Annotated in this window: 36 protein-coding genes and 1 pseudogene; 25 read left to right on the forward strand and 12 right to left on the reverse strand. The window is 46.2% G+C overall.

Translation table 11 applies throughout. From position 1 onward, the window contains the following. The first annotated feature begins 122 nt into the window (after window positions 1-122). From QUA74_RS22930 to QUA74_RS22955, 6 genes are all read left to right on the forward strand, one after another. Window positions 123-851, forward strand: coding sequence for a hypothetical protein (locus QUA74_RS22930; RefSeq protein WP_333333794.1), 729 nt, complete (start codon window positions 123-125; stop codon window positions 849-851). 168 nt (window positions 852-1019) lie between these two features. After that, a complete protein-coding gene (locus tag QUA74_RS22935; protein ID WP_333333796.1) occupies window positions 1020-2402 on the forward strand; it encodes a serine/threonine-protein kinase in 1383 nt (460 codons plus the stop codon). 2 nt (window positions 2403-2404) lie between these two features. Continuing rightward, the gene (locus tag QUA74_RS22940) at window positions 2405-2593 is read left to right on the forward strand and encodes a hypothetical protein (RefSeq protein ID WP_333333798.1); all 189 of its coding nucleotides are present in this window, start codon (window positions 2405-2407) and stop codon (window positions 2591-2593) included. Between the two features lie 66 nt (window positions 2594-2659). Then, on the forward strand, window positions 2660-3172 hold the full coding sequence (locus tag QUA74_RS22945; protein WP_006634582.1) for an inorganic diphosphatase: 513 nt from the start codon (window positions 2660-2662) through the stop codon (window positions 3170-3172). A 515-nt stretch (window positions 3173-3687) separates the two neighbouring features. Next, window positions 3688-4596, forward strand: coding sequence for an MBL fold metallo-hydrolase (locus tag QUA74_RS22950; protein ID WP_333333800.1), 909 nt, complete (start codon window positions 3688-3690; stop codon window positions 4594-4596). 20 nt (window positions 4597-4616) lie between these two features. Next, a complete protein-coding gene (locus tag QUA74_RS22955; RefSeq protein WP_333333802.1) occupies window positions 4617-5183 on the forward strand; it encodes a diheme cytochrome C in 567 nt (188 codons plus the stop codon). A gap of 213 nt (window positions 5184-5396) precedes the next feature. Here the strand turns inward: QUA74_RS22955 and QUA74_RS22960 are convergent, their stop codons facing one another. From QUA74_RS22960 to QUA74_RS22990, 7 genes are all read right to left on the reverse strand, one after another. Next, the gene (locus QUA74_RS22960) at window positions 5397-5711 is read right to left on the reverse strand and encodes a hypothetical protein (protein WP_333333804.1); all 315 of its coding nucleotides are present in this window, start codon (window positions 5709-5711) and stop codon (window positions 5397-5399) included. A gap of 89 nt (window positions 5712-5800) precedes the next feature. Next, complete coding sequence (locus tag QUA74_RS22965; RefSeq protein ID WP_333333806.1) at window positions 5801-6226, reverse strand: hypothetical protein; 426 nt, start codon at window positions 6224-6226, stop codon at window positions 5801-5803. Further along, window positions 6213-6437 (reverse strand): hypothetical protein, encoded by a 225-nt coding sequence (locus QUA74_RS22970; RefSeq protein ID WP_333333808.1) that lies wholly within the window; start codon window positions 6435-6437, stop codon window positions 6213-6215. Before QUA74_RS22970 ends, QUA74_RS22965 begins: the two co-directional genes overlap by 14 nt. A gap of 138 nt (window positions 6438-6575) precedes the next feature. Further along, entirely contained in the window at window positions 6576-7136 is a 561-nt protein-coding gene (locus QUA74_RS22975; RefSeq protein WP_333333810.1) for a Uma2 family endonuclease, read from the reverse strand. Between the two features lie 46 nt (window positions 7137-7182). After that, on the reverse strand, window positions 7183-8319 hold the full coding sequence (locus QUA74_RS22980) for a phosphodiester glycosidase family protein (protein WP_333333812.1): 1137 nt from the start codon (window positions 8317-8319) through the stop codon (window positions 7183-7185). A 138-nt stretch (window positions 8320-8457) separates the two neighbouring features. Further along, window positions 8458-11583 (reverse strand): phosphoenolpyruvate carboxylase, encoded by a 3126-nt coding sequence (ppc, locus tag QUA74_RS22985; protein WP_333333814.1) that lies wholly within the window; start codon window positions 11581-11583, stop codon window positions 8458-8460. Window positions 11584-12006: 423 nt separating this feature from the next. Continuing rightward, window positions 12007-12249, reverse strand: a complete 243-nt coding sequence (locus QUA74_RS22990; protein ID WP_333184518.1) for a hypothetical protein — start codon at window positions 12247-12249, stop codon at window positions 12007-12009. Window positions 12250-12866: 617 nt separating this feature from the next. Between QUA74_RS22990 and QUA74_RS22995 the strand changes: the two genes are divergently transcribed. Further along, window positions 12867-16391, forward strand: a complete 3525-nt coding sequence (locus QUA74_RS22995; RefSeq protein ID WP_333333816.1) for a hypothetical protein — start codon at window positions 12867-12869, stop codon at window positions 16389-16391. 106 nt (window positions 16392-16497) lie between these two features. Then, window positions 16498-19371 (forward strand): zinc-dependent metalloprotease, encoded by a 2874-nt coding sequence (locus QUA74_RS23000; RefSeq protein WP_445302169.1) that lies wholly within the window; start codon window positions 16498-16500, stop codon window positions 19369-19371. Window positions 19372-19584: 213 nt separating this feature from the next. On the opposite strand, the gene QUA74_RS23005 is transcribed toward QUA74_RS23000, so the two are convergent. Next, window positions 19585-19863 carry a Photosystem I reaction center subunit PsaK gene (locus tag QUA74_RS23005; RefSeq protein ID WP_333333820.1) on the reverse strand — a complete coding sequence of 93 codons (279 nt, stop codon included), beginning with the start codon at window positions 19861-19863 and terminating at the stop codon, window positions 19585-19587. 1 nt (window position 19864) lies between these two features. Between QUA74_RS23005 and QUA74_RS23010 the strand changes: the two genes are divergently transcribed. Continuing rightward, window positions 19865-20008, forward strand: a complete 144-nt coding sequence (locus tag QUA74_RS23010; protein WP_333333822.1) for a hypothetical protein — start codon at window positions 19865-19867, stop codon at window positions 20006-20008. A gap of 153 nt (window positions 20009-20161) precedes the next feature. On the opposite strand, the gene QUA74_RS23015 is transcribed toward QUA74_RS23010, so the two are convergent. Then, window positions 20162-20374 (reverse strand): chlorophyll a/b-binding protein, encoded by a 213-nt coding sequence (locus QUA74_RS23015; RefSeq protein WP_333041855.1) that lies wholly within the window; start codon window positions 20372-20374, stop codon window positions 20162-20164. Window positions 20375-20952: 578 nt separating this feature from the next. On the opposite strand from QUA74_RS23015, the gene hflX reads away from it, so the two are divergent. The 7 genes from hflX to QUA74_RS23050 all read left to right on the forward strand — a co-directional run bounded on the left by hflX (window position 20953) and on the right by QUA74_RS23050 (window position 29113). Further along, window positions 20953-22548 (forward strand): GTPase HflX, encoded by a 1596-nt coding sequence (hflX, locus tag QUA74_RS23020; RefSeq protein WP_445302168.1) that lies wholly within the window; start codon window positions 20953-20955, stop codon window positions 22546-22548. Between the two features lie 509 nt (window positions 22549-23057). Beyond that, window positions 23058-23348, forward strand: coding sequence for a PEP-CTERM sorting domain-containing protein (locus QUA74_RS23025; RefSeq protein ID WP_333333824.1), 291 nt, complete (start codon window positions 23058-23060; stop codon window positions 23346-23348). Between the two features lie 498 nt (window positions 23349-23846). Next, on the forward strand, window positions 23847-24110 hold the full coding sequence (grxC, locus tag QUA74_RS23030; protein ID WP_333212381.1) for a glutaredoxin 3: 264 nt from the start codon (window positions 23847-23849) through the stop codon (window positions 24108-24110). 67 nt (window positions 24111-24177) lie between these two features. After that, window positions 24178-25137: a glutathione synthase gene (gene gshB, locus QUA74_RS23035; protein ID WP_333333826.1), complete on the forward strand. Its 960-nt coding sequence runs from the start codon at window positions 24178-24180 to the stop codon at window positions 25135-25137. A gap of 145 nt (window positions 25138-25282) precedes the next feature. Beyond that, window positions 25283-26422 (forward strand): Gfo/Idh/MocA family oxidoreductase, encoded by a 1140-nt coding sequence (locus QUA74_RS23040; RefSeq protein WP_333333828.1) that lies wholly within the window; start codon window positions 25283-25285, stop codon window positions 26420-26422. A 108-nt stretch (window positions 26423-26530) separates the two neighbouring features. Further along, on the forward strand, window positions 26531-28369 hold the full coding sequence (locus tag QUA74_RS23045; protein WP_333333829.1) for a CHAT domain-containing protein: 1839 nt from the start codon (window positions 26531-26533) through the stop codon (window positions 28367-28369). A 162-nt stretch (window positions 28370-28531) separates the two neighbouring features. Continuing rightward, complete coding sequence (locus QUA74_RS23050) at window positions 28532-29113, forward strand: hypothetical protein (protein WP_190733456.1); 582 nt, start codon at window positions 28532-28534, stop codon at window positions 29111-29113. A gap of 272 nt (window positions 29114-29385) precedes the next feature. On the opposite strand, the gene QUA74_RS23055 is transcribed toward QUA74_RS23050, so the two are convergent. Further along, entirely contained in the window at window positions 29386-29532 is a 147-nt protein-coding gene (locus QUA74_RS23055) for a hypothetical protein (RefSeq protein WP_333333831.1), read from the reverse strand. Between the two features lie 281 nt (window positions 29533-29813). On the opposite strand from QUA74_RS23055, the gene QUA74_RS23060 reads away from it, so the two are divergent. The 7 genes and pseudogenes from QUA74_RS23060 (at window position 29814) to QUA74_RS23090 (ending at window position 42101) form a co-directional block, all read left to right on the forward strand. Next, window positions 29814-32315: a glycosyltransferase family 2 protein gene (locus QUA74_RS23060; protein WP_333333833.1), complete on the forward strand. Its 2502-nt coding sequence runs from the start codon at window positions 29814-29816 to the stop codon at window positions 32313-32315. A 46-nt stretch (window positions 32316-32361) separates the two neighbouring features. After that, a pseudogene (locus QUA74_RS23065) lies at window positions 32362-33054 on the forward strand (AAA-like domain-containing protein); the annotation flags it as partial. Window positions 33055-33075: 21 nt separating this feature from the next. Beyond that, window positions 33076-33978, forward strand: coding sequence for an SAM-dependent methyltransferase (locus QUA74_RS23070; RefSeq protein ID WP_333333846.1), 903 nt, complete (start codon window positions 33076-33078; stop codon window positions 33976-33978). Window positions 33979-34065: 87 nt separating this feature from the next. Further along, the gene (locus QUA74_RS23075) at window positions 34066-34923 is read left to right on the forward strand and encodes a tetratricopeptide repeat protein (protein WP_333333848.1); all 858 of its coding nucleotides are present in this window, start codon (window positions 34066-34068) and stop codon (window positions 34921-34923) included. 59 nt (window positions 34924-34982) lie between these two features. Next, window positions 34983-36371: a tetratricopeptide repeat protein gene (locus QUA74_RS23080; RefSeq protein WP_333333835.1), complete on the forward strand. Its 1389-nt coding sequence runs from the start codon at window positions 34983-34985 to the stop codon at window positions 36369-36371. Then, the gene (locus tag QUA74_RS23085; protein ID WP_333333836.1) at window positions 36364-36672 is read left to right on the forward strand and encodes a hypothetical protein; all 309 of its coding nucleotides are present in this window, start codon (window positions 36364-36366) and stop codon (window positions 36670-36672) included. The genes QUA74_RS23080 and QUA74_RS23085 overlap by 8 nt, the downstream gene beginning before the upstream one ends. Before the next feature lie 83 nt (window positions 36673-36755). Next, complete coding sequence (locus QUA74_RS23090; protein ID WP_333333839.1) at window positions 36756-42101, forward strand: AAA family ATPase; 5346 nt, start codon at window positions 36756-36758, stop codon at window positions 42099-42101. 243 nt (window positions 42102-42344) lie between these two features. On the opposite strand, the gene QUA74_RS23095 is transcribed toward QUA74_RS23090, so the two are convergent. After that, window positions 42345-43766, reverse strand: a complete 1422-nt coding sequence (locus QUA74_RS23095; protein WP_333333840.1) for an ABC transporter substrate-binding protein — start codon at window positions 43764-43766, stop codon at window positions 42345-42347. 545 nt (window positions 43767-44311) lie between these two features. On the opposite strand from QUA74_RS23095, the gene QUA74_RS23100 reads away from it, so the two are divergent. Continuing rightward, window positions 44312-45226: a heme A synthase gene (locus QUA74_RS23100; RefSeq protein WP_333333842.1), complete on the forward strand. Its 915-nt coding sequence runs from the start codon at window positions 44312-44314 to the stop codon at window positions 45224-45226. Window positions 45227-45359: 133 nt separating this feature from the next. Then, complete coding sequence (locus QUA74_RS23105) at window positions 45360-46337, forward strand: heme o synthase (RefSeq protein WP_333333850.1); 978 nt, start codon at window positions 45360-45362, stop codon at window positions 46335-46337. 114 nt (window positions 46338-46451) lie between these two features. Here QUA74_RS23105 and QUA74_RS23110 read toward each other — a convergent pair. Beyond that, window positions 46452-46606: ISAzo13-like element transposase-related protein (locus QUA74_RS23110; protein ID WP_445302170.1), on the reverse strand; the 155-nt coding region annotated here is incomplete at its 5' end.

Here is a 46606-nt window from a genome sequence, read left to right on the forward strand (position 1 = left end):
TTCTGAGTGCAATTTATCTCACTTAGCCCCAGTCTCCCATAAAATAGGTACTTTATTTCCGCCATGCTGTACTAGCAACCCAACAAGGAAAAACAGTCACCGTTGTCGGAACTTATGGCTATATGCCGCCCGAACAATTTGGCGGGAGAGCGGTTCCCGCTTCCGACTTATACGGCTTGGGAGCAACATTAATCGCCTTAATTACCAAACAGCATCCAGCCGATTTACCGCAGCAAGATTTGCAGCTCGAATTCGAGCAATTCACCAAATTAAGTCCCGGTTTTACCAATTGGCTGAAGTGGATGACGCATCCCAGTTTAGAACGCCGTCCCGCCTTAGTCCAAATCGCAAAAGAAGTTCTCGAAAAACCACAGACAATAAATAAATATTCCCTACCATTGAAACAGGGAAAAACCGTGAATACCTTTAGCTTGTTCTGGAATGCGATCGGGCGCAGCATTGGGACAGGATCTCTAGCTGTAGGAGCTTGTGCAGCAATTTACAGCACCTTTTTCTTTTCGGCACTGATGACGATAATTGTCCAAGGAATCCTGGGCATTTTTCTCGGCTTGCTGCTGGGGTTGGGGAACGGAATAATCGTAGCAATTGTGACCCGATTGTGTTTTTTCCCCCTAACTAATCCCAAACTTCACCGACAGGTTTTAAATGGAATTAGTATCGTACTCTGTACTTTGGTAAGCCTCGACTTCCTTCCGAAGACTTCGCTGCCGTATTACTCAAGTTCAAGTTATTATATTTTGGTGCTTGCACCGTCGCTAATTGCAGGACTATCAATGGGGGAAAGTAGCAAGTATTTTGCCCGCTGGTATCAAAGAAAAAGTGGACTCTAAAATTTATATAAAGTAGGTTGGGTAGAGCGATAGCGAAACCCAAAATTTTATTTTAAATGAAAAAGCGAAACCCAAAACTTTATTTTAAATGAAAAGTTGAGTTTCGTGACCTCAAACCAACGTACATAATTTTGGCTTGCACTCAAGTTAACATTAAGGTAAAAAAATATGATTGCGAAAGTATTAGCAGAACGCTATGAAGTGCAGGGGCAACTGGGAAAACAAACAGGTCGCCAAACGCTGCTGGCTCGTGATTTGCAAACTCAAGAATTAGTTGTCATCAAACAGCTATTCCTTGGTAACGATTTTGAATGGCAAGACCTCAAGCTATTTGAACGGGAAGCGGAAACTTTAAAAGAACTCGATCATCCAGCAATTCCTCGCTACCTCGACTACCTGGAAATTGACGAACCAGACAGTAAAGGATTTGCCCTGATACAGACTTATGTAGAGGGAAAAACTTTGGAAGACCATTTAAAAGCTGGACGTACTTTTAGCGAAAGCGAGGTGAAAGAATTAGCTAAATCGCTGTTAGAAATTTTGATTTATTTGCACGAACAAGAACCGCCTGTTATTCATCGCGATATTAAACCCAGCAATATTTTACTGCACAGCAGATCCGGTCACTCGGTCGGACAAGTTTATTTAGTTGATTTCGGCTCGGTGCAGAACCAAGCTGCAAAGTTTGGCGGCACAATTACAGTAGTGGGAACTTACGGATATATGGCGCCGGAACAATTTGGCGGGCGCTCGGTTCCGGCTTCTGACCTTTATGGTTTAGGTTCAACTTTAATTTATTTGGTAACAGGTTTGCATCCCACGGAACTGGCGCAGCAGGATTTAAAAATTCAATTTGCCGATCGCATCACGCATCTCAATCCTAATTTAGTTGATTGGCTGGAGTGGATGACGGAACCGAGTTTATCCAAACGGTTATCTTCGGCTGAGGAAGCATTGCGATGTCTCAAAAATCCCAGTTCTATCGACAAAAAATCTATAGCCTTGCAGCCGCAAGGCAGCGATATTAAATTGACAAAAAATTCGGAGTTTATCGAAATTATATTTCCGCCGCCAGGAGTTGGTTTTGGTTTAATTGCTCTGTTTTCTACTGCGGTTGCTGCAACAGCCATATTATGGGGTAATTTTGATTATAATAAGCCATTCATTAATTCAGAGATAAATCTGCTAATTCTTGTGATGATAGCAGAAAGTTTATCAGTTGCGGTAGCAGTAATGTTTCTGTTTGCACTATTTCGGAAATTGCGTCTCAGAATCGATCGCCAGCAAATCTCCTGTACCAGCTATCTACTGGGGTTGAGATGGAATCATTTGGACCCAGCCGCCAGACAGGACATTTCTTATTTGAAAATTGAAAAAATTGGAGCCAACCTTTCTGAGGTGATTGTTAAAGCCGGCAACCAAAAATATAGACTGGGAGTGAAGCAGAAATTAAGCGAAGCAGAAATCGAGTGGTTAGCGACAGAACTTAGCCAGTGGTTGGGATTGAAAATTAAAAGAACTTTGAAAGACGGTGGAATGACTACATGGTAGATATGAAAATATCTCCCCAGGACAAAAACAAAGCATTCCCCTCTCAAACTGTGGGATGCGTCCCGCCCCTCCGGTGTATTTTCCCAGCAGGTGGGACACTCCACCAGCATCATCCTCAAATGGTGCAACACAGATCGCACTCCCCCGCTTTCTCTCAATCTCATGCAGCCGAAAAGCCCGATCGCCCGTAAAATGCTATCAAAGGGATTTGGCAAGTAGCACTCATCCCAATCATCTGTTAACTTGGAGATATTGTTGTGGACTTATCGCTAATTCCGGCACAGCCGAAACCAGGACTGCTCAACGTCCTCATCGAAATTACCGCCGGTAGCAAAAACAAGTACGAATTTGATAAAGACTTACAAGCCTTTGCTCTTGATCGGGTGCTTTCTTCCTCAGTCCAATATCCGTGCGACTACGGCTTCATACCCAATACCTTAGCCGATGATGGCGACCCCCTCGACGGCATGGTGATGATGGATGAGCCCACATTTCCAGGGTGCATTATCGCAGCCCGTCCGATCGGAATGCTAGAAATGATCGATGGAGGAGACAGGGACGAAAAACTTTTGTGCGTTCCCGACAAAGACCCGCGCTACGCTCACTATAAGTCCCTCAAAGACGTAGCCCCCCATCGCTTGGACGAAATAGCCGAATTTTTTAGAACCTACAAAAATTTGGAGAAAAAAGTCACGGAAATTCTGGGTTGGCAAGATGTTGATCAAGTCATGCCCTTAGTGGAAAAGTGCATCGCAGCCGATCGCAAATAAGCCCCTAACCCGCACTCCTCGACTGCAACCCGACTAAAAACTCAGGAGGCCCAACTTAAGGCGACCGCTGCAGGTCTAGGGATGCAGTCGAGGAACGGGTGGCGGCTAGAAGGTCAAATCAGTCGTGAATGCCGAGTCACCGGAACAGCATTCCTCAAAACCCTGCCGACCCCAATCTTGAAAAAAATACTCCTCCTAGAGTAAGATGAAGCGCAAATTCTACCGCTGGGGAATGTGTTCTACGTTTGAGGAAATTTTACCCGAACACTCTGGTTCGGCGCTATCTTAATCTCAGAACACAGAACAAGCCGGGCAGCCCGCAGGGTACAAAAAATAATCTCTCAAGCGTGACATCTCCTACACCAACCCGTAAGCTTGAAAATTCTAATAGCCCAAGTATTCGGGATTCGGATGGTTTCCTGCTCAAGCGCTTGATTATAGTACAGATTGCTAAAAAGTAAAAACTAAAAACTAAGATTTCAACTCCCAAATTCCTGCCCTCAAAGCTAAAAAAAATGCCAGATTCCGCACCCTCTCTACCCAATACACAGCCTTCCGATCGCAAAGCCACTATGGAAAATAGTCCTTTGACCGAGTTTGTCATTCAGTTTTGGGGTGTGCGGGGCAGCATCGCCACCCCCGGCACCAAAACACTGCGCTACGGAGGCAACACCTCCTGTGTAGAAATGCGCTTGGGCAAAAAACGCCTAATCTTTGACGGCGGTACGGGTCTGCGAGTTCTGGGCCTCAATCTGCTGCGGCAAATGCCGGTGGAAGCCCATATGTTTTTTAGTCATACTCACTGGGATCACATTCAAGGGTTTCCGTTCTTTACTCCTGCCTTTATCCCAGGGAACTGCTTTCACATTTACGGTGCGATCGCCCCCAACGGCACTACCATCAAACAGCGTCTTGCCGACCAAATGCTGCACCCCAATTTTCCCGTCCCCATCCAAGTGATGCAGTCAGACCTCAAATTCAACGATTTGACGCCTGGGGATATTCTCGAACTCGACGATGTGAAAATAGAAACGGCACTGCTAAACCATCCTAATACGGCGATCGGATATCGAGTCACCTGGGAAGGACATACAGCCGTCTACTGCACCGATACAGAACATTTTCCCGATCGCCTCGACGACAACGTGGTACACCTAGCTCGCGACGCCGACGTGCTGATTTACGACGCCAACTACACCAACGAAGAGTATTACAACTTCAAAACCCCGAAAGTCGGTTGGGGACACTCGACTTGGCAAGCAGGAGTAGAAATAGCGAAAGCTGCCGGAGTCAAAAAAATCGTGATGTTTCACCACGATCCAGGCCACGACGACAATTTTCTTGATGGAGTCGAAGCAGAGGTGCAGGCAGCGTTCGCCAATGCCTGCTTAGCCCGCGAAGGCATGAGCATACCAGTGATTTAACCAAAAATAAATTCAGAATTATGAAACAACAAAAACCCCGCAAACGTCGCAGAGTAGGCTTGCGGGGGCTTTACTCAACGTTGCTAGTGTTGATAATTATCTGCTGTACCTGTGGCGGATGGGTTGCAGCTCAGACTGCCTACTCTCGCACTCCGGCGCGACTTGCTCAGGTTTCTGCGATCGAGGATACTGGTACTGTCGATCGTATCCCCGAACCCTACCAACTCGGACAGCAACTGTACCTAGAAAACTGCGCCACCTGTCACATCGGTTTACCGCCACAAGTATTACCTACAGAAACTTGGCGCCGCTTGCTGCAAGATTCCCAACACTACGGACAAACCATCAAACTGCTAGTAGACCCGCCCCGCCTGCTAGTCTGGAACTACCTGCAAACTTTTTCCCGTCCCCAAGCCAAAGACGAAGAACTAGCCTACCGAGTCGCCAGTTCTCGCTATTTCAAAGCACTGCACCCCAAAGTCAAAATGTCACAACCCGCAAATATCAGCAGTTGCGTTACTTGTCACCCCGGCGCATCTAAATACAATTTCCGCAAGCTTACCGCCGAGTGGGAAAACTCTCCGTAGGGAATGCAGGACTTATCCACAAACTCTTGAGTAGGGGCGTTATGCGGGCTGATTAAGTTGTGGGTGTATCGCGCTAAGGCGGATGAAGAGATTTTAGGCCCACGGAAAGTCATTGTAATTATGTCATTCTGAGCGGAGTTTACTTGCAGAGCGTAGTGAACGACTCAGAATGACAGACATATAGATGCGTAGTTGCTGTACTCAACAAAACGGTTACGGATGCTTACTGACAAAATTATAAGCTTTATAACCTCCATAGGTTAAAAGTGCCCCTACTGCCACAATTCCAGCAACTGGGAGAGTCACTGGAGCACTCACAATAGTTGTTGCTGTCGTTGTCAAGCCCAACAAACCTGCGAGACCAGCAGCAGGCACTGTTGCAGTAGTGGCTATAGGTATGGTGGCAATTGTAATTGAACCAGCCAATGACGAACCACCAACACCAGGTGCAGTGATTCCAGCTATCAACTCGTCTTTCATCTCGATAATTTTTATGATAATTGTATATTTCTTTCCGTAAATTACCACATATTTTGTATCCTGTCAATCTCGACTCACAAAAATTAAGATTTTCCCATATCTATGCTGCAACCCACCATTTTATCAGATTCATAATCTCAACTATCCCTAAATTTAGGACACACTTCAAACGCCAACTGTGAACGATAAAAACAGACATCAAACTCCATAAAAAAGTTTAACTGGCCTAAAATAATAGGCGGATCGTTAGATTTAGCCCAAGCAAAAGCCAAACGAACAGGTGGAAAATCGCTAATTTGTCCCACCACAGCTAAACCCCTTGCTTCCACTGGCGCAAGATTACCTGCTAACGGAATTGAAAGCGTTTGCTCCTCCCAAACAGCTCCCAACGCTAAACCAACATGGTACGGTAAAACATTAAGACTCGATCCCGTATCCAACAAACCCAAAGTCTCCGAAATACAATCCCGATAGCTTAAAGTTATGGGTACACAGGGAAAAACATTAGTTTCTCCTGCTGGATTCCTTCGTTCGATAAAAGGAAACCGTTTAGCATTTCGCATTGTCTTTTGTTTCTTCTTGTTCTAATAAACTCATTAATTTCTGAGCAGCATCACCATAGTCATAAGGCGACCAAAAACGATAAGCCGCGCCATTATCCAATGGCTTTAAGATTTCTTCTTTCGCCAATTCAGCCATTAAAAACTGCATCATTTGAAATTTTTCAGCAGGGGATAACTGCCGAAGTTGGTCTAATAATTCAATATTTGACATAAAACCCCATTGAATTCATATTGCCATCTTACCACGACCTTCAAATTTAAACCACTCCAAAACATCTTGGTTCTAAGTCTTTATCTGCCTTCATCGGCGCCGATCTGCTCCCATCTGCGGTTAAAGCTCAAACACAAACTAAACAGGCAAAAACAGTTCGGAAAAACTAATTTCAATCTCAGGAAAAGCTAGCATTCTAATCGCAGCATTATCCGCAACAACTATCTCACATTGATAGCCTCCCGGTGCAGGATTCCGATAAATATATGCCTCGCGGGTCGCTACATCTAAAATCCAATATTCAGGGATATTTGCTCTAGAATAAATCGGGGCTTTTTCCCGGCGGTCAATTTGTAATGTCGCGTAAGAAACTTCAATTAACAGCAATATTTCGCTAGGGTTTGGGTGATGGTCGCGATAAGCACCCGGATCGATACGAACAACTGCTATATCTGGTTCTGGTTCCGAAGTCGCTAAGGTAATTGGCAACTGCATCCGAACGTGAGCTTGTCCGGCAAGTAGTTGTTTGATATAATCGGACGATCGCTGGGTTGTACCAGCATGGAGCGGTGTTTGAGGACTCATTTCAACAATTCTCCCATCTAGGAGTTCAATGTTATCATCCTCATTGAGAATACCAGCTTCAATCATCTGGTGATATTCTTCGACTGTCCAGATTTTTTCTTTTGTTGCTGTCATAATCTTTGCCTGCAAAAGCTTACTTCATATTATAGCAATTGCGAATTCACTCAAAAAATACTGATTTGTACGGCGTTGGTCGAAATCCCTTTTGAAAGCGTTCCCAAGACTGCTTTAACTCAGCCGGCGCCGGATATTCGCGATCGTAAACCACCAGGACATTCGTCAAATTCCGTCCCGGTGGCAATAAAATCTGCCCTTGATGAGCCAAACCCACCGAAGCGCCCCCGTCCAAATTCATCGCTTCAAAACAGCCGATCGCCCGCATAACTTTAGCTTCTGCTTCCAAAGACAAACTGTCAAAAAAAGTCACCAAAAATAACTTATCTCTCGAAGCGGGAAAGCCGATCGCCGTTCTCGAACCCACGCCCAAAACACCAGCATCTTTAAAACCTTCCGACAAAGGAGACAGCCAAACTTTCCCCCCTTTAACCAATCTCGGCCCACAAGTCAGAGAAAACCAATATTGACTCCAATCCGGCTTACCTTCAGTTCTAGCCGTCACCATTTCCAATTGATTTCCCGCTTTAATCCCCAAAGTCGTGCCGTAATTTTCCCATCGGCTATATTTCAGAAACTTACCCGCCGCCACCATATTTCCCAGCACAGATTTCTGCTCATCTTTACCAAAAAAAGTCCCGTTAGCAACAACAGCAGCCCGGTAACGCGACACCATATTTTCAAAAGGTTCGTCGCCCCGCGTTACTTTAGAAGTATTTGCAAAATCTGCATTATTAGCTAACCCAATTGTGAGATAAATTTCGGGGTCTGCAAGGTCAATAGTTGTGAGATAAAAGCTGGCGCCAGCTACATTTTGGCGGCTGAGTTGTAGGGGTTTTGCTTGCTTAGCAGAACGTCTGATAATTTGAGGTGGAGACGGCTGCACAGCAGGAGAATTTTCTGGCGCTTTTACAATAGGATTACTCGGCAGAGGTTGATTGGTTTTTGGCGATTTTACAACGGGATTGCTAGGGAGAGGTTGAGGAGTTTGATTTGATTGTATACTTGATAAAAAAGCGAGTGACTTTTGCCAGACTTGACCCACGAGAGTCAAGAAACTATCTCGGTTTTGGGCGATCGCAAAATAGTCAGCCACAACCCGCGCCAAAGCTATGCCCGTTAAAAATAAAAAAGTGCGCCGCAGCATCGGGCGACAACCTTCAGACTGTTTGCGTTTAGACATAAAAAAATCTCAGCTAGGATAGCGAACAGTTTTCTATGGCTGTGACTACAATGGGCGATCGCGCGAATTCTGAAACTACCAGTAGCAGGGTGCGTAAGCACGCACCTCACCACTAAATCACAACTCAAAACTATTTGCCTAGCCGGTATTCCGCATCCCCGCAGCAATACCATTAATCGTCAGCAGAGCTCCGCGCAACAATTCACCCTTGCTGTAACGCGAGTGAATCACCCCTGGAACCCCGCCACTACCGTGCTGCCGCAAGCGTTTCAGCAGCGAAACCTGCAACAAACCCAAAGGCACAATCGTGGCATTTCGCAACTGCACCGATCGCTGCAGCGATGGATCTTCGTCTAACAAACGTTGGTGTCCGGTAATACTTAAAACCAAAGCGCGAATTAAGTGAAATTCGGTCGCAATTTGATCGAATAAAGCCTTAAAACGCTCCTTGTCAGCCGGCAAAGCTAACTCCTGCACGTAGTGTTCTGCAATCTGCAAATCCACCTTAGATAAAGTCATTTCCACCTTAGAAATTACCATTCTAAAAAATGGCCATTTCAAGTAGAAATACTGCAAAAGTTTCATGTGTTCTTCTGGTTCCTCCACCAAAAACTCTTGCAAAGCTGTGCCGACACCGTACCAAGAAGGCAGCAAAAAGCGGCTTTGAGTCCAGCTAAACACCCACGGAATTGCTCGCAAACCGCTGATGTCTTTTTTGCCACCGCGACGGGCTGGGCGAGAACTAATTTGCAACTGGCTGATTTCTTGAATCGGGGTAACTTGGTGGAAGAAATCGACTAAATCCGGCTGTTCGTAGATTAAATGGCGGTAGTGCGATCGCGATTTCGCCGACAACTCCTCCATAATCTCATTCCAAGGGTCGATGCCATCGAAACCAGTGTGCAGCAAACTAGCTTGAATTACCGCCGCCGCCACTGTTTCCAAATTGTAAAGCGCCAACTCCGGCAAAGAATATTTAGAAGCCAAAACCTCGCCTTGTTCGGTAATTTTAATTCGCCCGCTAATACTCTTTCCAGGCTGAGCCAAAATTGCCTTGTAAGCAGGCCCGCCGCCGCGCCCTACAGAACCGCCTCGGCCGTGAAAAATCCGCAACTCTACATTGTATTTTTCCGCAACCACTTGCAAAGCCTTTTGAGCTTTGTGGATTTCCCAATTGCTGCTGAGGAAACCCGAATCTTTATTGCTGTCCGAATAGCCCAGCATTACCTCTTGCAATTTGAGAGTTTCGATTGGACCTTGGATATTTTCTTGGCTTTTTTCCGCTAGTTCCTGCGCGTATCCTCCTATTAGCAAAGCTCGATAAAGCGGCAAATCAAAGATTTTTTGCATTACTTCCGGCGCTTTTTTCAAATCTTCCACCGTTTCAAACAGGGGAACTACTTGAATGCTGCTAATTCCTGTCGCCGGATCGTAAAGTCCGGCTTCTTTTGCTAACAGCAAAACTGCCAGTAAATCGCTGACATCGTGGCTCATGCTAATGACGTAAGTTTGGCAAATTTCCTGGCCAAACTCCTGCTGCATTTGCCGCAATATTCGGAAGGTATTGATCGTCTCGCAAGTTTTGGGAGAAAACGGCAATTCTGCTGGAATTAAAGGGCGGCGAGTTTGCAGTTCTGTTGCCAGCCAAATAACTCGATCGCCTTCCGACATTTGATTGTAAGACTTGGGCAAAATTTGCAAGTATTCAGCAATTTCGCTCAAAGCGTCAGAGTGTACAGTTGACTCTTGGCGGATATCTAGATAAGCCAAATTAAACCCGTAAATTTCTACTTGGCAGAGCAGATTTTCCAAGTCCCGACAGCTCAAACCTGTTTCGACTAAATTGCGCTCGATGAGCTGCAGCTCGGCTAAAAACTCAGTACCCGATCTATAAAGGCCCGTCATTCCGGGATGTTCTGACAAAGCTTCGCGTTCCCGCTGCAACTCGTCTCCTTTGTAGAGCCGCCAATTGCGATCGCGCGTATTTTCCAGTCGCTGGAGTACGTAAGCCAGCTTTAGCCGATAAGGTTCCTGCCGATAGCGAATCGCCCACTGCTCGTAAACCTCCGGGAATTCCGATTTGTCGCGATCGAGAGATTCCAGCAATTCCGGCAGCACGTCGCTCCAGTGCAGCGACAAACTCAACAGTTCATTGAGGCGTTTCACGGCGTTGATGTACTTACACAGCACCAAATGGCGCTGATAACAAGCTGTTTGCCAAGTAACTTTCGGAGTCACAGAAGGGTTGCCGTCCCTGTCCGATCCCACCCAAGAACCGAACTTGCAAAAATTGTAACTCGGCGGTTTCAGATAAGGATAAGAAGCGTGGAGCGCTTGCTTTAAGCGGTGGTAGAGTTCGGGAATCGCATCAAACAGCACTTCATCGAAGTAGTGGAGAGTGTATTCCACCTCGTCAAGCACAGTCGGCTTGAATTGGTGCAGTTCGTCCGTGCGCCACCAGAGGCGAATTTCTTCCATCAGTTGCTCTTGGAGAGCCGCCGCTGCCCAGCAAGACACCGGGTAGGGGCTTTGAGAGTCGGCCCCAAGCACCTGAAATTTCTCGTCAACTTGGTCTAGCTGTTGGAGAATCTTCGCCATTCGTCGCTGTTTGGTGCGGATCGTGTGGCGGACAATCTCTGTCGGGTGAGCGGTGAATACCAAGCGGATATCTAACTGATCGATCAACCGCTGGATTTGCTGGCTTGGCACGTTCAAGCGCAGCAGCATCGGGAACAGTTGGTGAAAAGTGCCGGCATCTCGGGCGATCGTCTCGCTGCTGTCTGCATTGCTCAGAACCGTTTGGGCGGGGCCTGGGCCTTCCCTGTGCCGCGGGCGATCGGGGGCATCCGTTGCTTGTCCTGGCAGCTTAGAAAACATCCGCCCACCAGCATCGTTGCTACTAGCGTAAGCTAGCTGTTGGTCTCGCTGTTCGTAGTGCTGTTCGACAATGTTGATCAACTGAAAATACAGTGCAAAAGCCCTAGCTGCGCGGATGGCGGCGTTGAGGTCGAGCTTTTCGATTAGCTGTACGACATTCGACTCGCGAAAGTGAGTGGCTTGTCCCTCGGCGGAATTGACCGATCGCATTTGTTGGAGCAAATCCACCAATTCCTGCCCGCACTCCTGTCGCAGCACCGATTCCCACAAGTCCTCTACTACTTTGAGGCGATTTCGCAGAAACAGGTCTGATTTTGAGTAAGCGGGAGAATGGGAAATAGATGTTGCATCAATAGCCTGTTCTGAAGACTGGAGGACTGAACTCATCGGGCTGTTCCTCAATAGCTGCGGGTGTCAAGAAAATTGTATGGTTTAGTTTCGCCTAAAACACTTTTGTTTGCAGTCAAATTTGAGACAACTTATTGCAACGTAGAAAGTAGAAGGCAGTTATGTACAAAGTATAAGGAAAGATTAATTCTTAGACCACAGATTGTACCTATTGTCAAGCTTTTATATCAGTTGACTGGCGATTTTAGATTTTAGACGATCGGCGACTCGACGTTCGGCGATCGCGAGCGTCGAGTCGCCCTCAGTCGAACAATTTTAGATTTACTCCCAAGATGAATCTGGGAAGTTGAACTCGGGTCGAAAATTTTTCTCTCTCCCCGACAGGAGTACGTGGCACCGTATCCGTTTTTGGGCGGGGTCAAAAAAAATAACTTCTAGCTGCAGCATCCTTCCTTGGGCTTTCTAATCCTGTGATTGAGGAAAGTTGAGCACGGGAAGGCGCGAACCCCGAAAGACTTCTTCGCTTTCAACGCCGATCGACGCAACAAACTCAGCAGCAGCTTTAGCCACCACCAACCCACCCAGCATAGGTAAAGCGACCAAGCTCAATAAAATGTCTGAGGGAACTGGCAACTTTGGACTCTCAGGGGTTTGATTTTTGAGCAAGTCTTGGTTTTCCGACGGCATAAATTCCTCCTGTGTCAATCCATAATCCCCAGTTTACAAGGCAAATAATCATCTTGACTGCTGCCTTCTGACTAATGACTTCTGATATCAAATCGAGTGACATCCGAATGATATGCTGCAACCGATCGTCCCGGCGTAGCCAAGTCTATAAATATCTTGTCGCGAGATATTAAGCTCGCACTCGGAAAAAACGGTTTGTATAAAATCGGGATGCTCCCCGAATGCTATCGAGCGTGCGACTCTCTCCGCGTAGCTCAGCGAAACCACAGCACTACAGTCGGAAAATAATAGACATTTCCCGAAAAGCCAGTCTTGAACAGGCAGGATGCCTGTTCCACAAGAATTATGAGAGAAATCTAATTATTATTCGGATGCAAACAGAAACGATATGACTAATGACGAATAATTTGTTGCTTGGCTTAATTTGGACTTATCTGTGCCAAAATGTCGAGGTATTATCAAAAAAATATTCCCCAACGGCTCGAAGCCGAGGGGATACAAGGCCAGACACTAAGTCCAGCATGGCTTAAACCAGACAAAACGGTTAGGCTCGGCAAATAAAATAATTGTCGGTAAAATTTGTAACTGTGCTATTTCTAGAAAACAAAACCAGCTTTGGCAAAATTTAGAGTTTCATGTTGAATGCGAACGGGAGCATATTGGCAGACAATCGATCGAGCGCGTCGCAGTGGGCGCAAGAAGCTTTAGGGCTTCCCGAAGTTCAAGTACAAGCGCGTTTGCGGGGAAATCACCTGCACATTTTGTGCGAAGCAGCGCAGTGTCCGTCTCAAGAATTGGTGACGGCGAGATTTACCAACGCCCTCGAACAAACTGATTTAACGCGACTGCTGCCCGATCGACCTAAAATTTACCAGTTGTTTCTGTGCGGCCGCAAAATCGGTTCACGACAAAATGACTGGACAGTCCGGCTCGATTGCAGCAGTCCCCAGCGACAGCCACAGCCACAGCCACAGCAACCGGAACCAAAAGTTGCCCAAGTGCCGCCGCCAGCGAGTTCCCCCGACGAACCGCCAGCCAGCCCTAAAAGAGGCGGATTTTTCGGCAAATTTAAGAATGACAACCACAAACTCAAACAGACACCAAAACAGGTAGAAACATCGGCTCACCCGCCACAAGTAAGGGAAGAACTGGATTTTGACGCCGAAAGTCTGCCCATCGCCTCCCGCATTGAATACCCAGAAGTTTTTGAAACTTCCCCCGTGACGATCGACACTTCGGCTGCTGCGACGCGGGAAGTTGTCGGTTCCGCCGTTCCCCCGCAGCAGAAAGCGAACCGTGGCGCGGTGGCTTTGATTCAATCCCCCGAAGCTGACTCAGGCGAGGGCGATCGCGATGGAACATTGACGGTTTCGCCTGAAACGTTGGCGCGCCGGGGCCATCCAGATGCGATCGCCAGCTATCTCAGCGAAATCCTCGGGCCGATGGGAGTTTCGGTGAAAGTAAGCATTCGCGAAAAAGAACTCAAAAGCAGCCGAGAAACCCTGCCACTGAACGGGCCGGAAAATATCAAGGCCAAAGAACGCCGACTGCTGGTGCTGTGCGAGTCAGCTTACAGCCCCGACCCCTCATTGCTGGCCGAACCCATCGCCGGCAGGCTACGGAAACTGCAACTAGAGGATTTCCGGGAAGCCGTGATCGCCAGCCAAGTCAGCGGCGAAGCGAAGCCGGACTGGCTGCTGCGAGTGGATTTGACTTCGCCGGACAAAATTCTCAAGGAATGGGCCAGGTGGGGAGACGTACAGTCGATCGCCAAACTGCTAAATCAACACTTGGCTGCATCAAGAGTCGAAGTGCGGGCTACCCTCAAAGAAGCAACCCTCCACCTGTTTTGCAGCAAAACTGCCAAAAAAGGACAAAAGCCTAAACGGCAAGAATACCCGGATAAGCACCAAACCACCGACACGATCGCCCCTTTGTTAGCCTCCTTTGCGCCCCAAGGCATCCGCGCAGCTACTATCTACGGCGTAGAACCAGCCAAGGACTCTCAAGCGGCGCCGGAGTCCCCCGTGTGGATAGACTGGGTGGACTTGCCTGCTGCCCACCACCCCGACTTGGCTGCAAACGCTAGAACGCTGGCGATCGAGGGCGACCAATTGGCTCTGACTTTTTTATTGAACAGGTTGCTCAACCCCAATCTCAGACGCAAGCTGGAAACAGGAGGGATTCGGGCTGTCGTGCTGCAAAAAGCTAACGTGCTGCACGTCATGACAGAAGCTCTGACTTGCCCTTCTCAGTCGAAGGTAGGCCCGCCGGTGGCGAAATTTTTGCGGCACTTACAAATTCCGGGAGTGGTAGGGGTGCGAGTCTACGGACGCCGCGCCGGTCAGAAACTGCCCCTGTGGCGCTACGCAATCGACCTCAGAACGGCTGTGGACGAGGAATCAAGGACGGCACCCGCACCGGTTCCCTCGCAAGTGGCTGTGTTGGAAAAGGAACCGGTGCCGGAGTTTGCGCCGGCGGAGGATGGGAGTTTTTCGGGTTTGGGCGACAATTTGGTGTTCGATGCTCCGATGCCCAACTCCTGGCGCCCCCGCTTCAAAATCAGACTCCCCGGATACAATCTGGGCGAGCAGTTAGTTCAAGCTGCGGTGCAACCGCTTGTCGCTTCGGGTTTGTTTGTTCCCAACGATGGTTTGTCAACGAATGCTGCTGCGCCCGGTGGCGTGAGAGCCGATCGCGCGGCGGGAATCGCTTTGATTTGGGCGATCGCTGGCTGTCTGCTGACTTTCAATACCGATTGGCTCCTCGGTCTATTTATGCAATCTGTGGCGGTCACTCAAGCTCCTAGCGCCTCCGAAGTTTGCAGGGGTCCAAATTGTCAAAATTCAGCTCCCAAGGCTTTGGGCGACGTTACAGCCCGACTTCCGAACGAAACTGCGAACCCCGTTCCCCCTTCTGGGGAGGTGAATTTGCCTCGAATTCCGTTGCAGCCGTCGCCGGAAGCGAACCAGCAAGAGGCTTTTAATGGCTCTGGGTTTACGAAACCGGGAAATACTAGCGTTCCTGTAGCTGATGTTTCTGCTCCTCCGGTGTTCCCCACTTTGAGGAGCGAGCAGCTTGACGACCAGATAGCGCGCTATCAAGAGTACATCCACCTGCACAAAAAACCGCCGGATATTTTAATTGTCGGTAGTTCGAGGGCGCTGCGGGGGATCGACCCGGCGGTTTTGGAAACCGCTTTGGCAGCTTCGGGCTACCCGGGGCTGAGGGCTTACAATTTTGGGGTTAATGGAGCTACTCTCCAGGTTGTAGATTCGATCATCCGCCGGATTTTGCCGCCGCAACAACTGCCGAAATTGCTGGTGTTGGCTGACGGGGCGAGGGCTCTCAACAGCGGGCGGCCGGATTTGACTTTTAGTGCGATCGCTTCTTCGGAAGGTTACAGGCAATTGAGCCGGGGTAGTTTTCTGATCCGCACCAATCAATTAGAATCCGAAACATCGAAGGAAAGCGCCAACAATCCGGTGGCGACTGCCTCTGAAGTGGTGAACAATTTGGGACAAGCTCAAGCTAATGTTCAGCAAGTGGTGAGTCAAAAGTTGGTGGAGGGTTCTGCAACTTACAAAAATCGCGATCGACTCAAAGGGTTTTTGCGCTCCATCGTTAATCCTTCAGCCCCTGTGGCAACCGACAGCACCCAAACCGCAGCCCTGGGTGAACAAACAACTGAAAACGTTCAGCCCACTGCTGGGAGTAAACCAGTCAGCGAGTTTCAACCAAATGGCTTTTTGCCGATCGATATACGCTTCAATCCCGATACTTACTTTCAGAAGCACCCCAAAGTATCTGGTTATTACGACTCCGACTATCAAAATTTTAAATTGATAGGGGAACAAGCTCTAGCACTCAAAAATCTGATCGAATTTACCAAAGTTCGCAACATCAATCTCGTGTTTGTGAATATGCCTCTGACTGAAGATTATTTAGACCCGGTGCGGACAGGTTACGAACAAGAATTCCGGCAATATATGCAAGAATTAGCAGCTCAAAGCGGACTAATTTTCCTAGATAATAGTTTATTGTGGCCCCAGGCGCGGGAATCTTTTTCCGACCCCAGCCACCTCAACCGTTACGGTGCTGTTGAAGTTTCTAAGCGGTTGGCTCAAGATCCCATGATTCCCTGGCCTGCTAAACAATAGTTTTGACTTTTGAGTTGTGAGTTATTTTAGAAGTTAAATGAACCCAGCGTTGCGACTGCTGCGCGACGCTCTCAAAACTATTCTTTCCTGCGGCTGGATACTGAAAATGAAAAAATTGATATTTCCTGAAAATAGCAAAAATAAACAGATCAAAAGTCCCAGAAAAAATTGGCCTTTGATATTTTTTATATTATCTTTAGCATTTTTCTGTTTCAGTTTGTATAAAGGTTTCTTTTTACCCTTAGCTTTATCCTCTGGACCGCCCAGCAACGAACAAAGTAGCGAACAGCCAACTCTGGCACCCTTTGAAGAGGTGGTTAAAGAGGCACAAAAGTTAGAGGGACTATTTACCCTTTACCGCAATCAAGCAACTGATAAAGTATATCTGGAAATTAAACCGCAACAACTAAACAAAAAGTTCCTGTGCTTTGTGACATTGGCATCGGGTTTGGGGGAAGCGGGCATTTTGAGCGGAATGCCGATCGGCGATTTCTTGTTTCAACTGCGGCGCGTCCAAAATAACGTGCAGTTTGTGATACCAAATATAAATTTTCGCACAAGTCCGGGCGACCCGCAAGCAGGTTCGGTAGAACGGGGATTTAGCGACTCGATTCTCTATTCTTTGCCTCTCAAAAGTATTCATCCGCAAACACAAACTCTGCTGATCGATTTAGGCGATTTGCTGATGAGCGAAAAGCGGGATTTACCAGGGGTAAAAGCGATTTTGCCGATGATATTGGGCGCTTCTTACTCGATCGATGCAGACAAGTCTTCTTTTAAAGATGTTAAAGCGTTTCCGCTGAATGTGGAGATTGCTTCTGTCTATGGTTTTTCTAGCGATAACGACAGTGAAGTTAACTATTTACCTTCGGTTCCTGACAGTCGGGCTTTTAACCTCCGCATTCACTACAGTTTCTCGGAAGTGCCGCTAAATAACGGCTATCGCCCCAGACTGGCGGACGAGCGAGTGGGCTATTTTCTTACAGCATATAAGGACTTTTCTGACAAGAGCAGCCGGGAGCCTTTTGTGCGCTATATCAATCGCTGGCATTTGCAAAAGCAAATCCCGACAGCGCCGATGTCGCCTCCGGTACAGCCGATCGTCTTTTGGATTGAAAATAATGTGCCTCCCGAATACCGAAACGCAATTCGCGAGGGCGTTTTGGAGTGGAACAAAGCTTTTGAAAAGTCAGGTTTTACTGAGGCAATTCAGGTCAAACAAATGCCGGACAATGCTAAATGGGATCCGGCTGACGTTCGCTACAATACTATCCGCTGGTCGAGTTCTTTTGAGCCTCAGTTTGCCGGCATCGGGCCCTCTCGCACTAACCCGCTGACGGGGGAAATTTTGGATGCTGACATTCTTTTAGATGCTAATGTTGTCCGGGAAATCAAACAGGGTTATCGGTCTTTGGTGGAACAAAATAGATCGCTATCTAAGAGTTTTCAAGGGCGAAACGGTTCTAATACCAATCCCTGTCAGTTTGGGATGTATTCTCGCTATTTGAATGTGCTAGAAAATGGGGATTTAGGAAAAAGCAGCGGCGAAAATGCTCAAGGTGGAATTGCTGATGATTTGCCGACTTTGGTAGAAAGATATCAAGAGCAAAAGCGAGATCCTTTATCGCGGTTGATGTCGAGTTCGGATATGTGTTTTGGGTTGGAATCGAGTCGCCAGTTTGCGATGGGGGCAATGTCGATGGATCTGTTGGAAAATGCAGCGCCTAGCAGTCCGGCAATTGACAATTATGTGAATGAATATATCCGATATTTGACAGCCCACGAAGTCGGTCACACTCTCGGTTTGAGGCACAATTTTCACGGGAGTACGATGCTGCAACCGGAGGAGTTGAACAATACTCAGGTAACTCGCACCCAAGGTTTGGTAGCGTCGGTGATGGATTATGTGCCGATTAATTTGGCACCGCAGGGAACTGTGCAGGGCGACTATTATCCAACGATTGTAGGGCCTTATGACGATTGGGCGATCGAGTATGGTTACAAGGTGATTGGCGGCGTAAACCCCAACAGCGACTTACCAGCGCTGCAACAAATTGCCAGCCGCGCTGCCCAACAGCAATTATCTTACGCGCCGGATGAGGATTCTGTTGATATTCTCGATCCCGCTGCAAATACCTTCGATCTCAGCGCCAATATGCTGAGGTATTCGCAATGGCAATTGGATAATGCGAGGGCGATGTGGAAGCGTTTGGAAAAGCGAATTCCGGTTGGGGAAGACGGTTATAACGAACTGCGGGTGATGTTTGATTCGGTGTTCGGGTATTATGTCAACCAGGTGATGAATGCGACTTTGTATGTAGGGGGACAGTCGTTTAGCCGGATTCGCCCTGGAGATACTAATGCGAAGTTGCCGTTTGTGCCGATCGAACTTTCTCAGCAGCGAGAAGCTTTAGCAACATTAGAAAAGTACGTTTTTGCGCCGGATGCGTTTAGTTTTGCCCCGGAGTTGCTCAACAAATTGGCGCCCTCGCGCTGGGAGCACTGGGGAAGTCCGGCTTTGGTGTTTCCTCTAGATTACCCGATCGGCGATCGAATTACTTTTTTGCAGCGGTTTGTGTTGCGGGTTTTGCTATCTCCGATGCGCTTGGCGAGGCTGCGGGATGCCGAGTTAAAATCAGCGCCGGAAACTGCTTTGAGGTTGCCGGAAGTGTTGAATACTGTGCAAAAGGATATCTGGCAAGAGGTTTTGCAGCCCGAAAAGAAGATGCAAATTTCAACTTTTCGGCGTTCTTTGCAGCGGGAACATTTGGCGATTTTGATCGGAATGGTGCTGCGAAAAACGAATGTTCCAGAGGATGCGCGGAGTTTGGCTTGGTACGAGTTGCGGCAGTTGCGGGAGGGTTTGAGCAAGAGTATTCGGAATTTGGATCGGAATGCTGATGCTTATACGCGGGCTCATTTGGAGGAAACGCGCGATCGAATTTCTAAGGTTTTGAATTCGCAAATTCAGTCAAATTAATCTTGGGATTTGTACCTCATAACAGCGGGAACCGCTGTAAGTCCGGTTCGTTGTAGGTGCATGGTAAAAAAAACGATTTCTGCGTCACTGGAGCGCAAAAATTAAAATTAGGGGTGAGTGCTTTTCACTTACCCCTGCCATTCATTTTTTTGGCGCTTTTTAGCTTACTACAAATTGTAGCAATAAATCACCACAAAAGCGACGCAATTTCTCCTAAAAATACTTGTCGATGTTGAGGGTCAAAATCGTGAATACTCCGAGCAAATGACCGGCGCTCATGCAAGCCAGAAATGCCGGTACGCTTACATTATTGAACAGAGAGGGGAAGGGCAAAGGCATTTTCGGCCCAACGTGGGGATACCAAATTCGGCGGCTGAGAACTAGCAATGCTAAGATATTGCAAACAAACATTACTATCGGTTTTTGCCAATTTCCTGATGCTGTGTCAGTCAGAGCCGACTCTACTACGGCCAGTAAATTTGAGTTAATCATCGTGGATTCTCCTATTTTTCATAAAGTATCAGAAATGCTCGATGAGATTTCTTGCCAAAAATACAGCAGGGGCGATCGCCTTTACGCCATAAATATCTGTTGCTGTCAATATTCACCGCGTCGGCGACAGCGCCCCCACCCGTAATCATTGAATCGCAGCAAGAAGTCTTTTAATGCCATTCAAAAGTAACGAAAGATACAAAAGGACAAAACCCTACTCGCTGCCATTTGTAACTTTTAGCCTGTCTGGCAGTGGCGGCATTTACTCACGCTGCCAGACAGGAAAAGCCGCTACTCATTACTGAGCAATGTAGGTAGGCAGAAAGTGAAGTATGTCACGCAGAACGCTATATCCAGCGGCGTCCCAAAGCAAATAAGCTAAGAAACCGATCATCGCTAAGCGACCGTTCCAGAGTTCAGCTTGGGGGTTGAAGCCAAACAAAAAGGCATTCCGATCTTTGCCGTTGTAAGCATTAGCCGTAGGAGGCAAGTTAGTAGGACGAGTTTCCATGTTTTTACATTCCTTAACAATGTTCGCTTCTCATGGTAGCGACCTAATTTCTGCTTTGCTATCTGTCTCTAGGCTCAAGATACACACAAGTCTAAAGGAGGATTTTGAAACAAAAAATGAAGTGTTAACTTTTGTTTCGCCAGATTTTTCAGCGATTACCTGTATATGTAGATACTAAATACAACTGCAAGTTGAGAGAGCCGCTGTGAAAGGATCCATCGCCCCGTAGCGACAAACAACGGCGCTGGTGACTCGACAATACTGAAGCCGCGCTCTGCTAGAGGCAAGAAAATTTAGTAAATTTGAACTTAAAACCCGAACACGATCGCTCTTGAGTTAACTAAAATAGGACATAAACAGATCGATCGGGAGAAACAGTTATCGAAACCATCTACGGCCATCTTCAAGGTTTAAAGTCCAGCCAGCTCAAGCAACTCGAAAAGCTGTACCATCAGCGACTACCGGGCGATCGCATCACCACTGCAGAATTTGCCCAGCGCGTCGCAGCCATTAGCACGGAAATAGACAAACCAATCTGCACCTACATCAACCGTCGTGGACAAGTAATTCGCGTCGGCGTGGGTTCACCGCGACAAACCCAGATTGCACCCTTAGAATTACCCCGGTATGGGGGAGGTCGCCTCAGCGGCATTCGCTGCATCGCCACCCACCTGAAGCCAGAAACCCCAAGCGAAGCAGCTCTCACCGCAATGGCAATTCAGCGCCTGGACGCGCTTGTTTGGCTGACACTGACCGGCGGAGGGTTTCAGCGCCGCGGCGGTGGTGCGACTGGTTACATCCAAGAAACTTATCTCGCTCACCTGATACCCCAGGGAGATCAGCCAAATTTTGAGTTTTCTGTTTTGAGCGCTCAGTTAGAACCAGATTCAACTGATGAAATAGAAGAGCCTTCAATTCAAAAGTCACTAATCAAAACTCAACACTTTCCCTGGAAAATATCAGAACCGCTGAATTTGGACGAACTCGCCGACCAAGACTTTCTGGATTTGGTGGAAGGACTCGAAGCAGAGTTTCAAGCAGAGTTTGTCGCTAAGCAGGTCGATGCAGACCAAGACAAAGTGCTCTTGGTAGGTGTAATGACTCAGCACATGACTCAGTTGGAGTTTGAGGACGGGCTCGCAGAAATCACGCGGCTGGTTGAAAGCGCCGGAGGTCAGGTTCTGCAAACAGTGCGCCAAAAACGATCGCGCCCCCATCCGCAGACAGTCGTCGGCGAAGGCAAAGTTCAGGAAATTTCCCTCGCCGCTCAGACGGTTAGCGCTAACCTCGTGGTATTCGATCGCGACCTGGGCCCCGCACAAATACGGAACTTGGAAACTCAGATAGGTATCCGCGTCGTTGATCGAACAGAGGTAATTCTCGACATCTTTGCCCAAAGAGCTCGATCGAGCGAGGGTAAATTGCAAGTCGAACTCGCTCAGCTAGAGTACGCCCTGCCCCGGCTCAGAGGGATCGGTCAGGCAATGTCGAGACAGGGTGCTGGCATTGGTACCAGAGGCCCAGGGGAAACCAAACTAGAAACCGAACGGCGGACGATCGCCAAACGCATTTCTCGATTGCAGCAAGAAGTAAATCAACTGCTGGCGCACCGCTTCCGGCTGCGGCAGAACCGCCATCATCACGATGTACCCTCAGTGGCGATCGTGGGCTACACCAACGCAGGTAAATCGACTCTGCTCAACCTGCTCACGAATTCCCAGGTCTATGCGGCCGACCAGTTATTTGCCACCCTCGACCCCACCACCCGAAAGCTGACGATTCCAGGCGATGTCACCGGGGAACCCTTGTCGATCGTCCTCACAGATACAGTGGGCTTTATTCGCGAACTGCCCCCATCCTTGATCGACGCTTTTCGAGCTACCCTCGAAGAAGTCACTGACGCCGATGCTTTGCTGCACCTGGTCGATCTCTCGCATCCCGCGTGGCAGAGCCAAATTCGATCGGTCATGAATATTTTGGCAGATATGCCCGTAACCCCCGGGCCAGCCCTTGTAGCTTTTAACAAAATTGATGCTGCCGATGGAGATACTCTCGCCCTCGCGCGAGAAGAGTTTCCTCAAGCCGTATTTATTTCGGCGGCCAAAGGTCTTGGGATGGAAACTCTCCGCGACAGACTAGCTCAGCTCATTCAATACGCTCTCTACCCTCGGTAAATACTTAAATATTCCTTTTGAATAGTTGACATCGGGGAATATACGTACATATACTGAGGACAGATATAGTCGAACTATGAGATTATAAAAGAGTAGTCAGATTGTGCATTCCAAAGTACAATACAGCATCTCTATTTGGCGATCGGTTAAATAATTAATTTCCCGATGCCGCTGTCAAGGTAAAAACACTCTTTGTTAATGGCTGTAACGGCTGTTGGTTCAGAGGTTGCAAAAAGATGTTGCTTCACTCTGGGCCAACCACGGTACGCAACGTCAATGTGAAAGAGAATAATATTATTAAAGTGTTTGGGCACTCACCTCAAGCGCTATACTATCTTTTACAGACGTTTGCGAGAGAATACATCCATTTATGGTAAGAACTCTAAAATTCTTGCCCGTCGTGCAGCGCTAATCTCTAAGACTATTTCTATTTTTCGATTTTACCACTGTTTAACTAAATAGTTATGTGTACGCCACTGGCAAAACTAGCAATTGGACTCTCTGCCACCATGGCAACAGCGTTTTACTATCTAGCTGCCGCCCCTCCGGCTTCAGCAGTAGATGTGTGCGGTCCGGGAAATTATTCTAGTGCCTGTGCCTCCAGCCAGACATCAACAGAAACGGAACCCGGCCCGCAAGTGGCTAACCAGTCGAGTTTCTCCCAAATGTACAGAAGCGAACCTTCGAGAAACTCAACTTCTATTCCTGAACCGGGTACTGCGATCGCAGTCCTACTGACAGGTGCAGGAATGCTCTGTTCGTGCAGAAAGCGAAACAATCAGGTTGGTCCGCAGCGCTAGGCAGGCTGATGACCAACCTGTTGGCCTTCAAAATGTCTCCGTTTTTTTAAGCGTGGGTATTTGTTTACTTAAATTTATATAAAAAATAAAAAATTGTATAAAAAATAACTTGACACCTCGCTTGCGCGCTGCAAATAGAGCCGGATGTTGAACGAAGAAATCTATAGCGACTTCAGTCAGGGTAAAAACAAGGAAGAAGGCAAATGCACTGCCCGGCAAGGGTTTCAGCAATGAATAACCTCCGGTGCAAAAGATAAGGTTGCTATATATAATAAAAATTAAAAAATAAAAATAAAAATAAAAATAAAAATAAAAATAAGATTGGTTAAGATCAATCCTTCCGACAGTTTTTGAGAGTCAACCGTAGAATAAGGGTTTCAAGGCTCCAAGGCAAGTTCGCTACCAACCAAAAATCAAGGGTTTCAGCCTAGGAACTAAAAACAGTCCGCACTATGGTTAAGATTACAATTAAAAAATATTGTTATTGCTTGAGCGTCCATGACCCCTAAAGTAGAAATTTACACTTGGAGAACCTGCCCGTTTTGCATTCGTGCCAAAGCACTGCTGAAGCGAAAAGGGATTGATTTTACAGAGTACGCGATCGACGGAGATGAAGCAGCACGGGCTCAAATGAGCGATCGAGCCAACGGAGGGCGCACCCTGCCCCAGATATTCATTAACGACCAACACATAGGCGGCTGCGACGAAATCCACAAACTCGATACTCAAGGCCTGCTAGATCCGCTGCTAGCAGCAAAATGAGGCATTCCCTGTCGAATTTTCCGTTAGCCCAAATTTTCCTGTGACCAATTCTTAATTTTAATTGACAATGAAATTTGCATTCATCATCGATCCCCTCGCGCGACTAATTCCAGGACACGATACCAGCGTAGCGCTGATGGAAGCCGCTCAAGAGTTGGGTCACGAAGTCTGGGCAACTCAAGCCAACGAATTAAGCGTCATCGGCGGCAAAACTTGGGCAATGCTAAGTCGGGTAGCCCTCACCCCAGTAAAAGTGGTAGAGGGACGCTGGGAGGCTGCTGAGGCTTGGTACCAGGTAGAACATCCTACTTTGCAGCCTCTGGAAGCAATGGACGCAGTATTTATGCGGACAGACCCCCCAGTCAACGTTCCCTACCTTTACGCTACTTACCTTCTAGACGGCATCGATCCCGCTAAAACTTTGGTAGTTAACAGTCCCAAAGGATTGCGGGCGGCGAATGAAAAGATGTATGCTTTGCAATTTGAGGGAGCGATCCCCGAAACCATTGTTTCTCAAAACAAACAGGTAATTCGGCAATTTGTTGAGAAAAAAGGAGCGGCAGTTCTTAAACCCTTGGGTGGCAAAGCTGGTGAGGGGATTTTGTTCTTGGAGGCGGGCGATCGCAATCTCAACTCCCTGGTCGAAATTAGCACTCAACAAGGGCAAATTCCAGTGATGGTTCAGACTTATCTGCCGGAAGCAAAAGAGGGAGATAAACGGATTATACTGTTGAACGGTAAACCCATCGGTGCTATCAACCGCATTCCCACCGGTAATGAATTTCGCGGCAACATGGCCGTTGGTGGCCGAGTCGCAAAAACCGAAATTACCGCTCGCGAACTGCAAATTTGTGCTCAGTTAGAACCAGTGCTGCAACGGGACGGACTGTACTTTGTCGGCATTGATATCATTGGCGGTTATCTCACAGAAGTTAATGTCACCAGCCCTACAGGGATCAGAGAAATTGACTTGTTTGACGGCGTTAATTTGGGCAAACAAGTAATTGAATGGGTAGTTAGTCAGTAGTGAGTGGTCATTAGTCATTAGTCATTAGTTATTAGTCATTGATTAGTCGTTATTAGTTATTAGTTATTGGTCATTAGTTATTGGTCGCAGCTAACAAATAACAACAGTCAACAGTTAACAGTCAACAGTCAACAATTATTAAATTATGTCAAAAATTGGCGTTGCAGTAGTCGGTACAGGTTTCGGTCAAAAAGTGCACCTTCCCGGATTCCAGGCCCATCACCGGACAGAGGTTGTCGCTGTTTACCACCGGAATTTAGACAAAGCAAAGGCGATCGCCTCTACCCACAATATCCCCTACGCTTGCGACTCGATAGCCGATATAGTAGCCATCCCAGAAGTAGCGGGAGTCAGCATTTCCACACCGCCATTTTTGCATTTTGAAATGGCAAAAACCGTCTTGGAAGCAGGCAAGCATTTATTATTAGAAAAACCCACCGCCCTGACAGCAAATGAAGCCAGGGAACTTTACCGATTGGCAAACAACGAATCTCAAACCGATTTTAAAAATGGTGGTTCCAGAGCAATTGCCACAATGGACTTTGAGTTTCGCTTCATCCCCGCATGGCAAATGCTAGCAGAATTATTGGCAGCAGAATATGTGGGAGAAAAGCGTTTAATTAAGATTGATTGGCTGGTGTCGAGCCGCGCTGATGCGAGTCGCCCCTGGAATTGGTACGCGCAAAAAGAGCGAGGCGGCGGAGTTTTGGGCGCGACGGGTTCTCACGTTTTTGATTATATTAGCTGGCTGTTCGGCCCGCCGCAGAAGCTTTCTGGGCAATTGATTACAGGAATTTCGGCGCGACCAGATCCAAATGATTCGGGAAATTTAAAATTAGTTGATGCAGATGATTCGTGCACGTTGATGCTGGAATTAGCCGGGGGAACTCCTTGTCAAGTTTGTTTGAGTTCTGTTACTTATCAAGGGCGGGGACACTGGGTGGAAATATACGGAAGTAAGGGTACGTTGGTGTTGGGAAGCGACAACCAGCAAGATTACGTCCACGGCTTTCGCTTGTGGGGTTCCCAAGGTGGAGAACCTTTAGCTGAAATCAAAATTCCTCAAAAATTGGAGTTTCCTCAAGTTTATCCAGACGGGAGAATTGCACCGTTTATTCGAGTAGTAGATAGGTGGGTAGAAGCAATAGATGCCGGTAAATCGTTGATACCGTCCCTCAGAGAAGGGGTTTACTCGCAGTTGTTGATGGATTTGACCCAGGAGTCGAATGCTACGGGAACTTGGGTAGATTTACCTAATTTAGATAAATTTTTGGGCACTAAGTAAAAGTACAAACTCCCAAAGCAATCTCTCGCACTCGATCGCACCCTAAACCCGATAAACTACAAATAGAGAAACTCAATCCAACCCTATATCCAGAGTCGGTAGTTGTGAATGGCGCGCCCTGAAAGTCCTTGCCTCAGTATAGCGATCGCTCGCCTGAGAACCGCTGGGGCAAACCATTTTGCCACTTGGGTTCTACAAGCTCCCTATCCTAGCGGGTACGTTCACCACGACTGTATGTGGCCCGATACCCTATCCCAATCTTGGAAAGCTTGGCAGGAAATGTTTTCGCCCTCCGGGACAATTCACGAATTGCCCCTACATCCTGATGGCAGTTTCGTCTCGCCGGAAAACAACCAGAATATACTGGCAGAAACTGAACAACGAAGTCCTCAGTCGCTAGACCTCCCTCCAGCGACGCCCTCTGTGCCGCTCCACCTCGGTCAACGGGGGTGGGGCGACAAGGGGGATCAGCATCCGCCTCGGCCACCGGCAAGCTACAGCAGCCGCCTGATGCAGCATTTGGGGATGAATCTTTGGCAGTGGCTGTTTGAAGGGCCGATTCAGGGTAGTCTCCAGGAAAGTAAAGGTATTGCGATCGGGCAAAATCTACCCCTGCGAGTGCGCGTAGACTTGCGCGAACCGTATTTAATTGCTTTGCCTTGGGAAATTATGCAGCCTCAAGCCGGTCAACCGGCAATTTCTCTGTCACAGCAACTGCTTTTTAGCCGCACTACCAGCAATGTTGAACCTTTGCCACCCCTGCAGCCTGCGGAGTCGCTCAATATTTTGCTAGTTTTGGGACAAGCAGAACCCGGCCGCGGTGCTAATTCTCAATTTTCCAACAGCAATAACGGTCATTTGCAGTTGGGAGAGGAAGCACTCGCCTTAGCTGGCATTCTGGAAAGTGCTTTTCAAACCGACGACAGCGGCAAATATTTTGACATCAGCGTTCCGACTCGCGTCGATACTCTGATCGAACCTACTTCGGCGGAACTCATTTCTCGGCTGGAAACGCAAGCTTACAACATTCTGTTTTACGCCGGCCACGGGATACCGGGCCCCGACGGCGGTTTGCTGTTTTTGGGGCCGGAAACGGCGATTAATGGTACTGAACTGGCTCAGGTTTTAGTTCGGTGTCGCGTGACTCTGGCGGTGTTTAATGCCTGCTGGGGAGCTCAGCCGGCGGTGGAGATGGTGCACTCAACTAAGGGTCAGCAACAGGCGATCGCCCGCAGCAGTTTGGCTGAGGTACTGATCCATCACGGGGTGCCCGCGGTGTTGGGGATGCGGGACTCGATCGCCGATCGCGAGGCCCTGAGTTTTATCCAAACTTTTGCCCAAGCTTTGGCCGGACGGATGTCGATCGATCGGGCAGTCGCCGTCGCCAGACAGCAGTTACTGACGCTCTACAAGTTCAATCAACCGGCTTGGACGCTGCCTGTGCTGTATATGCACCCTGAGTTTGACGGTCAGCTAACTGAGCCGGTAGATGACCTCAAAACTGAGTTGCCTTTAAATTCTTCTACTTGGCTGGGACGGTTGCCGTCTTGTGCTTATTTGCGGGGGCGCGATCGACCAAATGCCAAATCCACCGACTCGACCAATCAGGTTTGGCCGATTCGCGCAGGTATGGTTCGAGTCGGACGCTGGGAAGAAAACGACGTAGTGATTCGAGAACAGTGGGTTTCTCAAAAACACGCCGAGATTTTCTGCCGAAACACGATCGGAGATAGCCGGGAAGAACCTAGCTACTTCTTGCGCGATTTTTCTCGCTACGGGACTCTAGTTTTGGGATCTAAGGGATGGCAGAGAGTTCACCACCAAGAATTGCTGCTACGCAGCGGGACTCAGCTAAAATTTGGCAGTTCTCAAGGTCAGATTTTTGAGTTCACTATTGAGCTTCCCAAAACTTCGGGCTACAGTGAGTCTGATTGCGGAACGAATTAAGATGCGGGTGTAGCTAATGAAGGCAAGCGGCGAGTAGCACAGCAAAGTTCTGTTGAGTCTCCAGTCTGAATTTAAAAGAGTTACTTACCACTGATAGCTCGCAACTAGCTCTTGGCACAGTCCCCCTTCTATATTTTCCTTTTCCCCCTGAGGTATTACATCATGGCTACCCAATCTCCTGATTCTGAATATTTTCGCGACTCACAAACTCAAGCCCAGATGGAACTTCTCGCCACCATAGTTCAGACTGATGTTGCTTATCCCTGGAATCCTGCACAGCTTGAATCAGAATCTTATTTGGCTGCCCTAGAGCAGGAATTTGCGTTATCTGATTCTTTCAGCGACAGCGATATTGCCCTGAAGTCACAAGTTTTATTCTCGCAATTAGAACAAGTTTGGCTGACGACTGCTCTGCAAAAGTCTTTGCGCGAAAAATTTGCTCGCGTTCCTCAAGATTTTCTGGCCAGCATCGCTCAAAGCGTGCAAAACGCAACTGTTAAGTATCAATCTTTAGCTGACCAAATGGTGGAGTGCGTCTTAGATATTTTGCCTCAGTGGGCTGAGGAAGATTTGCAGGTGTTGGCACGTCCTTTGGCTTATGCCATGCGAGATGTTGATTCGGAAGGGGGGGAATTGGTCATGGCTACTAAAAGACCTTGGGCCCAATTGTCGGAAATAGAACAAGCCAGAGTTAGTTTGGCTGTCGCCCGCTATGCAATCTCGCAATTAGAAATTGCTGATTAGTTTTTTGATGGCTGGGTTTTTGGGCTGCGATCGCGGTAATTTTTTTAAATTAATATAAAATTTATCTACCTTTAGTTAGATGTCAAATTCGTCTAATTGCTAAATACTCTGGATTGCTATAGTTTGATATAGCAATCCTATTTGATTTGTAGAGAAGATAATTTTTTTTGAACTATAGCAAGCGCGCCAGACGGTTAGGACCCAGATGTGGCAGCATTTTCAATAAGCTTTTTATAGGCGGCGTCGCAGAAACGGCTCACAAGAAATATTTTTTATGGTGGAACAGGCCCGAAAGCCTGTTGCTGACATTGCTGCAAGATGTAAGTTAGGACGTTCTTAATTGCTGAAATCCTTGCCGAAGATTGCTTCTGACCGAAAGCATCCAGGATAAAAGCCCCCGAATTTATCCGTGGGGTCAATGCTTCAATTCTTTAATCTAAAATCTAAAATCTAAAATCGATTGACTTCTCTCCTAGGTAACTAAAGCCTTTTTCCTTCTTCCTTCTGCTATATTTTGCCAGGCTTGGACTCGCTAAGCAGTTTGGCAACAGCAAGCAGGATGAATTATCATACAATGGTCAGAATGTTAAAAAATGTAAATATAATAATTGGGGTGTGTGGGAATTTTCAACTGAATTAAAAAGTGGACAGCAGGAAACTCTGACTGTTGCAGGCCCGATCGGGACTTTAAAATTATTTTATGACAACTTCAAGATTTGATCTTCAAGACTTGAAACGCCGCTTTTGGCGGATTTCGCGGGTGCCGGCGGCAACGCTAGTCGTGTTGGGGGCAGTTGCTTTCGCAGGTGCGATCGCCGGGGCCTGGTTTTCAGGTGAAGGTACTGTCAGCGGTATTTTTGCCACAATTAACACTTGGCAGCAAAACCCGCCTGTGTGGCTGCAAGTGCCTGCTACGAGCAAGATGTATTTGTTACTGCCGACTGTGGCACTTGTCTGTGTTGCTTTAGCTGCAATTAAAATTTCGCCTCAACCGCAGAAATGGTCGCGCGCTGTCGTAGTTGCAATAGTTCTGGCTTTAACCATTCGCTACGTTTTATGGCGATCGCTCGCTACTCTAAATTTAACCGATCCCCTCAACGGTATCTTTAGTTTGGGGCTGTTTTTCCTAGAAATGCTACTGGTTTTCAACACCAGTATTCAACTGTATTTAATGCTGAGAATGAAAGACCGGCGTCGAGAAGCCGATCGCATGGCAGTTGCAGTTGAAGCTGGAAACTTCGCCCCGTCCGTAGATATTTTGATTCCAACTTACAACGAGCCGGCTTTTATTTTACGGCGCAGTGTAATCGGCTGTCAAGCTTTAGATTATGCCAACAAAAAAGTATATTTGCTCGACGATACCAAGCGCCCTGAAATCAAGTTGCTGGCAAAAGAACTGGGATGCGAGTATATAACCCGACCCGATAATATTCACGCCAAAGCTGGAAACATCAATCACGCCACCGCCCTAACTAATGGGGAACTAATTGTAGTTTTCGATGCAGATTTTATCCCCACTAAAAACTTTTTAACTCGCACAGTTGGATTTTTTCAAAATCCCGAAATCGCCCTCGTTCAAACACCGCAAAGCTTTTACAACCACGACCCCATCGCCCGTAATTTAGGTTTAGAAAATGTACTCGCGCCGGAAGAAGAAATCTTTTACCGACAAATTGAAATCATCAAAGACAGCGCCGACAGCGTGGTTTGTTGCGGTACATCTTTTGTAGTGAGGCGAAGTGCTTTAGAAGCAGCGGGAGGCTTGGTCACAGATTCAATCTGCGAAGATTATTTTACCGGAATTCGGCTGTCAGCAACCGGATATCGCTTAGTTTATTTAGATGAAAAATTGAGTGCTGGTTTGGCGGCTGAAAATATAGAAGCTCATCTAAATCAAAGGCTACGCTGGGCGCGAGGCACGCTTCAGGCCTTTTTTATTGATTCCAATCCTTTAACAATTCGCGGTCTCAGATTCGTACAAAGGCTGTCTCATTTGGAAGGATTGCTGCACTGGTTTACCAGTTTAACCAAGGTTTTATATTTGTTGATACCTTTAGGTTATTCGTTTTTCGGCATAATTCCTTTGCGGGCAAGTGCGCGGGAATTGCTGTACTTTTTCCTGCCTTACTATTTGGTGCAACTTACTGTATTTTCTTGGCTGAACCGCAGATCGGGATCGGCTTTGCTTTCCGATGTTTATTCCTTCGTTCAGTGTATTCCTTTAGCAGTGACGGTGGTGAGTTCCATGCTGAATCCCTTTGGGAAAGGGTTTCAGGTAACGCCAAAAGGAATTGCGAGTGATCGCTTTCGTTTTAACTGGAATTTGGGATGGCCTTTGATTGTTTTGTTTGCAGCTACAGCATTCAGTTTGTGGCACAATTTAAACATTAATTTAGTGAAAAATGTTGGCACGGTACAGTCAATATCAGAAAGTGCACATTTGTCAAAAGGAATGAGTTTGGGAGGGATTTGGAGCGCTTACAACCTGCTGATGATCGGGATTGCATTACTGATTTTGGTGGATATTCCTAAGCCGGACATTTACGAATGGTTCAATTTACGCAGGGTTGTACAATTGAATATTGGCGGTCAAAGTTTTTGGGGTGTAACCACTGTAATTTCGGAAAGTGGCGCTGAAGTTGCCTTGACGCAGTGGCCAAGTTTTGCGGTGAAAAATAAAGGCAGTAAAGAAAGTTTTACAGCAGCACAGATTCTGCCAAAATATGCCTTTGAGACAAGTTTATCCCAGGGTAAAATGAAAGCGATCTCTCGCAGTGCGGCAGTCAAGCCAAGGAGATCGGTAGCGCCGTCTGTTCTTGAGTTTGGTACTAAGGGAAGTTTTGCCAAAGGTTTGATTGATTGCGATTCGGCGACTCTGGAAATTATGGAAGAGAACTGTTTTATTCCTGTGGCTAAGATTGAGTTGGTGAGCGATAAATCTCAGTTGGGGTCGAGTTTTCGGGATGGGAAAGAGTGCAGTTTTCGGGAATTTCCCACTGTGCGAATTGCGTTCGATCGCCTGAATATTAGCCAGCACCGCTGTTTGATCGAAATGCTGTACTGTCGCCCGGGCCAGTGGCAGCGGCAGGAAACTCCCGGAGAATGGCGATCGCTGTGGCTGTTGCTGAGAATTGCTTTGAAACCGAGGGCTGTTTTTGAGAGGAATAGGGCAGTTAGACCGATCGCAGTTTCGCAACTTTAGAGGGAATTTCTCCTCGTGGGGAATTTTTCACGGCAGATATCAGCAGATGAAGGTTGATGGATTTTTAGATGACCTTAACTCATATCTTTTAAGTAATCGTGCAAAAATTTTTATACATTTTCAGTTAGCAAATAGAGAAAGTTTTAAAGATTTGGAAAAATTCTGGCGGTGGTTCTGCGCCAAGGTCGGTTTGGGTTGGCAACTGGGCAATCAAATACCAGAATCTTGGGATGAGTTATTTGGCAGCCCGGTTAGCTGCCAGATGTACTTCGAGCAGTATTTGCTACTCTCAACAACCAAACCCTTAGTGTTAGCTTGAGGCGATCGCGATCGCTTGTTTTGCCTATTCCAATTTGACATCGACTTTTGCGGATTTTTGCGAACTTGGCAGGAGGAAGCAAAAAATCGGGGAATTGGGCGAAAACTCCGGTTAGTCGTGGTACACTCCACTAAGCTGTATATCTCGCTGAGCGCAAATAAATCGCCGTTTAATGTGGGGCTACGGCCCTTTAAAAGCGAGCAAGTGTAGGATTTGGCGAAAGGGTAAGGACTGGATTGGTCAGCGGAAGATGCCCAGCAACTGACGGGTTTTGTAAACAGGAATACCTATTTAGTACGGGTAGGTCTTGATCATATCGGGCGTGGGGATGTCACTCCAGAGCAAGTGTTGCAAAACTCTCCCATCTGTGCCGGAATTTATGGCGATCGCCTACAACGACTGTGGAACCTACAACAGCAGCCAGAGTTGCTGGCAGGATTCGTGGAAGTTGTAAAAAGTAACACACCTGTAGAAGCAGCTTTAATTATATTACTAGCAATTTGCGTTACTACCATAACTGAAACACATTTTGCGATCGCTTGGAGGAAGTTACATTTGAAAACGGGATCTTTAACTGTTGTCGGGACGGGAATTCAATTAGTTGGTCATCTGACCTTAGCGGCAAAGGCGTCGATCGAGCAAGCTGACAAAGTTCTGTTTGCCGTAGCTGACCCAGTTACGGCTAAATGGCTACAGACACTCAATCCCACCGCAGAAGCCTTACCTTACAATACCAACAATCAGCGGCGTAGAGAAACTTATCGAGAAATGGTCGATCGCATTCTGGCTGAAGTTCGTCAGGGGTTGAATATCTGTGCAGTTTTTTACGGTCATCCCGGCGTTTTCGCTTACCCTACCCATGAAGCAATTAAACAGGCGCGTCGTGAAGGTTTTAGGGCGCAAATGTTACCAGGAATTTCAGCGGAAGATTGCTTATTTGCTGACCTGGGTCTTGACCCAGGACGCAACGGATGTCAAAGTTTTGAAGCCACTGACTTTCTGATTCGGAGGCGTAAATTTGACCCGACCAGTGCTTTAATTTTGTGGCAGATTGCGACGATTGGCAATCTGGGTTTTTATCAAGAAGAGATTCAATTGCGCGGTCTAAATGTGTTAGCTGAAGTTTTAGAAACATACTATGGTTCTGACCACGAAGTAATTGTTTACGAAGCAGCGGTTTATTACCCGGTTTGCGAGCCAGTTATCCAGCATATTCCTCTGTCCAAACTGGCTGAGATTCGTGTTACTCTAGTTTCGACACTTTATGTTCCTCCTCAAGCGCCTGCACCTGTAGACAGTGAAATGATGGCGCGGTTGGGTATGTCTTTTGTGAAAGAAACTTAAGGTATTTTGCCAAAAGAATGTAGTAAAAACTACACTTTTTGTCCAGCCGATAAAAAGTGTATGTGTTAGAGGAGAAAAAATGTGGTAATGTCGCTTTATATAGAACAAAACCCTGACGATGCTAAGGCTCTGGCTCATCATGGTGAAAACCATCGGCTGACGGGACATTTTGAAGCAGCTTTAGACTCTTTCAACCGATCGCTCGAGTTGGAACCTGACAATGCTTGGGCGATCGCACACCGGGGCGAAACCTATTATTTGATGAAACGCTATCAGGAGGCATTCGCAGATTTCAACCGCGCCATTGAACTGAACCCTGATTATAATTGGGCGATCGCTCACCGAGGCGTAACCTACCGCTTTCTGGGGGAAGCCTATTACACAAAGGCGCTGGCTGACTTGGATCGAGCAATTGAGCGTCAGCCGGATTACGTTTGGGCGATCGCTTATCGCAGCCGCATCTATGAGTTGATGAAGTGCTACAAGCAATCCCTGATTGACTTCGATCGAGCGATCGCCCTTGACGAAACCATATTGCGGGGGAAAAATTGGCAAATTGAGAAAGGGTTGATCCTTTGCTATGATGGCCAATATTCTGAGGCGATCGCCTGTTGCGAACAGAGGTTGCAACAGGTTTCTGATGACACGACAGCTTTATACTGTATCGCAGTATCTAAGGCGCGTTGGCAGGGAGTGGACAAAGCAGCAAGCGAAATCGAGCGATCGCGGACAGCATTGCTTTCTCAATGGGAGACAGGGGATCGGGGAGATATTCTCTACCGACTCTGCGGTTTAGCAATCTTGACAGGTAACTGCGAACAAGCATGGCAATATCTGCGAGAAGCTATTCCAATCAATGATGAAGCCATTGAGTTAGTCGGTCACGATCCAGCTTGGTTGGATTGGCGGGATGACCCGAAAACTCTGGCATTACTCGCTAGTTAAGTGTTTGAGAAAACAAATTTCAAGTAATTAAACATCAAGTAACATTTCAGGAGGATTTTATGCAGATGGATCTCAACGATCAGATGATTGCTCAAAGAGCGGAAACTTTTCGCTTGTCAAAGGCTTACGAACAGGCGATCGAGATTTTTGAACAACTCCTGCAAAAGTATCCAGACAATGCTTGGGTCAATGCTCATCTAGGAGCAATTTACTGCCAGTTGATGGATTATGGGAAAGCAGAAGATTGCTTAAAAAAAGCGATCAACCAGAGCAATAATTATTTCTGGGCTAACGCACAGCTAGGTGAGACTTATCGCCTTCTGGCAATTGTGAATAATCGCAATGAGAAATATATTGAACGAGCTATAGAACATTTTAAAAAAGCGCTTAATGCTGAAAAACCAGAAGACAGCAATTATGCGTGGGCATTAGCTCATTTGGGAGCAACCTACCGTCTGAGAATAACTTACGATCTAGAATTGCTAAGTACCAATGAGATAGATAAGCAAAGTAAAGAAGAGGCTTTGAATTGTCTTAACAGAGCGATTGAACTTATGCCTACATACGCTTGGGCATGGGGTATGCGATCGACAGTTTACAGATTGGCTCAAGAATATGAAGACGCATTCTGGGATTTGGGAGTTGAGACACTAATAGCTTCGGATATGGGGATTTTGCAAAGTTCTTCTTCTCCAGTTCCATTCATAGAAACCAAGAGGGTAAATCTTTACGAACACGCAGCCCTGTGTTTTTACTTAACGAAACAACAAAAAGACCAAAAACAGAAAGACAACTATTACGGTAGAGCGATTGCTTTTGCTCAACAAGCCTTGATATTGCAGTCAGGTGACTTAGTTGCTCAGCTAATTCTTACGGTAATTGAAGCCAACCAAAAGAAGGAACAACAGGGTGTGTCTTTCTCAGACTCAAATGACATTAAGCGCCTTAGAGAAAAATCAAGAAAATTACTTGAAGATGTAGAACCAGAGCTTTTAGAAATATGTAAAAAGGTATTGCGATATCTAATTAATGTTGAGCGAGTTAGTGTGGATGATTTAGAATCGATAATAGAGGACACTGAGGAGGAAAATCAATTAACACAGCTTGTTCCGAAAGATGCGATAGGACACTCTAGTTCAGATGTTGATGAGGAGCCGCGATTGTGGCTGTGGAAAAATTTTGCACTGTTGGAGACTTGTAGCAGTGTTCTTTCCTTGCTTAGTGACTTAAGCCACATTCTGAAGGAAGACGGTATTATTGACACAGCAAAGCCTTATCGAGAACTTGCGTTGATCATCAATCCTCACTACACCCTAGAAAGGCTTTATCAAACTCCAGCTCTTTCACAAGAAGAACGAGCTACAATATTTAGTAGCTTGAAAACTTTGCTGAGTTTAAATTCTTCACAGTTCACTACCTTAAAGATTAGGAGAATATCCCATGAGTAACCTATTGGATTTGCTGACAGATTTAGCACTTGACACAAAGAAACAAAATGCTTTCATCAATAACCCCAGTTCCTTAATGGACGAAGTGGGTTTAACTGAAGCAGAACAAACTGCAATGATGAGTGGTGAAAACGCTAAAATTACCGCACTTTTTGTAGAGGAACGAGTTCGGTTTGCTATTACTTTTATCGATCCCGGCCCCGACCCCTTGCCAGATCCAGACCCTTTTCCTCCTTCTCCACCGTCAGACCCCCAACCTGACTCTGAGGAGGATGCGGTATTGATTTCAAATCACTCATAATTGTCTACACTTTTAGAAAGTGGATTGATATTTCATAAGCTCAAACCGCACTTGTTGCGGTTTTTTGTCATAAAAACTTAAATATGCAAAATTACCAAATTACTGAAAAACTGCATGAGAGCAGTAACTCCTTAGTCTATCGCGGATATCGGCAAGCAGACAATCTGCCTGTTATCCTAAAAATGCTCAAAGAATTCTATCCTTCACCTGAAAAAATTGCCTGGTTTAAGCGAGAGTATGAAATCACCCAAAACATTAACTTACCAGGCGTAATAAATGTTTACAGCTTCCACAACCTAGAAAATCAGTGGGTAATTGAGTTAGAAGATTTTGGCGGCGAATCCCTCAATCAGATCATCGCTAAGAAACAATTTACAATTGCTGAATTTCTCCACCTGGCAATTGAAATTGTTGACATTCTCGGTCAGGTTCACCAGCAGTATATTATCCACAAAGATATTAACCCATCAAATATTGTTTTCAATCAGCCGACAGGTAAGCTGAAGCTAATTGATTTTGGAATTTCCACAACACTGTCGCGAGAAAACCCAACCTTTCTTAACCCGAACGTATTAGAAGGAACGCTGGCTTATATCTCGCCAGAACAAACAGGTCGCATGAATCGAACAATCGATTACCGCACTGATTTTTACTCGCTGGGGATAACTTTTTATGAATTACTAACCGGACAGTTACCTTTCCCCACGAATGATGTTTTGGAATTAGTGCATTGTCATATTGCTAAACAACCTACCCCACCGCACGAACTCAAACCAGAAGTTCCACCAATTATTTCGGCGATCGTGTTGAAATTAATGGTAAAAAATGCTGAGGAACGCTACTTATCGGCATATCAGCTAAAGGCAGATTTACAAGAATGTCTCAGACAATGGCAGAGCAAAGAGCAAATTGACCCTTTCCCGATCGATCGGCACGAGATTTCCGATCGCTTTCAAATTCCCCAAAAACTGTACGGGCGAGAGCGGGAAATTTCTGCCCTATTAGCTGCTTTCGAGCGAGTTAGCCAAGGAACCAGTGAAATGATGCTGGTTTCTGGATATTCTGGGATTGGAAAAACAGTATTAATCCAGGAGATATATAAGCCTCTGACTCAACAACGGGGCTATTTTATTTCTGGTAAATTTGACCAGTTGCAACGAGATACTCCCTACGCATCCTTAATTCAGGCATTTCGTTCATTAGTACGGCAGTTACTAACAGAAAGCGATGCCCAAATTAGCAAGTGGCGAGAGAAACTCCAAGCAGAATTAGGGGAAGCTGGAGGGGTAATCGTTGAATTTATTCCTGAATTAGAACTAATTATTGGTTCCCAACCACCCCTACCAGATCTCCCGCCAGCAGAACAGAGAAATCGCTTTAATCTGGTTTTGCAAAAATTTATTAATATATTCACACAGCTCGAACATCCATTAGTAATTTTCTTGGACGACTTACAGTGGGCAGATATAGCATCGCTGGAATTAATTCAACTGCTGATGACAGTAGCAGATAATAAATATCTATTTCTCATGGGCGCCTATCGCGATAATGAAGTAACCGAGGCGCATCCGCTAACTCAAATTTTGGAAAATATTGCCAAAGCAAAAGTAACAACCATTAATAAAATATTGCTGGCACCTTTAGCCTTAACCGATATTACGCAACTTTTAGTTGATACGCTTTTTGCGGAATCAAAAAATGCCAAGCCACTTGCCGAATTGCTCCAGCAAAAAACTGGTGGTAATCCGTTTTTTATCAATGAATTCTTAAAATCACTGCATTCTGAAGCATGGTTGGATTTTAACTACGAATCTCAGAAATGGCAGTGGGACTTAGAACAAATCAAAGCGCAACCGCTTACAGATAACGTTTTAGAACTAACGAGCAAAAATTTTAAAAAACTCCCTACAGCAACTCAGGCAGTATTGAAATTAGCAGCTTGCGTAGGGAATCAGTTTGACTTGAAAACACTGGCGATTATCTATGAAAAATCTCTCCAAGAAACAGCAACCGATTTACGGTCAGCACTCCAATCCAGTCTAATTATACCCCTCAGCCATGCTTATCAGTTGGCGGAACTTGATGTAGCAGGTTTGTCAGATCAGTTAGTTGCAGAATACAAATTTGCCCACGACCGCATTCAACAAGCAGTTTACTCTCTCATCTCCGAAGCAGATAGACAGTCAGTACATCTGCGAGTGGGAAGGTTATTACTCCAAAATACATCATCTGAAGAATTGTCACAGAAGCTGTTTGATATTGTCAATCAGTTGAACAAAGGCCGTGCGCTGATCGAGCGACAAATAGAGCGATACGAGTTAGCTCGATTAAACTTAAAGGCAGGTAAAAAAGCCAAATCTTCAGCGGCTAGCCAACCAGCTTTCAATTACCTTCAGATTGGCTTAAGCTTGTTAAATAAAAAGAGTTGGTCGCAGCAGTACAACCTTACCTTAGATTTGTATTTAGAAGCAGCAGAAACAGCTTATACAATTGCTAACTACGATGAAATGGAGCGCTTATCTGGGGTAGTTTTGCAAAAAGCCAAAACGCTGTTAGAGAAAGTAAAAATATATGAAATTAAAATGCAAGCTTATTGCGCCCAAACGAAATTTATGGAGGCTATCGACATTGGGCTAGAAGTTCTGAAATTACTTGGGGTAGAATTACCGCAACGACCGAACCAATCCGATCTGGCACAAGAGATGGAGCAGATAAAATTTGCCTTAGCAGGCAGGCAAGCCCAGGATCTAATCGACTTACCGCCAATGACCGACCCGTATAAACTAGCAGCTATACGGGTGATAAACTGCTTGTTGAGTCCTGCGTTCGTAGCAATTAATCAACTGAGCTTGTTAACTTGGTGCCGACAGGTGAATTTATCGATTCAGTATGGTAATTCTGCTAGCTCTGCTTATGCGTATATAGGTTATGGGCTGATCCTTTGCTCGTCAGGAGAGCTTGACGCTGGCTATCAGTTTGGAAAACTTGCTTTGAACGTACTAGAACGATTCAAAGATAAAACATTTAAAGCAAGAATTTATGTAATATATATGGGATTTATCAAGCATTGGAATGAACCTCTCAGAGACACATCTTCTTTTTGCATGGAAGCTTATCAAAGTGCGATAGAAACTGGAGATCTTGAATATACTGGTAGTGTTAGGCAGGCCTATGCTTACGCTTTGTACCTCAGCGGTGTAGAGCTGATCGATGCCAAGAAAGAAATGGCGAAAGCCCTGGAAGTTACTTATCAAACTAAACAGGAAGCATACATTCATTGGTGTCAAATCTTTATGCAGGCGATCCTGAACTTGGCGGAAAAAGTAGAAAATCCGTGCTGTTTGATTGGTGAAGTATACGACGAACAAAAGATGATACCCGTTCATCAAGCAGGTGGCGATCGGACTGCGCTCATGAACGTTTATTCACTTAAAGTTCTCCTCTGTTATCTTTTCGAGGAATTTCAGCAAGCTGTGGAGAATGCAGACCTCTTTGAAGAATACTCAGCTAATGCAGGCTCCTTTTTTATTCTCCCTGTTGTCTATTTGTATGATATGTTAGCCCGACTAGCGCTCTATCCTAATTCCTCAGAAACGGAAAGAGAAGAAATCCTGACAAAGGTGGCTGCTAAACAAGAAAAAATGGAAACATGGGCAAAGCAGGCTCCCATGAATTACCTGCACAAATTCTATCTAGTGGAAGCGGAACGCGATCGCGTATTAGGCAACGATAAAGATGCCAGAGAATATTACGACAAAGCCATCATCTTAGCCCGCGAAAACGAATATCTCAACGAAGAAGCCCTCGCCTACGAACTAGCAGGCAGGTTTTATTTAGCCAGAAATCAAAATCATGTTGCCCGTCACTACCTGCAAGATGCCCACTATGCCTATCAGCGTTGGGGGGCTGTAGCTAAAGTCAAAGATTTGGAAGCGCGATACCCGCAATTTTTAGCCATTCAGTCGCTTAGTTCAACCCGAACAGATACTGAAAATAATACCATCAATCCAATCACCACAACTGGCAGCAATTCCGGCGAAGCGCTAGATTTTGCCGCAGTAATGAAAGCATCCCAAGCTATCTCCGGTGAAATCGTTCTCGAACAATTGTTAAACCAGGTGATGAAAACTGTGATTGAAAACGCAGGCGCTCAAAAAGGTTTTCTCCTTCTGGATCAAGGCGGGAATTGGGCGATTGAAGCGGAAGCAGCAGTAGAATGCGAGATCATTACCATTATGCAATCCATTCCCGTAGATTCTGTAGATCCTGCAACTGGAATTCCCCTGCTGTCAACCGCCATAGTTAACTACGTCGCTCGCAGCCAGGAAAATGTAGTATTAAATAACGCCACCGCTGAAGGACAATTTACCCGCGATTCTTACATTACCGCAACTCAACCCAAATCGATCCTCTGCACTCCCCTACTCAATCAAGGCAAACTAGGTGGTATTCTCTACTTAGAAAATAATTTGGCGATCGGCGCATTTACCTCAGAAAGAGTCGAAACTTTAAAAATCATTGCCGCTCAAGCTGCGATCTCGATTGAAAATGCAACTCTCTACGAAAAATTAGAAGATTACAACCGAACTTTAGAGCAAAAAGTAGAAGATCGCACCGCACAATTAGCTCAAGCTAATGCAGAAATATTGAGTTTGAACGATCGGCTAAAAGTAGAAAACCTTCGCATGAGTGCCGAACTAGACGTAACCCGCCGCCTGCAACAAATGATTTTGCCTCAACAGCAGGAATTAGAGTCAATTGAAGGGCTAGAAATTGCTGCATTCATGGAACCGGCTGATGAAGTTGGCGGCGACTACTACGACGTACTAAATCACGGCGGCAAAGCCACAATTGGCATCGGCGACGTGACAGGACACGGTTTAGAAAGCGGCGTGTTAATGATTATGGCGCAAACAGCAATTCGCACTTTATTGGTTCACAATGAAACCGATCCAGTTAAATTATTGCAGACAGTCAACCAAACGCTTTTTGACAACGTAGAGCGCATGAATTGCGGTAAAAGTATGAGCCTTTCTTTGCTGGAATATCGGGGGGACAACATCCTGCGTTTGAGCGGACAGCACGAAGAGGTGATTGTCGTGCGTTCTAGCGGCGAAGTAGAGCAGATTGATACCATCGAGTTAGGCTTTCCCATCGCCTTGGAACCAGATATTACCGATTTCATTGCTACTACGGAAATACAGTTAAATTCCGGGGATGTTGTCGTACTCTACACAGATGGAATTACCGAAGCTTTTGATATGAATCAAAAGGAATACGGTATTGAGCCAATGATTGAACTTGTTGCCCTTAACAGGGAAAAGTCAGCAGCAGAAATCAAGCAAGCTATTATTGACGACGTGCGCCGATACATCGGGGAGCAAAAAGTATTTGATGACATTACTTTGGTAGTAATCAAACAGAAGTAAGTATGGGAGAATTTAGTTGCGGCAGTGTCCCTACCGGCAAATAATCAAGAACACTTAATGAGAGATGTAATTCTCACCCGATTAATTGTAGGGAAACGGCACTGCCGTGTCCTGATTGTGGGTAATATTAATTCCGATGCAAGCGGATTTGATATAATTACTCATCTTGTAAGCATTTCTGCTTGATAATCCCTAGAACTTATTTCTGAATATTATCACCTAAATTTCGCGATCGCCAATAGTTTACAAACCAGATATCGGCACAAACTCGTAACCGTAACTCGTGCGATTTCCGGGTTTAACAGTTACTAATTGAACTGCGCGATTACGATCGCCCGAAGGTAAAAACCGAATCGGGCCGGATGCTCCATTTGCCGAAAAATCTGACGCCGATAAAGCTTGTTGAATGCCTGTACGAGTCGGATTGCGCCCTAAACCGACAATTAAGGCGATCGCCGCATCGTAGGCTAAAGCTGTGCGCCAACTTACTTCAGCATTCCAAAGTTGTTTGGATGTTTGGGGAAAATTTGACTGCGGATCTGCGAGAATGTGCCAAGGAATAGCCAGCACCATATCTGTTGCTCCTGCGCCACCGATTTGCAGTGTTTTAGCAGTATAAGCACCGTCTCCCGCTAGTAATGGCAGCCGTTTGGCGTTTACTTGCACTACTTGCAAAGCTTGGTCGATCGTGGCTGAATTGGATGCTAACATAATCACTTCTGCTCCTTGGGCGATCGCACTTTTAACGCTATCGGCGGCATTAAAGTTGCCATTGGCAAAGTCAAATTCGGATACGATTTGTCCTCCATCTCCGTAAATAGCAGTGGTAAATTCATCTTTTAAAGATTTGCTGTAACTGCTGGCAGAATTGAAAAATACAGCAGCTTTTTGCTTTTGCAATTTTTCCACCATATAGCGGGAAAGAGCATTAGCCGCAAACCGATCGCTCGGCACTGTCCGAAATATATTTTTGGCAACTCCTGAAAGCTGCACCGACGTACTTGTGGGAGAAATTGCTACTAATTGTTTTTGCTGGTAAATCTTGCTGGCTGCTAGCGTCGTATCTGAACCAAAATGCCCGATTACTCCTAAAATTTCCGAGTTATTTGCTAAAGTGCTGGCAATTTGTGCCGCCATTTCTGGGTTGTTGTCATCGTTAGCAATTAACACTTTTAATGGAGTACCGCTAATGCCGCCGCTTTGGTTGATTTCATGTTGAGCTTGAGCTACGCCCCGCAGAATTTCTAGAGCAGCATTGATATCGCCGCCAATGGGAACTGCGGCCGCAATTGTGTAGGATTTTTGATCGGCGATGCGAGCGTTATTGAGGTAAATTAGTGCTTCTGGATCGTTGGGATTGGTTTTCAGCGAAGCTTGTAAGTCGGAAATAGCTGCGTTATAGTTGCCAGATGCGATCGCCGCTACAGCTTCTTGTTTTTTTGCTGTCGATCCCCCGGAAATTAACAGTTTGTTTCCCGCGCTCAAACGCTGCTCAATTGACTGTTCTGACTGCGGTGATTTATTAGATAACGCCTGATTATCGGGAGACAAACCTCCGAAATTCGTGCCGCTGCGGTTTGTCAGCCACCAAATGCCTGCACCCGCTAGCCCTAGGGTAATTAGGAGTGATAAGATGAGAACAGCAGTTTCGTTTTTTTGTGACATAATTTTACATCTTTAGATTTTTGAAATAACGAAGTCAGAAGAAATCAGGAAGGCACTCTCAAAGATTTTGACACGGATACACGGATTAATTATCGAGCGTTCTTTCTGATGTTGAAGTCAGAAGTCAGAAAAGCTACTCTACTTATATTTTGACATTTTTATTAAGTTATTTTAGACTAACGAGCTAGATGGCAATTTTAGATGATGTTGAATTTACATATCATAAAGATGGAAAAATTGTTTTTCCTTAATGATATCTTTAGGTTTTGCTCCAGGTTCAACAGCAAAGGAGCCTGTAACAGCAAGGACTTCGGTAAAATAATTAAAGTTTGTTGAAATTTATAAAAATAGCTGCAATACTTTGTAATGTAAAGAGGAAAGTTGAAAAATCTCTAAAGATAAACTAATTGAATGGCGAGGTCGCTAAGGTAGTATATATGACGGTTTGTCACAGAAAAAGAGTGTTAAGCTCGGCTAAGCTCAGTAAAAGTAAAAGCTCGCTATTTAATTAAGTTCGATCGATAACAAAGGCTAAGGTAAAGTTCATGGCAAACTCAGTTGTAAATCAGCCAACCGCAGCAGCAGGAGTGCAGTGGCAGCCAAAAGATATTATCCGCGGCCTAGTGTGGAAAATTGCGATCGCAACCTGGCTGTTAATGGCTGTAGGCAGCGCCACGCGAGTCATGAATGCGGGGCTCGCTTGCCCCGACTGGCCGCTGTGCTACGGTCAATTAATACCCGCAGCGCAAATGAATTTGCAGGTATTTCTGGAATGGTTCCACCGATTGGACGCTGCGGCAATTGGCTTGAGCGCGATCGCACTTTTAGGACTATCTTTGTTTTACCGCAGCCGCCTGCCAAAATGGCTGCCTTGGGCGAGCGCTGGGGCAGTATTTTTAATCGTTTTTCAAGGCGTATTGGGCGGCTTGACAGTAACACAACTGCTCAGATTTGACATCGTTACCGCTCACTTGGGAACAGCTTTACTGTTTTTTGGCGCCCTGCTAGTCATCGGTTTCATGCTGACTCCCTACGAAGCTACAGGAAATGTCGGCAAATTGGCTTGGGTAAGTTCGATCGCAGCATTGTTAGTTTACCTGCAAAGTTTGCTAGGAGCATTAGTAGGCTCTAGATGGGCACTGCACCAATGTTTGGACTCCTCAGAATTGTGCTCGGTGATGAACAGCCACATCGCCGGTATCGTACCAGCTACAGCAGCGACTTTAGCAGTAGCAGTCATGGCTTGGCGGCAGCCTGCACTGAGTCCAAACTTGCGAAAACTCGCTAATTGGGCGAGTGTTTGCCTAATTGCTCAATTAGTTCTGGGATTAGCAACTTTCCGGCTGCACCTTCAGGTAGAACCGCTGACAGTGGCCCACCAAGCAGTCGGTGCTGCTTTGCTGGGAACCCTGATAGCTTTTAGTGTTTTAGCTTGGCGCGATCGAGTTTTATCAGCTTGAGAGATAAGACTAAAGTAAGAGTCGGCGGGTTTATTAATCCTTGTAGCTACACCAAATATTTCTCGTAAAACCCGCCACTCCCACCTAATGACTAATGACGAATTCGCAAATAATTACTAACAGCTTACAACCGATGCAAGAAATTCTTACCAACGACCGCCCGCGCCTCCACGAAAACTTTTCGCAAGTCGTGAAAAGTTACTATCAACTAACAAAACCCAGAATTATTTTACTGCTGCTAATCACCACCTCAGCAGGAATGTGGATGGCGGCCAAAGGAGAAGTAGATCCGCTATTACTGGTATCAACTATTACCGGAGGCGCTTTAGCTTCTGCGTCGGCGAATACGATTAATTGTGTCTACGACAGCGACATCGATTATATTATGGAGCGCACCCGGTGGCGGCCGATTCCTTCCGGGCGTGTCAAGAAGCGGGATGCTTTGATATTTGCGATCGCCCTAGCTACAATATCCTTTACATTGCTCACAGTTGTTGCCAACTTATTAGCTGCATTGCTAGCAATGTCAGGCATCGTTTTCTATGTCCTAATTTACACCCACTGGCTGAAGCGTCACAGCGTGCAAAACATCGTCATCGGCGGTGCAGCAGGGGCGATTCCCCCGCTAGTTGGGTGGGCTGCGGTTACGGGAGATTTGAGTTGGGGTGCGTGGCTGCTGTTTGGGATTATATTCCTGTGGACACCGCCGCATTTTTGGGCATTAGCAATGATGATTCGCGAGGAATACAAGGAAGTAGGCGTCCCGATGTTACCCGTAATTGAGGGCGACGAAGCCACAGCCCGCCAAATTTGGATTTACACGCTATTGATGATTCCTGCAACTTTGCTGCTAGTTTATCCCCTGCATTTAGCGGGCGCGGTGTATGCGGGAACAGCTATTTTCCTGGGTGCTATTTTTGCCCAAAAAGCTTGGTTGCTGTTGCAGACTCCAGAGGATAAGACTGTTGCGCGATCGCTCTTTAAATACTCTATTCTGTACCTGATGCTATTGTGCGCTGGAATAGTGGTTGACAGTTTGCCTGTGACTCATAATTTTACTACTGCTGTTGTACAAAATGTGCAAACTTTGATTAGTGCAGTTGTGATGTAGTTTGCTTTTAGAGCCCCGGCTTCTTGAAGAAGTTGGGGCTCTCGGCATTTAGCTATTTTTTAAGTATTTACCCAAAAACTCTAAGGACTGAAAAATAAATAACTTGATGAAGTATTAAGTTTGAGGTAGGGCTCTATAGTTCCATTTTGGCAAGTATTCATCAAAAGTAATTTGCATAGTTTTTTTAAAGTCATCAGCTACCTTTCGACCAATTTTATAGACTTTATTAAGCACATTTGCAACTACAGATAGCCCGGTTTTAGTGTGAG

The organism is Microcoleus sp. LAD1_D3 (genome assembly GCF_036702135.1).
Classification (GTDB): domain Bacteria; phylum Cyanobacteriota; class Cyanobacteriia; order Cyanobacteriales; family Microcoleaceae; genus Microcoleus.

Bases quoted from the DNA above. Each gene is read 5' to 3' on its own strand.
- QUA74_RS22930 (WP_333333794.1), top strand. From the start codon at position 123: ATGCCGCCCGAACAATTTGGCGGGAGAGCGGTTCCCGCTTCCGACTTA.
- QUA74_RS22935 (WP_333333796.1), top strand. From the start codon at position 1,020: ATGATTGCGAAAGTATTAGCAGAACGCTATGAAGTGCAGGGGCAACTG.
- QUA74_RS22940 (WP_333333798.1), top strand. From the start codon at position 2,405: ATGAAAATATCTCCCCAGGACAAAAACAAAGCATTCCCCTCTCAAACT.
- QUA74_RS22950 (WP_333333800.1), top strand. From the start codon at position 3,688: ATGCCAGATTCCGCACCCTCTCTACCCAATACACAGCCTTCCGATCGC.
- QUA74_RS22955 (WP_333333802.1), top strand. From the start codon at position 4,617: ATGAAACAACAAAAACCCCGCAAACGTCGCAGAGTAGGCTTGCGGGGG.
- QUA74_RS22965 (WP_333333806.1), bottom strand. From the start codon at position 6,226: ATGCGAAATGCTAAACGGTTTCCTTTTATCGAACGAAGGAATCCAGCA.
- QUA74_RS22970 (WP_333333808.1), bottom strand. From the start codon at position 6,437: ATGTCAAATATTGAATTATTAGACCAACTTCGGCAGTTATCCCCTGCT.
- QUA74_RS22975 (WP_333333810.1), bottom strand. From the start codon at position 7,136: ATGACAGCAACAAAAGAAAAAATCTGGACAGTCGAAGAATATCACCAG.
- QUA74_RS22980 (WP_333333812.1), bottom strand. From the start codon at position 8,319: ATGTCTAAACGCAAACAGTCTGAAGGTTGTCGCCCGATGCTGCGGCGC.
- ppc (WP_333333814.1), bottom strand. From the start codon at position 11,583: ATGAGTTCAGTCCTCCAGTCTTCAGAACAGGCTATTGATGCAACATCT.
- QUA74_RS22995 (WP_333333816.1), top strand. From the start codon at position 12,867: ATGTTGAATGCGAACGGGAGCATATTGGCAGACAATCGATCGAGCGCG.
- QUA74_RS23000 (WP_445302169.1), top strand. From the start codon at position 16,498: ATGAAAAAATTGATATTTCCTGAAAATAGCAAAAATAAACAGATCAAA.
- QUA74_RS23005 (WP_333333820.1), bottom strand. From the start codon at position 19,863: ATGATTAACTCAAATTTACTGGCCGTAGTAGAGTCGGCTCTGACTGAC.
- QUA74_RS23015 (WP_333041855.1), bottom strand. From the start codon at position 20,374: ATGGAAACTCGTCCTACTAACTTGCCTCCTACGGCTAATGCTTACAAC.
- QUA74_RS23025 (WP_333333824.1), top strand. From the start codon at position 23,058: ATGGCAACAGCGTTTTACTATCTAGCTGCCGCCCCTCCGGCTTCAGCA.
- grxC (WP_333212381.1), top strand. From the start codon at position 23,847: ATGACCCCTAAAGTAGAAATTTACACTTGGAGAACCTGCCCGTTTTGC.
- gshB (WP_333333826.1), top strand. From the start codon at position 24,178: ATGAAATTTGCATTCATCATCGATCCCCTCGCGCGACTAATTCCAGGA.
- QUA74_RS23040 (WP_333333828.1), top strand. From the start codon at position 25,283: ATGTCAAAAATTGGCGTTGCAGTAGTCGGTACAGGTTTCGGTCAAAAA.
- QUA74_RS23045 (WP_333333829.1), top strand. From the start codon at position 26,531: ATGGCGCGCCCTGAAAGTCCTTGCCTCAGTATAGCGATCGCTCGCCTG.
- QUA74_RS23050 (WP_190733456.1), top strand. From the start codon at position 28,532: ATGGCTACCCAATCTCCTGATTCTGAATATTTTCGCGACTCACAAACT.
- QUA74_RS23060 (WP_333333833.1), top strand. From the start codon at position 29,814: ATGACAACTTCAAGATTTGATCTTCAAGACTTGAAACGCCGCTTTTGG.
- QUA74_RS23075 (WP_333333848.1), top strand. From the start codon at position 34,066: ATGTCGCTTTATATAGAACAAAACCCTGACGATGCTAAGGCTCTGGCT.
- QUA74_RS23080 (WP_333333835.1), top strand. From the start codon at position 34,983: ATGCAGATGGATCTCAACGATCAGATGATTGCTCAAAGAGCGGAAACT.
- QUA74_RS23085 (WP_333333836.1), top strand. From the start codon at position 36,364: ATGAGTAACCTATTGGATTTGCTGACAGATTTAGCACTTGACACAAAG.
- QUA74_RS23090 (WP_333333839.1), top strand. From the start codon at position 36,756: ATGCAAAATTACCAAATTACTGAAAAACTGCATGAGAGCAGTAACTCC.
- QUA74_RS23095 (WP_333333840.1), bottom strand. From the start codon at position 43,766: ATGTCACAAAAAAACGAAACTGCTGTTCTCATCTTATCACTCCTAATT.
- QUA74_RS23100 (WP_333333842.1), top strand. From the start codon at position 44,312: ATGGCAAACTCAGTTGTAAATCAGCCAACCGCAGCAGCAGGAGTGCAG.
- QUA74_RS23105 (WP_333333850.1), top strand. From the start codon at position 45,360: ATGCAAGAAATTCTTACCAACGACCGCCCGCGCCTCCACGAAAACTTT.